The sequence below is a fragment of the Pseudomonas viridiflava genome (genome assembly GCF_001642795.1).
Lineage (GTDB): Bacteria > Pseudomonadota > Gammaproteobacteria > Pseudomonadales > Pseudomonadaceae > Aquipseudomonas > Aquipseudomonas viridiflava.
This window is the reverse complement of the sequence record NZ_LKEH01000017.1, coordinates 211,390-267,805: the sequence shown is the minus strand read 5'-3', so window position 1 is coordinate 267,805 and position 56,416 is coordinate 211,390. Positions and strand designations below refer to the sequence as shown.

The window sequence follows — 56,416 nt, the reverse complement described above, 5'->3', positions numbered from 1 at the left end:
AGGGGCTGATCCGTCATCTGGGGCTGAGCAACGTGACAGCCACGCAGGTGCGGGAGGCTCAAGGCATCGCGGATATTGTCTGTGTGCAGAATCACTACAACCTGTCCCATCGAGTCGACGAGCCACTGATTGCGGAGCTGGGCAGGCAGCGCATCGCCTATGTGCCGTTCTTTCCGCTGGGAGGTTTCACGCCGTTGCAGTCGCAAACGCTGTCACGCGTAGCGACTGCAATGGGCGCTTCATCGCTGTGCGTGGCGCTGGCCTGGCTGATGCAACGTGCAGACAATATTCTGCTGATTCCCGGAACGTCCTCGGTGGCGCATCTCAAGGAAAACCTCAGTGCGAGTAGCCTGGTGATTCCCCCTGAGCTGTTGGCCGAGCTGGACAGGATTGCCTGACTAACGTGATGGCGAGGCGCTTTAACCCAATCGACCTTCCTGGCGCAGCAATGCGCCAATGCGTTTGATCTCTTTCTCACCCTGATCAAGCGCCGCCTTGCTGGTGTGCACCGAGTAGTAGCCCATCACCAGATCGTGTGGATGCTTGATGGCTGAACCGAGCACGAACGACGTATCGCCATGAGCAACCAGATCAATCGCTCGGTCCGACTCCTCGAATACGGCAAGTTCACCCGTCTGAATCAGACCGTTGGCGTCCAGTTGTCCGGTGTTGATGGCCAGCCAGCCTACGGTGTGGCCAGCAGGGGGCGTGTAGCGCCAGTGCTCGCCGTCCTTGAGGGTGACCGCCAGGTAGTTCATGCCTTCGGGTGCCGGAACGGGGCTTTTGGCAGCACCGTACTCACCCAGCAGCACGCGCGCAGGGCCTTGCTGGGGGATTTTTGACGCGTCCAGGTAAACGCTCAGGGCCGGCCCGTTTTCCTGAGCAGCCGGCAGCGCAACCCACAGCTGAAACCCTTTCATTGGCGAGCTGTTGACGGGTTTGGCGTTATGCCATACGCCATTGCCTGCGCTCATCCATTCCACGCCGCCTTCGGGTAGCACGCCTGATTTTCCGGTGGTGTCTTCATAGGCCACTTCGCCTTCGATCATGTAGGTGAAGGTGGCGATGCCGGAGTGTGGGTGCATGCCAAAGCCTTTCTGGCCAGGTTCGGGATTGAAACCGAAATGATCGAGAAAGACGAACGGCTTGAGGTGCTGACCCAGATCGCCAGGGCTCATCAGGCGGGTGATCGGCCCCTGGCGGGTGCCAGTGGTGCGATGAATGACCTGACGTGGAAGCGTGTTCACGGCAACGGAAGCTGCGGAATGACGTGGCATGGTTGAATCCTCATGAAGGAGGCTTTATCGCCTTGAGCCAAGCATATGCGCCTATTGATTGGTTGATTAGTTGGTATAGTCGGGATGAACCCGTCCATATTTAAAAGGAATAGATCGGCAGATGCTTGACCTCAATGACGTCGCACTGTTCGTCCAAGTGGTACGCAACGGAAGCTTCGCGCAGGCCGCGAGGCAGCTTGGCGTGCCGTCCAATACGGTGAGCCGCCGCGTCCAGCAACTCGAAGAACAGCTGGGCGCGCGACTGTTGCAGCGATCTACCCGCAAGCTGGTCGTGACACAGACGGGGCAGGATTTTTTCGAGCGCTGCAAAGAGGCAGTGGATGGTCTGATCGATGCGGGAGACCGAATCGTTTCAAGCGGCGAAATCCCCAGCGGCAAGGTGCGGGTTGCCGCGATGGCTGATTTCTTCGACTTTTTTTCGATGCAGTGGGTTGCCGATTTTCTTGCCCGATACCCGAAAGTGCAGCTGGAATTCGTCCTCGCCGATGCACGCTCCGATCTGATCGCCGAGCGTCTGGACATTGCGTTCAGGGGCGGGCCATTGCTGGACTCGGGTTACGTCGGCCGTCAACTGATCCCGGCAGGTACGGAAGGGATGGTTGCCACTCCCGGTTACGTTCAGGCACATGGCATGCCTGACAGGCTGGAAGATCTCGTTGATCATTACTGTGTCAGTGCTGGCCATCCCAGCGGGCTGACGACCTGGCGGCTGGTCGGGCCGCAAGGCACCGAGCATGCCGTGCAGCTCGCCAGTCGGTTCAATGCCAACACGGCTCAGGCATTGCGCCGGGCGACGCTGGCGGGGCTGGGGATTGCACTGCTGCCAACGGCGCTGATCTCGTCCGATCTAAAAGCCGGTCGACTGGTGCCGATACTGCCCCGGTATCAACGCACCAGCCATGGTCTCCACGTTTTATACCCGAGCCGCCAGCATTTGCCACTGGCGGTTTCTGCGTTCATAGAGCTGGTCATGGAGAAGCTGCGAATGAACGAGTTTCCTGCGCAGTCAATGAACGGATAAACAGACGGGTCTCAAGGAATTCTGACGAAGTTGATGGCGGCCAGCGAGCCGAAGGGCAGGGTGGCCAGCCTTCCGCCGACATCCAGCGCTCCCAGGTCAACCGGGAAGTAACCCGCGCTTTCGAGAATCCCGCGTACGACGCCCTTGGCGTCGGCATCGTCGCCAGAATAGAACTGCACACGTTGTCCGCCCGCCACTTCCGGCTGCGTCAGCACCTGCACGTCGAGGTGATTCAAGGCTTTGACAAGCCGTGCGCCAGGTACCAGATCACGGACGATTTCACTCGAATGCTTGTCGCCAAGGTCAATGGCCTTGATGCCGTAGGCGGCAAGCGGGTTGCTTGGGTCGGTTGCATCCGGAGATTGCGGATCGAGGAATTCGACCGCGTTGGTGGCGTCAATCACGATGCGATTGTTCCAGGCAGGCAGTGTGCCCAATACCTGGGGCAGGGCGCTCCAGCGCAGGGCGATCAGCACGACATCGGCACTGGCCGCTTCTTCAGCCGTGACGGCTTTGATCAGCGGGCCGGTTTCGTCTATGAGCGCCTGTAACGACTGCGGACCGCGGCTGTTCGCGATCATTGCCGAAACGCCTGCATTGGCCAGCGCGCGTGCCACGTTGGAGCCTAGGGCGCCAGAACCGAGAATGCCTATCGTCGTCATGCTAATTCCTGTCTTTTCGAGAAGGGGCTCAGGTTGAATCCGGACGCCCTGATGATCGAACGTTGGCTCGATCAAGTGAGACCTCATCGTATATATGTGTAACCGACACATCAACACTTATTTTTGAGTTATCTGCGCTTTGGGGTTTGTCTTCAATTTTTAGAAGGAGCGGGCGGGCGACTGTTTTTACAGTTCGAACGGTATCTCGAACTTGCCCAGTCTTGCGACTTCACTGGCAATGTCCGCAATGCTGACGGCGGCCAGCTCGGACTCCAGCGCTTCACGTGCGCGTGTCAATGCGGGCCGCAGGGCCTCAAGAATGTTGCCGCCGACGGCGCAGTTTTCACACGGTGGCGTGCGGTGCAGGGAAAATATTTCCGAGTCCTCCACGGCTCTGTACACATCGAGCAATCTGATGCTTTCGGCAGGCTTCGCAAGCAGTGCGCCGCCTCCTGCGCCGAGCTGCGAAGTGGTCAGTCCGGCTGCAGTCAGGCGCGACAGAATCCCTCGCACAACCACCGCGCTGGTGTTGACGCTGTACGCCAGATCCTCCGACCGCACAGGACGCCCGCCGCGAACGGCAAGCACGGAGAGGGTATGGACAGAGACTGCAAAGCGGGTGCTGGTCGGCATTTCTAGGTGCTTTCGGTATGTTTCGGTATGGGCACATTACCGGCAATGCCCGGCAATTGAAAATCTCATACGGTTGCCTGAGCTATTCGAGGCGATGTCCGTAAGTGAGAGTGCGGTGTGAAACAGGCCGCCCAGCTGTGAACTGACGTCATAGCAGCTGTGCCCCGCCAGCTGTTTTCAGTGCACAGGTGCTGCTCTAACCTTTTTGTCAGCCGAGGTCACAGCGTTTGACGCTGATCGTGATCTGCGGAATATCAACAGAGAGGATGCACCGTGAATACCCCGATCAAGCCTGATGAACTCGCCGTTCCCTATCAACTGCCTCAAGTTCCGTTCATGACGCCGGACATGGTCCACCCAGGTGTGATGACCCAGTGGCTGGAGGATGACGAACTCTGGGTGCCGGTGACCCGGACCGTATCGTTCAAGCCGCTGTTGCTCAATACTGCCGGTGGTTATTACATCAACCTGTTGCGCGTGCGGCAGGCAGGCGTGTTGTCGCGCCATCGTCACAGCGGGGGCGTGCATGCAATCGTTCTCAAGGGTCGCTGGTATTATCTGGAGCACGACTGGGTCGCTGAAGAAGGCTCCTTCGCCTATGAACCGCCCGGCGAAACCCACACCCTGTTCGTTCCCGAAGACGTCGAAGAGATGATCACCTGGTTTCACGTTCAGGGCGGTTACACCTATGTCGACCCTCAGGGCGTCGCCGTAGGCTATGAGGACGTGTTCACCAAACTTGAGGCGGCTCGGGCCCACTATGCTTCGCTGGGCTTGCCGGCGGATTACATCGAGCAGTTCATCCGCTAGACGTGGATACAGTGGCTGAACGCGCTTCGGCGCGTTTTGTCTTTTGGAACCACTCAGACAGTCTTTCAATCGGCAGGAGCGTGCATGGATCATTATTCCCAGATGCTGGCGTTCATCTGGTCCACCGAATCTGGCAGTTTTTCGGCCGCCGCCCGCCAGCACCAGATGACACCGTCTGCTGTCAGCAAGCTCATCTCGCGCCTGGAAAACCGGCTTCAGGTCAGGCTTTTCCAGCGAGGTTCTCGAACGCTCACCCTGACTGAAGAAGGTGCCGCTTATCTGCTCAGTGCCAGAGCGGTGGTTGACGCCATGAACGAGGCCGACTCGCTGGCCGAGGCATTGCCGTCCCGGGTCAGTGGCACGTTGCGTATCCATACCATGACCTCGTTCGCGAGGCACCAGATCGTGCCATGGCTTCCGGAGTTTCTGGATTGCTATCCCGCGCTGGACGTCGAGATTCAACTGGGTGCGCAATTCGTCGATCACTTCGAGCACGGCCTGGACATCGTGATTCACAGCGGCGTTCTGCCTAGCTCCTCACGCATTGCCAGACGTATCGGGGAGTGCCAGTGGTTGATCTGCGCCTCGCCGGATTATCTGGCCAGACAAGGTGTTCCGACGGTCCCGACCGATCTGCTGAACCACCGCTGCTTCAATTTCAGCTTTGTCAGCCCCTGGAACACCTGGTCGTTTCTACAGGACGGCGAAGGCGTTTCGGTCCCGGTCACCGCACGTGCATCCTTCACCCAGGGCGACCTGCTGCGTGACATGGCGCTCTCGGGCGCTGGCATCGTCAGGCTGGCTGACTTCCATGTCAGCCAGGACCTGAAGGCCGGTACGCTCGTGACAGTGCTGGATGCTTTCAGTCCTAAGGTCGTCGAGCCGGTATACCTGTTGTATTCGGACCGGAAACACCTGAGTCCCCGAATCAGAACCTTCATCGATTTCTTTCAGGACAAGTGGCGCAGGCATCCCTGGCGCGTCAATTGCGAGTGATCACGATCTCCAGATACTCCGCTGGAACGACCAGCGACTTTCCGCAAGAGCGGTTCATCCGGGTGAGCAGTTCGGTCAGATCAGTCTTCAGATTATCTGCCTCAACCTTTGAAAGCGCCTTGAATGCCTTGTGCACCGGGCCGTACCAGCGGCTGAATATCTCTACGAAATGTTCTGCTGACCGGTAACGAAAGTTGAACAGTCTGAGGTTGCTGCGGATTTCAGCAGCCTCGCGTGCGAACATCTGGTGAATATGGCCCTTTACGCCCCAGTTCGACGGCTTTGCCGCACCCTCGGGAGGCGGGACATGGCGGGCCAACGTTGAAAACATCTGACCGACGAAGCCTTCTGGCGTCCAGCAGGTCAATCCGATGCGACCGTTTGGCCGACAGACCCGTGCCAGTTCTGTCGCAGCCTGTTCCTGATCCGGCGTGAACATCACGCCGAAGGTCGATAGCACGGCGTCGAATGTTGCGTCCTCGAACGGCAGCGCTTCTGCATCGGCTTCCTGGAAAGCCACATCGAAATGCTCGGCGCGTGCCCGCTCCCGGCCTCGCTCCAGGAGTGCGCCGACGTAATCGGTCGATGTCACGATGCAGCCTCGCCGGGCGGCTGCAAGTGTCGCGTTGCCGTTTCCGGCAGCGACGTCGAGCACGTATTCGTCGTGGTTCAAATCGCAGGATTCAGCCAACAGCTCGCCGGTGATGGATAGCGTGGTGCCGATGACGGTGTAGTCGCCGCAGCTCCAGGCTTCTCTCTGCCTGGCCTTGATGACTTGCAGATCGGTTGGGGTGTGCATGATAGGTGTCCTTTCCTGACAGATTGGAGAGGCAGGCACCCTGACTGCGAAGATCGGCAACGGTATGGCATGTGAGGAGATCGACCGGGCGGCTCAAGGACGCCCAGTCAGTGCCCGAGGTGCACTTGCCTGAGTGATCAAGCATAGCGGTGGTGTCGGCTATGCCTGTAAGCGAAGAGGTGAATGGTCGTTTCTTGTGGGGCGGCTTTGTAACCGGATTCTACGACGTTACTTTATTCTGGAGGTCATGTAGATGAGGCGTACAGCGGCAAGGGTGATCGCTTCGGCATCGCCCTTGATGGTTTCCAGATGTGATCTGTCCAGATTCTCGTCATCGGAGCGGGCTTCGACCAGTCGGGTGACGTGATAAAGGTTCTGGGTCACTTCGTGCAGGCTGCCGTGCAGACGACCAAGTACGCGATTCAGCCGTTCCGAGTGGGTGTTTCCGTGGGTTTCTATCTGCGGGGTAGAACGTTCAAGGCTGAACCCGGTAACAACGTAAGTGACACCAATGCCAGCATCCGAGATGCGTGACAGGTAGTCGGCTCTTGGAGAGCGTATACCATTTTCGTAGTTGCCCTGGGCGTTGGTTTCGACGCCCCCAATGGCACCGAGTGCACTCTGGGAGAGCTTCAACCGCAGCCGTTCCCGTTTAAGTCGTGGACCAATTCCTGTCATATATCTGTCCTCAAGACACCGTCCACCGACATTGTCTCGGCAGTACCGCAATAATTAAGGTTTGCCGACCAGCGTGTATGACAACGACCGGAGCTCGTTCCGGTTCCATTACGCATTGGAGCATGTGCGCAACTTCAGGCAAACGCCTGCAAATGCTGGCACATTGTAATAGAGGGGTTGAACTAATTGGTATCGTTTTGTACTGATTTGAACGATTCAAGCGGGCTTCAGGCGAGGAGTCGAACGAAACGATCGAGGCCGTTCAAGGCCTCGATTGTCTGTGCAGTCAGAGGCAGCGTGCAGTGGGTTGCTGGGCCCAGCGCTCAGCGGTGCCGGCAATCTTCTCCGCCAGACGGCCAACGGCTTTCTGGTGCGCAATGATCAGGCTTTCCATGCCTGTTCCCGCTTGCTCACGGATCACACTGCTGCAGGTCAGATTGGTGCGCTTGCTGCCCGCTGTCGCGCCTGCGCTACGCTGGGTGAGGGTCCAGACCACATCGATCAGTGCGTAATTGCCGGGTACCGATTCGAAGCGCCGCACGTCCGTGCGGATGGACAAGAGGGGCTGCTCGGTGTTCTTGGGAAGCCCTGCCATGTCGCGACTGCCGAAGCGGCGCTCAAGCTGAGGCGTCAGCGCGTCATGAAATTCGTCGCCCAGCGGCGAGCCCCAGCGCTCGGTATCGAGTATCGCCAGACTGCCATCACCCTGACGTACCACCAGTGGCGGCTGGTCGACCTGTACCGGCATGATCACCGGCAGCATTTCGAACTGGAACGGCGCGGCCTGACTGGCCGCAGCGGTGTTCGACGCCATCGGAGCGATGAGCGTGTAGTAATGAGTCTGGGTCGAGGTGCAGGCACTGATGCCCAGCGCAGCGGTCAGGACTGCCAGTTTAAGGCGCAGGGTCATTGGTTCGGCTCCGCAATGGCTCGGGATGAAGAGGGTGCATTGAATGAACGCGGGGCAGCATCGCCGGTACGACCGCGGATCAGCGATTCAGGGTGGCGGCTGAGGAAGTCGGTCAGCACGCGAACCGAGCGCGCAGTGCGCTGCACCTCGTCCATGGCCTGGCCCAGTTGCTGACGCGCAGGCGAGTCTTCGGCCAGCGAATCGTTGGCGGTCCCGAGGGTTTTTTCCGCCTGCTGCAAGGTGCCACGCATTTGCGGCAGGATGCTGCTGTTGACCTGTTTGAGGGTCTTCTGAAGCTCGCTCAGGCTGCCATTGAGATTGGCGGCCAACTGATCGATCGGCAGGTTGCTGAGTTTCTCGACGAAGGCCTGCAATTGTTCCTGTAGTTTGTCGAAGCTGCCCGGCACGGTCGGAATCTCCAGCGGTCGGGCTTTGGGGTTGAACGTCACCTTCGGTGCCTTCGGGTCGAACTCCATGGCGATGTACAGCTGGCCGGTCAGCAGGTTGCCGTTGCGAACCTGTGCCCGCAGACCGTTGGCGACGAATGCGCCCAGCACTCGGGCCGACTGTTCTTCTTCGTCACCCTTGCCACCCAGCTCCTTGAGCTTGGATTCTGCGGCACCGAGGCGCTTGGGGTAGATCACTGCGCCGACGATGCCCGGGAACGTCTTTGTGGCCGGGTCGTAATCCAGATCCACCGAGACCACTTTACCGATATTGACGCCGAGGAAGTCGACCGGGGAGTTTACGGTCAGGCCGCGCAGCGACTGATTGAAGCGCATGCGGATATAGCGGGGCTCACCATCTGGCGGGGCCAGCGCGGTGGCCTGATCGTCGAATATCTTGAATTCGGCGTTTTCGTCAGCCGGCTTGGAGTCCGGGCTCCAGTTGGGTTCACGAAATGCCACGCCCCCGGAGATGATCGAGGTCAGCGACTGGGTATTGATCTTGAGGCCCGATGCGCCCACGGTGACGTCCACGCCGCTGGCGTTCCAGAAACGGGTATCGGTGGTGATGTACTGATCGTTGGGCGAGCTGATGAAAATCTGGATATCGACGCCACGGCCATCCTTGGACAGTTCATAGCCGACCACTTGACCCACCTGGATCCGGCGGAAATAGATCGGCGAGCCAATGTCCAGCGACCCAAGGTCGTCGGTATGCAGAATGAAGCGTTTTCCCTTTTCGCCGAATGTCACCGGAGGCGGCGTTTCCAGACCGGTGAACTCATTCTTGGTGTCCTGCGCGCTGCCCGCATCCGCGCCGATGAAAGCACCGGACAGCAGGGTGTCGACGCCCGATACGCCATGTGCACCGATGCGCGGCCGTACGACCCAGAATTGGCTGTCGATGCGGGTGAACGGGTGCGCAGTGTTATTGAGCTCGATGGTGGCCAGCACATGGGTGCGGTCATCGCTGAGGGTGATGTCGGTCACCATGCCGATGACCACGTTCTTGTACTTGACCTGAGTCTTGTTGGCTTCAAGACCTTCCGCCGTGAGAAAGGTCACGGTGATCCTCGGGCCGATGTTCATCCAGTCATGAAAGGCCATGGACAGGCCGATCAGCCCTGCGACGATAGGCACCAGCCAGATCAGCGAAATGCGCACGCGGCGCCGCTTCACCTCGGGGCGGGGCATCGAAGCAGAAGGGGGGAGGGTATTGTCAGACATCTTCAACCTCTGCGTCCCAGATAAGCCGGGGATCGAAACTCATGGCGGCGAACATCGTCATCACCACAACCAAACCAAAAAACAGAATGCCGATCCGCGGCTCGATGGTGCTCAGCTCACGAAACTGCACAAGGGATGCCACCAGGGCGACGACCAGTACATCGAGCATCGACCAGTAGCCGATCAGTTCGATGAACCGGTAAAGACGGGCGCGTTCGCGCATGGCCCAGCGGCTGCGGCGCTGGCAGGTGATCAGCAGCATGCCCAGCACCAGGAATTTGATGCACGGCACGACTACACTGGCCACGAAGATCAATATGGCGATGTCCCACGAGCCGCTTTCGAAGAACTCGATAACGCCGCTCATGATGGTGTTCTGGCTGCTGTTGCCCAGCAGTGAGGTGTACATCACCGGCAATGTATTGGCCGGGATGTAGAAAATCAGCGCGGCGATCAGGTAGGCCCAGGTGCGAACGATACTGTTGGGCTTGCGTCGGTGCACCGGCGAATCGCAGCGCGGGCAGCGGCTGGCGTCTTCCTGGCAGGCGTAACCGCAGGTGTGGCACAGGCACAGTTTATGTTCATGGGCGAAAGGAATGCCGTTCATTCAGCCTTGACTCCCAGTTCGTCCCACAGGCCTCGAATCCCCTTGTTGGCGATCAGCAGGATCAGCACCATCAGCATCGCCATGGCCCAGAGCCCTACGCCGGGGTGCACATCGAGCATGCCCGCCAGCTTGATGATCGCCACCAGAATGCCCAGCATGCAGACTTCCAGCATGCTCCAGGGGCGCAGCTGTTCCAGCGCGCGCATGCAGGTCTTGAAGCCCGGCGCGATGACGCCCCTGTTGGCATGCAGCAGCACCCAGAACAGCAAGGCGATCTGCAACAGCGGAGCAAAGATGATTGCGACGCCTGCAACCAGAGCAATGATGGTGATGCGCCCCTGAGCCAGCGCCTCGACCGACTGCCAGAGCGTGACCTCGTTGGTCAGGCCTTTCATGCTGATGCTGATTACCGGAAAGATGTTGGCGAAGACGAAGAAGATCGCCGCAGCGATGGTCAGGGCCAGCAATTGCTCGATGCTCATGCGCCGTCCCCGGCCGAGCACTGCGCGGCAACGCAGGCAGAACGCGGCATCGCCGGGTTTAAGTGGCTGAGCTTCATACAGCGAATCGCAGTGTTCGCAGATGATCAGATCCGGTGGGTGTCTCGTGGAATGCACAGTGCTCATCGACGCCGTTGATGCAGAGTTCTGGGTGGAAGATCGGAGGTTCGGAAAGATACCTCTTTATTGGCTGTGCAGTGTTTTTTTCTGTGCGTCCCGTCACAACCCTGCAGGGCTGCATGATTGACCGCGGAGGCTGGCGGTGGTTCATGTCATCGGGCCATTATCTATGGATTGCCCCCATGTAGCCAATGGCACCGTTGTCAGCACTGTCCATGCTTCTGAACAGGGCAGTGCTGACGGGCCACCGTCAAGGCTTGCCTGGTCTGGCGCGTTGTTTGAGATAGCCCAACAGCTGCCGCGCAGCCTGAGGGACGTTGTGCTCGTCGAAGGTCATGCAGATGGCTCGGCTATCGTCCTCGATGGTGATTTCGTACTGATTCAGGTCGCGTCCGTCTTCATTGAAGGCTTCGCCCGACTTGTTCAGTCCGCTGTCACTCACCAGCCGTTCAAGCTGTTCTGCCTCGGGTTGGTCGAGGGTGGAGGTGTCCACCTCACACCGTTTTATCGCGCCGGCAAAACCGCCCGATTGGACCAGACACACCTTCATCGCTACACCTCTTCAATGTTCAGACCTTGACCCCGACTTTCTTCCAGGCGGCCTGAACGGCTTTTTTGGCGTCTGCACCGAAACGGGGGTCGCTGGCGACCTTTATGCTGATTCTGGCGCAATCGGCGAACTGGCTGTCCGATGCCAGCTCCAGCATTGTTTCATACCAGATTCTGCCTGCCACTTCCCAGGCATTTCCGCCGAGCGCCTTGGCGACCAGTACGAAAGCGCGATTGGGAATGCCCGAGTTGATATGCACGCCGCCCCGGTCCTTGGCACCGGTGTACAGGTCAGCCATGGTGGCGGGCTGCGGGTCGTCGCCCAGATCCGGGTCGTTGGCGTAAGCGGTTCCGGGTTTTTCCATGTCACGAATCCCGCGGCGGGTCGGGGCAGGGACCAGCAGTTCCTTGCCAACTACCCAGTCCGATTCTTCGGCGCTGGTGCCTTCTTTCCACTGGCGAACCAGCATGCCGAAGACATCGGCGAAATGTTCGTTCAAGGCACCCGACTGGCCACGGTATTCCAGATTGGACGTGAAACTCTGCACGCCATGCGTCAGTTCGTGGCCAATGACTTCCAGACTGCCCGTGAAACGTTTGAAGACCAGGTCGTCGCCATCGCCATACGCCATCTGGCTGCCGTTCCAGTACGCGTTGCTCAGGGGCACGTAATCGCCTTGAAAATCGACTTCGGCCACATGCACGGTCGAGACCAGCGCCATGCCTGCATCGTCCAGTGAGTTGCGTTCGAACAGTTGCTGATAAAAATCGTAGACATCACCCGAACCGTCATAGGCTTCATCGGTGGCCTTGTCGCCGGTGGCCTTCTGGCCTTCGGAACGTACCACTTTACCCGGCAACTGATCGGTGCCTTTGGCATCGTGGATCACCCGGTGTTTGGTGCCGCTCGGTGATTTTATGGCATGCATCGACGGCATGGTCCGGGCTGTCAGGCGCGAGGCCAGGAATGCGGAGCTGCCGGTCAGGTTGGCGATGGCCCGTGCGCTGATGCCGGGCTGTGAGGACTGCGCCATATGCTCAAGCATGTAAGGCGGAATGAAGCAATGCAGGGGATGTCTATCGCACATGTGAAACTCCTGTAGTAATGCACCGATAGCAGCAAGCCACCGGTCAACATGGTCGCGAGAGGTTTGACAGGTGAAAGACGGGTTTTATGCCAAAGAAATATTTCATTACATGATGACCGGTAGGCAAATGATTGGCGCTTTCGCCAAAGTTCAGTCTGGCCGGGCTTTTGCGGGAAGGGCGGGCGACCTGCGTCACCTCGACACAGCCTCTCGATCCGCACGCCGGGAATGCTAGACTCGCGCCACTTCAGACGAGGAGCAGACTCACGTGCGCAAGACGGTAATGATCATGGCGGTGCTGGCACTGGCCGGATGCGATGCAGGCGGTTCCAGGACTCCTGCCCGGGAGAAGTCCCAGGACGCGGTTCAGACGGCGCCGGTTACCGGCCCGCAGTGGTTTATCCAGATGAATTCCAGAGAAGCGGTCAGCGATACCAGTGCCTGGCTGCTCGAGCGCAGCTATGTGCCCGTCATCGTCACGATCGACGGCAAGCAGCAAATGTTGCTCGGTCCTTACCCCAGCGAGGCCGAAGCCGAAGAGCAACGTGTCGCCCTGCAGGCCAAGGTCAGCAAATCACACCGTTTTGCCACGCCTTCGGTGGTGCAGTACACCCGCTGAGGCACCAGACAGCAAAAGGGCGTGATCGCAGTGCAGCGATCACGCCCTTTTTTATGCCGGGTGCAGTGCGTCGATCAACGACGGCCCAGCAGCAGGCCCACGACCAGCCCGAAGCCGGCTGAAATGGCCACGGTCTGCCATGGATGGCCACCGATGTAGGTCTCGGTCGCATCCACCGCCGGCTTGGCGCGATCACGCACGCTCGCCACCGAATCCAGTGCCTGCTTGAGCTTCAGGCTCAATTGCGCGCGAAGGGTCTCTGCGTCCTCGCCTACTAGCGCTGCGCTGTCCTTGAGTAGCTTGTCGGATTCCTCGATCAGTGCCTGCAAGTCGCTGAACGCCTGATCCTTGATCTGATCGGCAGCAGTTTGGGCAGAGGTCTTGCGAGCCATGGCATTTTCCTTTTCAAGTGATGGCAATAGTGATCAATGGAGTATCGGGCCTCGCGAAAAGTTGCACCGGCTTGAATGACCTGACGCAGGGCTCTGCAAAGAAACACCATTACGGGTGTAAGATGCAGCCGTTTTTAGTCGTAGGTGAACGTTATGAGTTTCAATCTGGCCAACCGGCCCCTTCCTGAACGCGCCGCTATCGAAGATGAAAAATCCCGCCTGTTCGACCTGTGGCAGAGCAATCTCGGCAAGGCCAAGGGCGAGGCCGCGCGGTTGATGGGCGAACGTGCCAAGCGCAAGGGTAAATGGTCGGAGTGGGTTCGCTCCGAGCTGGACACCATGAGCCCGCCGGAATACGCCAACATGGTGCGCAGTGAAGTCAATCGCCTGATGGCGGCGGCCAAGTAAGCCGTCACACAATCAGGCAGACAGCGTTATCCCTGGCCTTCGATCACCAGGGATCGCCTTCCGCCTGCCGAAGGTCCAGTGTGCCGCTGTCTTTGAAACGCATGGTGCCGAACAGGCCGCCGGCCAGCTTGCCGCGTAGCGTGTAGGGCAGGTTGTCCAGTCGCTGGGTCTGGCTCAGGCCGAGGGCCTGACGCAGGGCCGCAAAGGCCGAGACACTGACCGGCACCACCAGCACCGCTTCCGAGAAAGAACCGATGGATCCGTGCTGGTTGCTGACGCCAGACGCCAGCAATCGCCCGTTCACATCCAGATCCAGTGCCACACCGCTGTAATCGATGGCGGTCTCGTTCGGGTTCTGCAGGCGCAGCTTCACCGCCATGCGCAACTCCAGTCCCTGACCCGGCAAGGGGTCGATGCCCACCACACTGATGTTCAGCGGATCGCGATTGGGCAGCAGGGTACATGCACTCAGCGCCAGCATCAGAAGGCCCGAAAGCACGAGGCGCATTGGGTGTAGCGACATTGTCCGGTTCCTCGGCGTGGTGTCAGTCACCTTCAGACCGCATGGCTGTCAAGAGATTCGCGGGCAAGTGAAAGGCCCGTCGGATGACCCCGAAGATTCAACGTCCGCGCCGTTACCCGCTAATCTGCCTGTTTCAACCATTGCGTCGTGCTGCGCGCAGGTTGATGATTTCAGCGATCCAATAACAACAAGACTGGAGATAGCCATGTCCATCGAAAGGACAACCCCTCATCAAAACCCTGCTCAAGATCCTGTCGTCATCGTTAGTGCTGTCCGCACGCCCATGGGCGGTTTTCAGGGCGAACTGCAGAGCCTGAGTGCCACACGCCTGGGCTCGCTGGCCATCGGCGCCGCCGTAGAGCGTGCCGGTATCGACCCCCGTGACGTTGAAGAAGTCCTGTTCGGTTGCGTGCTGCCCGCAGGCCTCGGTCAGGCGCCCGCCAGACAGGCCGCGCTGGGCGCGGGTCTGGGCAAGGCCACGCTGTGCACCACGCTCAACAAGATGTGCGGCTCGGGTATGCAGGCCACCATTCTGGCTCATGATCTGCTGATGGCGGGCAGTGCAAGCGTTGTCGTGGCAGGCGGTATGGAAAGCATGTCCAACGCACCGTATCTGCTGGACCGCGCCCGTGGCGGTTATCGCATGGGCCACGGTCGTGTGCTGGATCACATGTTTCTCGATGGTCTGGAAGACGCCTATGAGCCGGGCCGCCTGATGGGCACCTACGCCGAGGATTGCGCGCAGAACAATGGTTTCAGTCGCGAGGCGCAGGATGCGTTTGCCATCGCTTCCCTGACCCGCGCCCAACAGGCCATTTCAGAAGGGCATTTCGACGCCGAGATCGTTCCGGTGCAGGTCACTGTCGGCAAGGAACAGCGCCTGATTGCCCATGATGAACAGCCGCCCAAGGCGCGACTGGACAAGATCCCGACACTCAAGCCCGCGTTCCGCGAAGGCGGCACGGTGACGGCGGCCAACGCCAGTTCGATCTCCGACGGTGCCGCTGCGTTGCTGCTGGTGCGTCAATCCGAAGCCACGCGCCGAGGGCTGAAGCCGCTCGCCGTTATTCATGCTCACGCCGCGTTCGCCGACGAGCCAGGCCTGTTTCCCACCGCTCCTATCGGGGCGATCAAGCGGCTTCTCGGCAAGACAGGCTGGACGGTGGACGATGTGGATATCTACGAAATAAACGAGGCCTTCGCCGTCGTGCCTCTGGTCGCCATGAGTCAGCTGGAAATTCCGCACCATAAGGTCAACGTCAATGGCGGAGCCTGTGCGCTGGGTCATCCCATTGGTGCCTCGGGTGCACGCATCATCGTGACCTTGCTGGCGGCCCTGCGTCGCAGACAGCTAAAGCGTGGAATCGCGGCTATCTGCATCGGCGGTGGCGAGGCAACGGCTGTTGCGCTTGAAATAATAGAATAATTATTTAAATCAACGGTTTGAATGGCTTATGTGATGTTGATTGTTTTGTTTGGTGTTGGTTTTCAAAAAAATACAAAAAGGATATTTATCAATGGTTTACGAGACTATCTTGAGTGAGGTCAGAGACGGGGTCGGGCTCGTCACGCTCAACCGTCCCAAGGCGCTGAACGCGCTCAACGCTCGGTTGATCGATGAACTGAATCATGCGCTGGACGCTTTCGAAACTGACAGCACCATTGGCTGTATTGTGCTCACGGGCTCGGAAAAAGCCTTTGCCGCTGGCGCTGATATCAAGGAAATGGTCGATCTGACCTACCCGCAGATTTACCTCGATGACCTGTTTCGCGAAAGCGATCGTGTTGCTTCACGACGCAAGCCCATGATCGCCGCAGTTGCCGGTTTTGCATTGGGGGGCGGATGTGAGCTGGCGCTGATGTGCGACTTTATCCTTGCGGCTGACAATGCCCGCTTCGGGCAGCCGGAAATCAATCTGGGCGTACTGCCGGGGATGGGCGGCACCCAGCGCCTGACCCGGGCCGTCGGCAAGGCCAAGGCCATGGAAATGTGCCTGACCGGGCGCTTGATCGACGCCCTCGAAGCCGAGCGTGCCGGCATGGTGTCTCGGGTCCTGCCGCTGGAAGGGCTTCTCGACGAGGCGCTGCAGGCGGCCGCCAGCATCGCCGCGAAGTCCTTGCCTGTCGCGATGCAGGTCAAGGAAAGCGTCAACCGCGCCTTCGAAGTCAGCCTCGCCGAAGGCATCCGTTTCGAACGCCGTGTGTTTCACGCCACCTTCGCCAGTCAGGATCAGAAGGAAGGCATGCAGGCGTTCATCGAAAAGCGGCCAGCTGTCTTCAAGGACTGCTGATATTCAGGGCATCGCGCTGCTGCTGCGTCCAGTTCTGCTGGAAATAGGTATGCAGCGCCATGCACTCGCCGGGATGGATCAGCCACAGCTCCTGGGGCGTCTTGTGATATTCCCTGATCAGTTGCTGGCGATCGGCTTCGCTGAGGCCCAGATAACCCAGATCGTCGGTGATGCCTTCGAACAGGAAGTGCCTGGGCGCCAGACGAGCCAGATGATGCAGCCCCGGCTTGCGCATGCGCACGATGTACCAGATTCTCGCGGCCAGCGGTGCGCCGCGCAGACCTGGCAGCTTTGTCAGGCGCAGATCGCTGATGGTCAGGGTCTTTCGGGGTGGAGCATCGGGCGCAAACGTATCCAGCGTGGTATTGCCCCGCACCGAAATCATTTCCGGCGTCAGGTGCAGCTCGGTCTGCGCGCCTTTCACGTTGATGACCTTGTCCGATTCGATATGCAAGTGCTGGCCGGAGCGCAGATGCACGTAGACCGGCGACTTGACGTCGATCCCTTCCAGTCTTATCCGGGGTCTGTTTGCAGGCAGGGCTCTCGGTACGCCACAGATCACCGGGCGGTCCGGATCGCTGTTCAGGTGAGCGACGATCACGCGGGTGCCTGCCTGTAGCCGGGCGACCGGGTTGGCAGCCGCACACATCACCTGTGCCAGCGGCCACTGTTCGGGCTCATTTTCCAGACCGGATGCTTTCTGCCAGTCAAAGCGGATCGGCCTGTGGCCTGGCAGGCTGTCCTGCGCATCGACGATCAGCTCCTGAGGCATGAGTGTTGCCTCTTGAAGCTGGTTGATTCTCGGCCTGGGGTGTCTGAGCGCAGGGCGAAAGGGCATCGCCCAAGGCAACACCTTGAACCGATTCGTGTAGCCAGCGGCTGAAACGCTTTCGTCAGGTAGAGGGTCGTTTTCTGTTTCAGGCAGCGCACTGATGATGGCCGCAATGTCGTTGGGGTCTACGCCTTCCAGTGTCTGCAGCTGTCTGCCTGCATGGCGCACTTCGATCAGCAGCCACTGATCGTTGAGCAGCGGCTCGGGATGATTGAGTACGTGCATGATCTCGCCGCTGCGCAGGCCTGGCTGATCGCTGATGCCCTGAAAGTCCCGACGCTCGCAACGCAGCCGTTCCAGATGGCGCACGCTGCGTTGTTGTCGATGGGCCGTCGCCAGATCGGTCGGACGCTGGCTCGAAGAGGCTTCAAGGGATTCCCTGAGCGCTTGCGCTTCGCGTTCCGTGCGTGCTTTTGAGCCGCTGGAGTGGGTCGCCTGCCAGAACGGATCCTGCTGGCCGCTATGGATCGACCGGCGTTCGGCCAGATGCACAAGTGCAGTCGAGCGGTCGTGAGGGTCGCGACGGAACCGCGTGGGCAGCCGATGCTCGGTGAAGCTGGCCGGATCGTCGGAAAAGACCAGCGTATGGCTATCGGGTGCCTGTTCGAAACGGAAGTGAATGCCTTCCTCCTCGCACAGGCGCTGCAACAGGTGCAGATCGGTCTCATCGTACTGGATGCACAAGGGGCGACGTGGATAGAGCCCTGTCATCTGATCGAAGCGGTAGGCGGCTGTCGGCAGCCCATCGCGTTCAAGCAGATGGGCGATCAACTGTGGGGCGCTCATGTCGTGGTAAGCGCAGCGTCGAGGCTGCCCGGCCAGGTTTTGCAAGGCAGGCATCAGCACCAGTCGATAATGCGTCAGGCGACTGCCGACATACACTTCAATTGCATGATGGATCAGGCCGTGAACGCCTTGACCGGCAAAGCCGAAGCTTAGAAACGCGCTGCGCCCGATCAGGCTGGCCGTGTCCAGCGAGGCTTGCGTGCCGACCAGGTCGATATTGAAACGGTACACGTCGTTCAAGGCATCCAGCCCGGTAAAGCTTATGACATGCAGATCCATCTGGCAGTCGGCAATCGCCAAGGTCATTGGCATTTGCGGGTCTTTGCACATCGTCGGGCGCTCCCACCATGAAATTCAGGGTGCGAAGGTTACGAAATGCGTGAGTGCAAAAGCATCGTTTCAAAGTTTTTCAGAAAAGGACTACACGACGAAGCGCGAGCAGGCCTGAGATATTGAGCGCAGTGGCACGCTCATCGAAGCAATCACAGCCCGGCAGGGGTTTCATCTGGCGTGATCGCGTATAAAATGCGTCGCGCCGGAAACGTCTTTGCCGGCCACCCTTATTTTCAACGTCCTGCCACCCTTGCAGGCTGCCTCGCAGTCGCAGCGGGCGGGACGCACACTGGATCAAGAGAACAGACATGGGCGCACAGTGGAAGGTCAAGCATAAAGAAGCGGCAGCCAACGCCAAGGGACGTACGTTCGGCAAGCTGTCCAAGGAAATCATGATCGCGGCCCGCGCAGGCGCCGACCCTGACATGAACTCGCGGCTGCGTCTGGTGGTGGAGCAGGCCAAGAAAGCCTCGATGCCCCGTGAAACGCTGGAACGCGCGATCAAGAAGGGTGCAGGCCTGCTGGGTGAAAGCGTCAACTTCGAACACCTGACCTATGAGGGTTTCGCACCGCATCGCGTGCCGGTGATCGTCGAATGCCTGACCGATAACATCAACCGTACCGTGTCGGAAATTCGCGTGCTGTTTCGCAAGGGACAGTTGGGTGCGGCAGGCTCGGTGTCCTGGGATTTCAACTACCAGGGCATGATCGAAGCGGTGCCTGCGTCGCCGGACGCCGATCCGGACGAGGCGGCCATCGAAGCTGGCGCTCAGGACTGTGAGGCGGCGGAAGAGGGTGCCACCCTGTTCCTGACTGACCCCACAGACATGGACGCGGTGTGCAAGAAACTGCCTGAATTCGGCTTTACCGTGCAGTCTGCGCAGCTTGGCTATCGTCCGAAAAGCACAGTAGACGGCCTGACCGATGAGCAGATGGCAGAAGTCGAAGCTTTTCTGGAAGCCATCGATAACCACGACGACGTGCAGAACGTCTACGTGGGTCTGGCGGGCTGATCCACTCCGGTCTGGAGCGCCTCAGGCGCTCCATGCTTGCAACTTCATCAACACTTCCTCAAGCAGCGGCCTGCGTTTACAGTCAGGCTGGGCACAGCTTTTGTGAAGCTGCTCAAGTCCTTCACGGATCTGCGCGTCTTCGGCTGACGGCTCGCAACGCTCCAGCAGCTCCCCCAGCAGGATGCCGAATGCCCGCGTTTCCAGACGCTGCAGCGCCTGTCCCGCAGACTCGGACGGATGAAAAGAGGCCGCACCGAAGTCTCCCAGCAGACAATTGCCGTTTTCCTGCACCAGAATATTGTGCCCATACAGGTCGCCATGGCTGATGCCGCACGCGTGCAGGTGAGCGGTGACCGATGCGATGCCTGTGGCCAGACGCAGCAGTTCCGGCAGCGAGAACCGGGTATTGGCGTCGTAGATATCGCGACTGCAGGAGTCCAGGCTGGGTGGGCCAGCGAGGTTGCGGAAGTCGGGCGCTATCAGCTCCATCACCAGCCCACGTTGCTGTTCGGGGTGCTCCGCGATCTGCCCCAGCACCTCGATCAGGTGCGCATGTCGGCCCCCGGCAATGCAGGCGGCCATTTCATTGAGTGGCGAGCCATCGCTGGTTACATCGCCTTTGTACAACTTGACCGCTACCGTCTGCGCCTGCCCGTCGTCCTGCCATTCGGCCTGCTGAATGACGCCTGATGCTCCTTCACCCAGACGCTGCCCCAGGCTCAAGTGCCGCCATGGGATCTGCCGCACCGGCAGCGCCTCATGCTCCGGGCACAACGGGTTGTCTGCAAACGCCAGCCAGGCGAGGGCGGGCAGTTGCAGCAGCCAGTCAGGCAGTTCGGTCAGCCGGTTTGCGGCAATACGGATCAGCTCCAGCCTGTGACAGTCGGCCAGTGTCGGCGGCAGGCTCTGTAACCGGTTACCGGCCAGCATCAGCTTTTGCAGATCGGGTCGGCGACCCAGTTCGTCCGGCAACGACTCGATGAAGTTATCGGTCAGAATCAGCCAGCGCAGACGTGGCGGTAGCGCCGACGCGCTAACCTGCCGAATACGATTGGCCTTGAAGCCGACGATGCGCAGTTGCTCGCACCGCCCGATGCACTCAGGCAGATGGGTAAAGGCGTTGTCGGACCCGAACAGCACGTGCAGCCGAGTCAGGCGATGCAGGTCGTCCGGCAGATCGCTCAGCGAATTGCCACTGAGATTGAGGACTTCCAGCGTATCCGCCAGGTCGAAAATTTCCTGCGGGAATTCGGTCAGTCCGCAGGACAGGTCAAGACGCCGTATGCCGGCCAGCTTGCCGGCGCGCAGGTCTGCGAGGGTATGCATAGGTGTGGGTTCGGTCTTCAGTCGGACAAGCGCGCATCATAACGGCAGTTTTTGCAGGTCGCCGCAGATATCACCCTTCATGGCAGGCAGCGCTCTACCCACTGATGCACGGTGGCGAGGCTCGGCGGGGATTCGGAATAGAGAATCCGGTAGATCATGGGGGCGACGATGGCGTCGATCAATTCGTCGGCCGATGGCGACGGCTCGTTTCGACTCGCGGCGCGATCAATGATGGTCTGCAACTGCTCGCGAACGATTGATGCGCATTTGCCGCCACAGTTCGAGGCACTGGCCGCCACGTCACGCATCATCTCGCGCCCTGGCGCCGAGGACATTTCGTCCAGGTACATCTCGCTCCAGCTCAACAGATCAAGGCGCAGTTCGCCGTGATCGATGGGCTCATCCGGGCGCAGCCGCGCAATGGCAGCGTCGGCCAGCAGATTGGTCAGGTCGCCCCAGCGCCGGTAGATGGTCGACGGTGTGACGCCTGCGCGAGTCGCGATCAGAGGCACGCTGAGCGTCGAGCGGTCCTGTTCCAGCAACAGATCGCGAACGGCACGGTGAATGGATTCCTGCACACGGGCGCTGCGGCCTCCGGTGCGTACTGCTTCTTTGATAGCCATACGGCGGACCTTAACACAAAGTATTTGCTTTAAGCGGCATCAGACAGCACACTCCGCAAAAGCTAATTAATGGCTTTAAAAGGTTGCATCAGTGGAGAGTGTACCCATGTCCCTATCTTTGCAGAACCCGCAGCCCGATAGCCGGGGGCAAAGCCATCTGGTCTTTCTGGCCTTCACGACCCTGTGTTTCTTTGCCGCATCCAGCACGCCTACGCCGCTGTATCACTTGTATCAGGAAGCGTGGGGTTTTTCTTCCGGGATGCTCACGCTGATTTTCGCGGTCTATGCATTCAGCCTGCTCGCAGCGCTGTTGATGGGCGGATCACTCTCCGATTATCTGGGACGTCGCCCGGTCATTCTCGGTGCCTTGCTGATCCAGGCAGCCTCCATGCTGTGCTTCATCGCCGCCACGGATGTGACCTGGCTGGTGATCGCGCGGCTGCTTCAAGGTTTCGCTACCGGGCTGGCTGCCAGTGCGCTGGGCGCAGCGTTGCTGGACAGTGATCAGGTCCGTGGACCGCTGATCAACAGCATTTCCCCGATGTTGGGTATGGCGGTCGGTGCATTGGGTACAGCGCTGCTGGTGCAGTTCGCGCCGCATCCTTTGTTGCTGGCTTACTGCCTGCTGTTGGCGGCCTTTCTGGCGCAGGCGCTTTACCTGAAGCGAGTGCCCGAGACGGTCAGTCCGCAACCGGGCGCATGGCAGTCCCTGAAACCTTCGCTGCACGTGCCTGTGCAGGCCAGACGCATGCTGTGGCTGGTGCTTCCGGTGGACATAGCCGCCTGGGCACTGGGAGGATTTTTTCTGTCATTGAGTCCGTCCTTGCTGGCCGCTGCCACAGGTTCGACTTCGCCGCTGGATGGCGGACTTGCAGTTGCGGCACTGACGCTGAGTGGTGCGCTGGCCATTATGATCCTGCGCCAGCGTGCTCCAGAGCTGGGGCTCTGGGTCGGGGCAAGTTTCATGATCGTCGGAGTCGCGGTGATTCTGCTGGCCGTCAACTCAGGCGTGCTCTGGCTGTTCTTTTGTGGGGCGATGATCGCAGGAATTGGCTTTGGATCGAGTTTTCTCGGCGCGTTGCGCATGCTCATGCCGACGGCGCACGCACATGAGCGAGCGGGTCTGATGTCGGCCTTTCTGGTGCTTAGCTATCTGGCGTTCTGCATGCCAGCGCTGGCAGCCGGTTTTGCTGCGCGTTCGTTTGGTCTGGTAATGACCAGTAACGTCTATGGTGGGATCGTTATCGTGCTGGCATTGATGGCGCTGGCCGGATTGCTGGTGCACCGTGCTGCGGGCGCAGGCACGGCGCGGGATGAACGTGTCGCGTGATTGCTGACCCGAATCTGCCGGGCAAACGCCATCCTCTTCGGGAGGCCTCATCATGTCCTCGACGTCGCGCAGACACCGGACCGCGGGATGCGCCACTGCGTCTTCGACGTAGCGCTGTCGCGCGGCAAATACCGGACTGTGGGGGCGGACTTGTCCGCGAATGCTGCATTTCAGTCGCTGATCCTTCATCGGCTGTACCACCTCTTCGCGGACAAGTCCGCTCCCACAAAATCGCGTTTCTTCAGTGGATTACAGGTTGTTTGATAAGAGGCGTGTCCATTCAGCCTATTACGCGTTGTTCGATAATAGGCGGCTTGTCGGCGATTCGGTTTCCCGGACGACATCTATTACCGTCAGCGCAGATCCTGAACCATTTCCGTCAGCACGCTCAGCACGTCCTTGCCCAACTGCGCCGAGCGTTTGCCTGACCAGCCGGTGATCGGATCAGGGGCGTTGTCGTTGTCCTTGAACGGCATCTCCAGCGTCAGGGCCAGGCATTTGTAACGTTCGCCAATGCTGTTGCAGGCCAGGTTCATGTTGGCCTGGCCTGGAGCGCTGCGCGGGTAGCCGTACACACTCTGGAAATCGACCGTGATCTCACCCAGGCGACGACGGAATTGCTCTTCCAATTGCTGTTGTTTGGCGGTGTAGCCCGGATTGCCTTCGCAGGCTGCAGTGAAAACGTAAGGGATTTCTTCGTCACCATGCACGTCCAGGAACAGGTCGACGCCGTAGTGTTCCATCTGCTGTTTGACGAAAAACACCTCAGGGCTGAGTTCCTCGGTGCTGTCCTGCCAAGCACGGTTCAGGTCCTTGCCTTTGGCATTGGTGCGCAGATGACCGTGGAACGCGCCGTCGGGGTTCACGTTTGGCACCAGATACAGGTCTGCACTGGCCAGTAGCTGCTGCATGGCCGCATCGTCGTCCTGCTGAAGACGCTCGATAACGCCCTCCATGAACCATTCGGCCATGTGCTCACCGGGATGCTGCTGGGCGATGATCCAGATGTTGCGTTTGCCTTGCGCACCGTCGCCTTTGCGCAGCAACTGAATATCGCGGCCCTCGACGCTCTTTCCGGTCTCCAGCAGCTGCATCCCGGCCTGTTCCTGAGCCTGCTCGATCAGCCTTTCATGACGCTCGCGGCTGTAGGGTTCGAAATACGCGAACCAGACCTGCGGCTGGCTCGGCGACAGGCTGAAATCGAGTGCCTTGCCATCGAACCCGGACGGCACCCGGAACCATTCTTCGTGATCATAGGACGCGACAGCGTGATAACCGGTCCACGCGCTGTTGAACGTCGATTCGCTGGCGTTGGTCAGGCTGAAGGTGTGGGGTGCGCCGACCTCCATGCCTTCGACCTTGAAGTGGAACCACTGAAAATGGCCACTTTGCGTGTCAGGTCGGATGGCCAGTTTGATGCGAGCCGGGTTGCTGGCATCCAGAACTTGAATGTTGCCGCTGTCGAAGTCTGCGTCGATGATGAGGGTCAAGGTGCGTGCCTGCATATGTTGTGCGTTCAAGGCAGCCACTTTACACCGATCGGCTCGTCACGGACTTCTCTGAAACGGTCATTCAGCGTCAGGAAAGTACCTCGGCCGTGACCATCAGGCTGCACAGCAACGTGGTCAGCAGGCACCAGGCGAGATACACGCGCCGTTTGCGCCGGTGCCAGCCGCCGATTCCCAGCAATGAAGCCGGGGCCTGAAGTTCGCGCCAGATGCGCTCACAGCTCTGAAACGCCGCCAAGTGGCTGGAGTCCGCGTCGAGCCAGTGCCGAAATTCGATCCGCTCGCTGGCAGTCGCGCTTGGGCTTTGCAGATGCACGTACCAGCGGCTTGCCTGTTCCTGAATGGTCTGACCATCGAGGGCGGAATCGGAGGCGCAGCCATGGGCCTGCCTGAGCACGCGAACCATGGCGCGCTCTACCTTGGCGACATCGACATCTAGGAAGCGGGCAATCTCTGCGTAGGGCAAACCGTCGAGGCGGCTGAGCAGGAAAATCTGCCGGGTACGGCGCGACAGTCTGCCGAGGGTGTGGCAGGTTTCGATCGTACGCGCTGACGGAGCCAGGTCCGGCACCGTGGCGGGCAGGGGCAACAAGGGCGAGAGCTGACTACTCATGATGTATCGCTCGCTGATCTTCCATAGAAATTCTTCCTTGAACCTATAGGTTTCATCCATGACACATTCAGCCTAGTGAATGCGAGAATCGTTCTCAAGTGAAAAGGCGCTGCAATTGCGATTTATCTGAAGGTTTCAGTCATTGTCGGCGTAAAAAACTGACCTCATGCAGCGTTGCACTGATATCATCAGCGCCATTCTGAAACACCGTGCAACACCCCAGACTTCATTAGCCTGAAGCAGCGAAAAAACCAAAAAAAGACCCGGCAAAAAAGCCGGGTCAAAAACCGTGATTAGCCTGATGAGGAGATAATCTGCAAGCCGACCTAAGACTTCCAGGTTATCCAGCCAGTCTCGCGACCAGCTGATGCAATAATAATCATTATCATTTGCCAGTCAAATGTTTTGGCATCCTCATAGAAAGAAACAATCCATTGGCGCTCGTCGATGGATTGCGTCTTTTCCTCACTGTCTCTTCCTCGTCCTCAGTCCAGCGGCAGTTCTGTCGTGCGCTTGACCGTGCTCATGGCGATGTTGGAGTGTGCTTCGTGCACGTGCGGCAGTTGCAGCAGATGGTCGCGCAGAAAGCGCTCGTAGCTCGCAATGTCCTGTGCCACGACCTTAAGCATGAAGTCCATGCCGCCCGCCATGGTGTAGCACTCCAGCACCTCCGGGTGGCCGATGATCGCTTCTTCGAACTCGGCCAGATACCGCCTGCCGTGGCCTGAAAGCTTGACCTCGACAAACACTGTCATGCTCAGCCCCAGCTTTTGCGCGCTGAGCAAAGCAACGGTGCGCTCGATCACGCCTTCCTCCTGAAGTCTGTGTATGCGTCGCCAGCAGGGTGACTGCGACAGCTCGACACGCTCGGCAATCTCTGCCGCCGACAGATCGGCGTCATGTTGCAACAGGCGGAGAATCTTGCGATCGATAGGGCTCAATTTAAGCTGCATGAATTGACCTTGTTTTTTGTTTTTTTCGAAAAGGGCATGCTCAATATCAGCAGATATCTGCCAATTTAGAAAGAAAAAGCCTCTTTTCTACAGGCAGTCTAATGACAAGGCCGCCGGCTGGACCTTACCGGCGAGATGGACCTTACTCATAAGAAAGCCTGAATAAAAACAAGAGAGGTAATCGCATGACCCTGGCTGATATTCGTCTGGACGATAAATACCGGCTCGCCACCGGCAACCTGTACCTCACCGGAACACAGGCGCTGACCCGGCTGCCGATGCTGCAGAAGCAGCGTGACGAAGCGCGCGGGCTCAATACGGCGGGTTTCATTTCCGGCTATCGCGGCTCGCCGCTGGGCAATCTGGACAAAAGCCTGTGGGATGCGAAGGATTATCTCCAGCAGAACGCCATTCATTTCCAGCCGGGCATCAACGAAGAACTCGCAGCCACTGCCGTATGGGGCAGCCAGCAGGTCAATCTGTTTCCTCAGGGCAAGTACGACGGGGTGTTCGCACTCTGGTACGGCAAGGGACCGGGTGTCGATCGTTGCGGTGACGTCTTCAAGCACGGCAACTCGGCTGGCGTTGCGGCCAACGGCGGGGTGCTGATCCTCGCGGGCGATGATCACGGCTGCAAGTCGTCGACCATTGCGCACCAGAGCGAACACGCCTTCATCGCCTCGATGATTCCGGTGCTCAATCCCAGCAACGTTCAGGAAATCCTCGACTACGGCATCATTGGCTGGGAGCTTTCGCGCTACAGCGGTTGCTGGGTGGCGATGAAGACCATCGCAGAAAACGTCGACTCTTCTGCGGTCGTCGAAGTCGATCCGTTGCGCATGCAGACCCGCATTCCCGAAGATTTTGAGCTGCCCGAAGGCGGCCTGCACATTCGCTGGCCGGATCCACCGCTGGCCCAGGAAGCGCGCCTCAACACTTACAAGATCTACGCCGCCAGGGCGTTTGCTCGTGCCAATGAACTGAACAAGGTGGTCATCGATTCTGCCCAGCCGCGTCTGGGTATCGTGACCACAGGCAAATCCTATCTGGATGTGCGCCAAGCGCTCGAAGAGCTGGGCATCGATGAGCAACTCTGCGATCAGGTCGGCATTCGCGTGCTCAAAGTCGGAATGAGCTGGCCGCTGGAGCCGGTATCGGTGCATGACTTCGCCCAGGGTCTGGACGAGATTCTGGTGGTCGAAGAAAAGCGCAGCGTCATCGAAGACCAGTTGACCGGCCAGCTGTACAACTGGCCGGTAGACCGTCGCCCGGTGGTGGTTGGCGAGTTCGACGAGCAGGGCCGCTCACTGTTGCCGAACCTGAGTGAACTGACTCCGGCGATGATCGCCCGGGTCATCGCCAAACGGCTTGCTCCGTTCTACAGCAGCGCGCAGATCGACGCGCGCCTGCAGTTTCTCAGCGAGAAGGAAAAAGCCCTGCAGGCGCCGCTGTTCACTACCCAGCGCACACCGCACTTCTGTTCCGGCTGCCCGCACAACACCTCTACCCGAGTACCGGAAGGCAGCCGTGCACTGGCGGGTATCGGCTGCCATTACATGACGATCTGGATGGACCGTGCGACCGATACCTTCACCCAGATGGGCGGCGAGGGCGTGACCTGGATCGGTCAGGCACCGTTTACCGATACCCCGCACGTGTTTCAGAACCTGGGTGATGGCACCTATTTCCACTCGGGCCATCTCGCGCTTCGGGCGGCTGTCGCGTCCAAGGTCAACATTACCTACAAGATTCTCTACAACGATGCCGTGGCCATGACCGGCGGGCAGCCTATCGATGGCGTATTGCGCGTCGATCAACTGAGCCGTCAGGTGTTCAACGAAGGCGTGCAGCGCATCGCCCTGGTGTCTGACGAACCGGACAAATACCCGAACAGGGAAGGCTTCGCGCCGATCACCACGTTCCATCACCGACGCGATCTGGACAGCGTGCAGCGCGAGCTTCGCGAGTTCAAAGGCGTGTCGGTGATCATCTACGACCAGACCTGCGCCACCGAGAAGCGCCGTCGCCGTAAGCGCGGCACGATGCCTGATCTGGAAAAACGCGCGTTGATCAACCCGGCGGTGTGCGAGGGTTGCGGTGACTGTGGCGTGAAATCCGGCTGTCTGTCTGTGCTGCCGAAGGAGACTGCGCAGGGCCGCAAGCGTGAAATCGACCAGAACGCCTGCAACAAGGATTTCAGCTGCGTCGAAGGCTTCTGCCCGAGTTTCGTCACTGTTCACGGCGGCAAATTGCGCAAGCCGGTCCTGCCCAAACAGGTCGAAGCGTTCGCCACCTTGCCGGAGCCGACGCTGCCTTCACTGGAGCGGCCATTCAATATTTTGCTGCCTGGCGTCGGTGGCACCGGTGTGACCACCGTGGGCGCAATGCTCGGTTACGCCGCCAATCTGGAAGGCAAAGGCTGCAGCGTGCTGGATCAGGCCGGACTGGCGCAGAAATTTGGTCCAGTGGTCAGCCATATCCGCATCGCAGCGCGCCAGCAGGATCTCTTTGCCGTGCGGATTGCCGCTGGCGAGGCGCATCTGCTATTGGGTTGCGACCTGTTGGTGGCAGCCGGGCCGGATGCGATTGCCAAGCTGGACAGCGCGATTTCCCATGCGGTGGTCAACAGCCAGCAGACGCCGACTGCAGAGTTCACCCGCAACCCGGATGCCGTGTTCCCGGTCGAGGCCATGAAGCAGACCATCATCGATGCGGTGGGCGCGGACAAGACCCATTTCGTCGAAGCCACCTCGCTGGCGACCCGGTTGATGGGCGACAGTATCGCCAGCAACCTGTTCATGCTCGGTTATGCCTATCAATTGGGCTTGATCCCGCTGACGTCGAAGGCCATCGAGAAGGCCATCGAGCTTAACGGCGTTTCAGTCAGTCTCAACCAGCAGGCGTTCCTGTGGGGACGTCGCACCGCCCACGATCCGGTTGCGGTGGAAGCATTCGTCAATCCGAAACAGCAGCCCGTCGAGCCGCCACAACTGACGCTGGAACAGCGCATCCAGAGCAATCTGGCCACGTTGTCCGAGTACCAGAACCAAGCCTATGCCGATCGCTACCTCAAACTCGTACAGCGTGTGCAGGATGCCGAAGCAAGGGTCTTCCCCGGTCAGCAGCCCACGCTGACCGAGGCCGTTGCGTTCAACTACTTCAAGCTGCTGGCTTACAAGGACGAATATGAGGTGGCGCGCCTGTACAGCAACGGTGATTTCACGCGGCAACTGGAAGCGCAGTTCGAAGGGGATTACCGCCTTGAATTTCATCTGGCGCCGTCATGGCTTGCCAAGCGTGACCCGCACACCGGGCAGCCGCGCAAACGCAGCTTCGGTCCCTGGATGTTGCGGGCATTCGATGTGCTGGCGAAATTCAAGTTTCTGCGTGGCACCGCGCTCGATCCGTTTGGCCGCAGCCTTGAGCGTCGTCAGGAGCGCGAGCTGATCGAGCGCTACGTCAGCGATGTCGAGCTGATTCTGCAGCACTTGCAGGCTGGCAATCGTCACACTGCGTTGAGTCTGGCACGCCTGCCTGAGCGTATCCGCGGCTATGGCTACGTCAAGGAGAGTGCAATGAAGGCTGCTGCGTTGCAGGCGAATGTGCTGCGTCGCATTCTTGAAAACGGAGAAGTGGCTGCGCCGAAGTTGTATGAGGTGGCGGCGTAAACAGAGCCTGTCTGGTTATTTATAACTGACGGATTGCGCATTCACGGCGGATGCGCAATCCATTCTTTGTATTCAAAGGCGTGTTAATTCTATCTGGGCATATGCTTTTGAGTGGTTTTTGTTGGGTGTCGTTATCAAATACTATTGAGCTGATTAATATATTTGAATTTAATTTTTCACAGATGGTCGCCAACGTTTAAAATAAAAAGAATATTTGCTCTAAGTTTAAAGTTTGAAGTTGTGATGCCGAAAACTTGATGCAGGTTGCACCGGCAGGGAGTCGCCAAATACATCACACTCAAAAACTTATCAAGAGCTTTATATGCTGACTACTCTTCTGGGCAATATCAGTGTCCGGTCCAAACTTGTTCTGGGCTTCACACTGGTTATTTTGCTGACTGTACTTATCGCCTTTACAGGCTGGTCGGGCATTGTCTCGCTGAGCGAGCGTAGCGAACGCACCGCCGACATCGGCAAGCTGAGCACCCTGACACGCGACATGCGCATCGCGCGCCTGTCGTTCACGATCAACTATGATGCCGAGCGCGCCAGCAACTGGCTCAAAGCGTACGAGAATCTCGATAACCATGTGCGCTATGCGGCCACGGTGTTCACCTCCGAAATCAATGTGCCGCTGATCAATGCGTCGCAGGCTGCCATGAAAGATTATCGGATTCATTATGACAACCTGATGCAAGCCACCGAAGCGCGGGAAGCCACACGACAAGTGTTCGGTCGGCACGCGGATGCGGCAGCGGAAGACCTGCAGAAACTGCAAAACGTCGCAAACTCCAGTGAGGGCAGTGCGCAGTTGCGGGAAACATCCGCTCAGGCATTGATGGTCTTTCAAAAAATGCGCTTCGATGTACGCGGGTACACTTTTTCGCTCAAGGCTGACAGCAAACTGGTCGCTGAAGCGTCCATCAAAACAGCCATCGACTTCATGAAAACGTTGAGCGGATTCAGCGGTCAGGCCGATACCGTTAAACATCTTCAGGATGCCTTGACTGCTTATCAGAGCGCGATTGGTCAATTCGTCAGCGCGCAGGCCAGAATCGATGAAGCTCAGGCCGGTGTTTCCAAAAACATCGAGATCCTGCTCGCCTCCGCCGACCAGCTTTCCAAAAATCAGGTCACCCTGAGAATGGAGGATATGAATCAGGCCAAATCCCTGCTGATTCTCTGGCTGGTGTCGGCACTGGCGGTCAGTATCCTTGCGGCCTGGGTCATCACCCGACTGATCGTCGGCCCGTTGATGGAAACGCTGAAGCTGGCCGAACGTGTGGCAGATGGCGACCTCACTGACAGCCGCGTCATCACCCGCAAGGACGAACTGGGTCTGCTCCAAGGCACCATGCAACGCATGACAGGCAACCTGCGTGAACTGATTGGCGGCCTGCGCGATGGCGTCACCCAGATCGCCAGCGCGGCGGAGCAGTTATCTGCCGTTACCGAGCAGACCAGTGCCGGGGTTAACAGCCAGAAAACCGAAACCGATCAGGTCGCGACGGCGATGCATGAGATGTCCACGACCGTGCAGGACGTGGCCAGAAATGCCGAGCAGGCCTCGCATGCCGCAGTCAATGCATCGAAAGAAGCGCGTGAAGGCGATAGCGTCGTTGCCAGGGCGATCACTCAGATCGAAAGTCTGGCCAGCGAAGTTGAACACTCCAAGTCCGCCATGGACGAGCTGAAAAGCGAAAGTAACAAGATTGGCGGCGTTCTGGACGTGATCAAGGCGGTTGCCGAGCAGACCAATCTGCTGGCGCTCAATGCGGCTATTGAAGCGGCTCGCGCCGGTGAAGCCGGTCGAGGCTTCGCGGTGGTTGCCGACGAGGTGCGCAGCCTTGCGCAACGCACCCAGACCTCTACAGAGGAAATCGCCTCGCTCATCGGTGGTCTGCACAGCCGAACGGCACAGGTAGCGACCATTCTGGAGAGCAGCCGGGCGTTGACCGAAAACAGCGTGGAACTCACCCGCGACGCCGGGCGATCCATTAACAGCATTACGTCGTCGATCTCGACCATCGAGACCATGAATCACCAGATCGCCGCAGCTGCCGAACAACAGAGCGTGGTGGCTGAGGAGATCAATCGCAGCGTGCTGAAAGTGCGGGATATTTCCGAGCAGACCGCATCCGCCAGCGAAGAGACGGCTTCATCAAGCATCGAACTGGCGCGCCTTGGTGTGCACCTGCAAGGTCTGGTAAGTCGTTTCAAGGTCTGATTTCAAGGCATCTCCGTAAGGCGATGCCTGACGATTCCGGCGCGTGGGCAATACGGCGCGCCGGATCAACGGCCCCACATCTCCATCGCGAAGTCGACGAAGCTGCGCAGCTTTGGCAGTCGATAACGGTCCTGCACATACAACAGATTCATGGGGCGTCTGGGTAGCTGATAATCCGGCAACAGCGCCAGCAGACGGCCTTCATCCAGATCGCGTTGCACCAGCGCGTCCGACAGCATCACCACACCCATCCCCACGCGGGCAGCGTTGCATAAGCCTGACGAGGTATTGATCAGCATGGAACCCTGCACGTCCACCAGCACTTCACCTTCTGCGCCGGTCATGCGCCAGCGTTTGCCTGTGTCACGCCATCCATCACCTGCCTGATAGGCGAACGCCAGACAGTTGTGTGCACGCAAATCCTCAGGCCGGGTTGGCGTGCCGTGGCGAGCCAGATAGTCGGGTGAGGCGCAGATGGTCAGGGTGTAATCCTGCAAGGGTCTGGCAATCAGCGGCGAAGCGTCGGGAAGGGCGCCGAGCCGAATGGCAATGTCGAACCCATTGTCGATCAGGTCCAGCCGCTGATCGCTCAGAACCAGATCGAGCCTGACTTTTGGAAAGCGTCTGGAGAATTCGGCCATTGCCGGAGCCAGCACCTCCGAGCCGAAGGTCATGGGGGCCGTGACGCGCAGGGTGCCTGCGGGTTCGCCCTGGGTCTGTTCGGCAATTCGTTCGGAGGCAGCCACCAGCCCCAGCACTTCCAGACAGCGTTCGTAGTATTGCGTACCGAACTCGGTCAGGCGCTGACGGCGCGTCGTGCGGGTCAGCAGACTGACGCCCAGACGCTGTTCCAGCGAGCGCAGGTGATTGCCCACCATGGTGGTGGAAATCGAACACGCTTGGGCGGCACCCGTCAGGCTGCCGGTTTCGACTACTTTTACGTACACGGTCATCGCCTGAAACAGGTCCATTATCAATCTCAGCTTTAAAATGATTGAAGTGATTCGCGGTTTATCCAGCGCAGGTGGTTAACGATACTGAAAAACACTTCGCACACCTATGGAGCTTCACCTCATGACCACGGCCTGCCTGATGACCACATACCAACCTCTCGCCCTGAGTTTCAGCCATGGCCTTGGCACTCGCCTGTGGGATCAGGCGGGTCGTGAGTATCTGGATGCGGTGGCGGGCGTGGCGGTGACCAATGTCGGCCACTCGCACCCGCTGCTGGTCGAGGCGATCCGTGATCAGGCCGGGTTGTTGCTGCACACCTCCAATCTCTACAGCATTGACTGGCAGCTCCGTCTGGCACAGAAACTGACTGCGCTGTCCGGGCTGGATCGGGTGTTTTTCAACAATTCCGGTGCCGAAGCTAATGAAACAGCGCTCAAGCTGGCACGCTTGCACGGCTGGCATAAATACATCGAGCAGCCATTGGTGGTGGTCATGGAAAACGCATTCCACGGCCGTACCCTGGGCACGCTGTGCGCCAGCGACGGGCCTGCGGTGCGCTCGGGGTATGGCGTGTTGCCAGGGGATTTCGTCAAGGTGCCATTCGGTGATCTGGCAGCCTTCAACAAGGTCTGTGATCAGTACGGTCATCGGATCAGTGCCGTGCTGGTCGAGCCGATACAGGGAGAGGGCGGTGCTCGGGTCGCGCCTCAAGGTTATCTCAAAGCCCTGCATGAACGCTGCACGCAGCGTAACTGGCTGCTGATGCTCGACGAAATCCAGACCGGCATGGGCCGTACCGGCAAGTGGTTCGCGTTTCAGCACGAAGGCTTTGTGCCGGACGTCATGACCCTGGCCAAAGGGCTTGGCAACGGCATTCCCATCGGTGCATGCCTGGCGCGGGGCAAGGCGGCCCAACTGTTCACGCCGGGCAGTCATGGCAGTACGTTTGGCGGTAATCCGCTGGCCTGTCGGGCCGGGTGTACGGTCATCGACATCATCGAGCAGCAGGGTCTGGTGGAAAACGCCCGGCAGCAGGGGCAGCTTTTGCTGGAGCGGCTGCAGGCCAGGTTGAAGGGCCATACTCAGGTGCTGGAGGTCCGGGGCAGGGGGCTGATGATAGGTATCGAATTGCTTCAGGCCATTCCCGAGCTGACGCGGCTGGCCGCGCAGGATCATGGCCTGTTGATCAACGTCACCCGGGGCAAGGTCATTCGTCTTTTACCACCGCTGGTGCTGGATGCTGCCGAGGTGGAGCTGATTGTGGAGGGGATCGTCGCGACGCTGGATAGCGCCACTTCCTTGCAGCAGCAACGCCTGGCTTGATATGAAGGTTTGAGTGCAATGGCTATGCTGGACTATACCGTGACGCCTGATATGCGGTAGAACAGCGGGGCATTGCGTGTGTCTATGCAATGGCTACCCCATGGATTCAAAAGGAGCCCACCATGTCAATCCGGTCCCTGACCTCCGCCACTCTGCTCGCCGCCGCAGGGCTTGTACTGGCCGGCCCCGCCCTGGCCGCCGACAGTGACGGCCCGCTGGCGCAGGAGCGTGGCAAGACACGCCCGCTGATCATCATCGCCCCCAGCACGGTCGATCCGACGCTGGTCAGCATCAAAAAGGCGCTTGACGAGCCTGCCAACCGCGAAGCGTTCGCGCAACGCAACATGGTGTTGTTCACGGTGGTCAACACCATTGGCGAGCGCAACGGCAAGACCCTGGACGCACAGTCGACCATGGCCCTGATCCGCGAACTTAAACTGGGTGCTGGCGCGAAAACCAAGGTCATCCTGGTGGGCAAGGACGGGGAGAAGAAAATAGAGAAGGAAGGGGCTGTCGATCCCAAGGAGATTTTCGCCACCATCGACCAGATGCCGATGCGCGAACGAGAAGCCAGCGCGCCGCCGCCTGAACCGGAACCCAAGCCTGCACCTGCCGAAAAAGCCGGAAAACCCGGCAAGGCTGCACCGGGCGGTAAAACGCTGGACGACTGATTGAGTCTTCGTAGCCTCTTCAGCGCTGCACGGTCTCGCAGTAAATATCGGACCGTGGGAGGCGGCTTGCCGGCGATGCAGTCGACGCGGTATGTCAGCAAATCACGTCATCGTTCATCGCCGGCAAGCCGCCTCCCACGGTCCGGGTTGGATGCGGGACAGCGCTATGTCGAAGTCGTCGTGGGGCCTTCCACAAAATCGCTTTTTTCAGTCGGTTACGTTGTGTCTGATGGTAGATACCGCTGTATCTCTCACAGCATTCAACCCCTGTACCTACTCGCCGCGTATGTACTGCTCGAGCTGCTGAATCAGGCTGGCCTGTTCATTGATGGCTTCCTTCACGAGGTCACCGATCGACAGCAGGCCCAACAGCTCGCCGTTCTCCACGACCGGCAGGTGGCGCAGGTGGCTGTCGGTCATGATTCCCATGCACGCCTCGACGGTCTGTTGCGAGTCGACGGTGATCACCTTGCTGCTCATGATCGCGCTGACCGGCGTGCCCACGGACGAGCGGCCTTTCAGAATCATCTTGCGGGCGTAGTCACGCTCGCTCATGACGCCCACCACCACGCCATTTTCGACCACCGGCAAGGCACCGATGTTCTTCTCGGCCATCAGCCTGAGCGCATCGAGCACCATATGATCCGGTCCGATGGTATGCACTTGCTGGTTGTGTTCGGCTTTCAATTTCAACAACTGGGCGACGGTCTTCATGGCGCTCTCCGGTGTGAGTGTGACCCTGTGTCTGGGCACAGTGCTGTCTTCTACAGAATCGTGCAGTCAGTGCGTTCCGGCAAGTGGCAAAGCGACCTCAAACCGGCGAGAACCCGACAGTCAGCTTTCCCACTGACAGGTCTGAGCCTGAACGGCGTCCAGAAACGCTGTCAGCGGCATGGGCCTGTTCAGGTAATAGCCCTGGGCCTCGTCGCAGCCCAGTGATTGCAGGCAGTCAAGTTGGCGAGCAGTCTCGACGCCCTCGGCAGTGATGGTCATCGACAGGCTACGGCCTAGTTGAATGATGGCCTGAACGATGGACAGACTCTGGGTATTGGCGCCGATCTCGCTGATGAAGCTGCGATCGATTTTCAACGTGTCGAAGGGAAACATTTTCAAATAACTCAGCGACGAATAACCCGTGCCGAAGTCGTCCATCGACAGCCTGACACCCAGGGTCTTGAGCTCGTTGATCAGCTTCAGGGCGGCCTGAGCGTCGTGAATCATTACCCGTTCGGTCACCTCCAGCTCCAGGCGATGGCTGGACAGACCGGTCGTGGCCAATACCTGGCGCACCCGCTCCACAAGCCCTGGCGTGCGAAACTCGACAGCAGAAATGTTTACCGATACACGCAGGTCGCTGTCCCAGGCCACTGCATCGCTGCACGCCCGATGCAACACCCAGTCGCTCAATGACAGGATCAGGCCGTTCTCTTCGGCCAGTCCGATGAACTGGTCCGGCATGCACAGTCCCAGTGTTGGATGCTCCCAGCGAATCAGCGCTTCGGCGCCGCAGATTCTGCCACTGAGGACGTCGTGGCGAGGCTGATAGCGCAGCGTGAACTCGTCGTTCCTGATCGCCACTCGCAGGCTTTTTTCCATCTCGCGCAGCTCAGTGATACGCGTGCTCATGATCTGTTCGTAAAAGCGCCAGGTATTGCGACCTTCCTTTTTTGCCTGGTACAGGGCCAGGTCGGAAAACCGGATCAGGTCCTGACTTTCATGGGTGTGCAGGGGGCACAGGGCAATGCCGATGCTTAGACCTATGAACACTTCCTGATTGTTGATCGTGAAGGGGCGGCGGATGTGGCGTATCAATCGCTCGCACAGTTGTTCAACCTCTTCCATGGTGGCAAGACTGGTCGCCACCATCAGGAACTCATCGCCGCCTTGCCGGGCCAGCAATCCACAAGGAGGCAGGCATCGCGACAGCCGTTCGGCAACCTCACGCAGCACACTGTCGCCCACACTGTGCCCGAACACATCGTTGATGGGTTTGAAGCTGTCCAGGTCCAGGTTCAGCATGGTCACCGTCGAACCCGGATCGGTGCGCTGTTCGAAGGTACGATTCAGGAAGGCCTGCATCTGGGTGCGATTGGGCAGGCCGGTCAATGCATCATGCTGGGACAGGTGAAACAGTCGCGACTGGGCTTCCACCTCATGGGTGATGTCCGAGGCAATACCCAGATAGCCCTTGACCTGCCCATCTAGCACGATCGGCCTGACGGCAATGTTGCTGGTGCGCACGGCGCCCTGTAATGAGTGATGCGTACAGCGCAGGACCGCGCGCTCGTCCTTGGGGCGCTCAAGACGAATCCAGTCGGCCAGTGATTGGGTTTCGCACGACAGCAACTGCGTCAGGTAGCGTCCTGTCCAGGGGTGCGATGCATGCCCGGTGACGCGGGTGAAACGCTCTGAAAGGTAGGTGATGCGAAGCTCGGCGTCCGTTTCCCAGACCCAGTCCGATGCGCTTTCGGCCACGTTGCGAAAACGCTCCTCACTGCTGAGCAGTGCCGCTCGACTCTGGGTAATGAGGTCAAACTGCCGGTCCATCAGTTCGGCGGTTCTCATGGTCTTTCGGGTAACACGCCTGGCAATGAACGCCAGGGTAATCAGAAAGATGATCAGAATCGGCAGCAGACCTCCAACCAGCTTCATGCCCGGCTGTTCCGGATCCCAGCGCAACAGCAGTCCCGGGGCAATTTCCAGTGACGGAAAGCGTTTCGCATCCTGCGCGTCGGTCGCTTCGCGCAGTCCGTCGAGACCATAGAGCAAGCCCAGGGCCTGCAATTTTTCGGGGGTGAGTCTGTAGGCCAATACCAGAATCGACTGGACGGTATCGGTCTGTTGCACCTGGTCATCGCCGCCGGTGGTCAAGGGCGCTGCGATCAACAACACCGGACCATGGTCCACCTGGCGCATCTGGGTGAACACCTCATCTTCGCTGGCGCGTTCACGGGCCTGAGTGACAAGTTGATCCTGACCGCTGTTCAGCCAGTCGGTCAGTTGCAGCGTGACCAGTTCACCCTTGTCCACGGCATAGGTGGTGTGATTCTGGCCATTAACGACAAAAACGCCGTCGAACCCGAAGTCCGTATACAGCGAAGCACCGAGGTTATTGCGTGTGTATGCCCAGTCCGTGTCGACCTGGATGTGCAGGTGCTTGTAGGCGTCCCCCCAGTAGGCGTTGTCCTTGAAGGTCGCAACCAGCGCCTTTTCCCGGGATTGCCAGATGTTCTCGACCAGACGCTGACTTTGCAACGCAGCGCTGTGATTGAGCTGATAGGTGATATAGAACAGCGAGACGATCATCACCGATGACAGCGCGCCCAGCAGACCGGCCATGGTCATGAGGGTGCGACGTGCCAGAAACGTGTTGCCAGGAATGGCGCGTGGCAGTGGATCAAGCGAGTCGAGGGATTTCATTGCTGCTATTCCATGGTCAATAGCGTCGACACGTCGCAATCCGGGAAGCGTCACACCTGCGGATGTTGCACCCACTCGGATGTCCTATCCACGGTCAGAAGTCATGTCGGGCTATCGGCGGCGGCAAATGTTTCTTGAACCGACCGTCAGGCGCCCCTTTGCGGCGATAGCCACGTAGAATCAGGCGCTGAATCGTCTGATCGAGGTTGCACCGTTGGATCTACAGCAGGGCTTCATCCTGAGTCGGCACTGGCAGGACACGCCCGCAGGGACTGAAGTCGATTTCTGGCTGGCGACCGATGACGGCCCGCGTCATATCCGTTTGCCCTCTCAGCCTTCCGTTGCGTTCATTCCCGCCGAACAGCAGGAACGTGCCCGGGCCTTGCTAAGAGCAGAGCGCGGTGTGGAATTGCGGCCGCTGCAATTGAGCGACTTTCGCCATAGGCCGGTGCTGGGCGTTTATTGCCAGCAGCACCGGCAACTGATGAACATCGAAAAGCTGCTGCGCAAGGGCAATGTCGATGTGTATGAAGCCGACATCCGTCCGCCCGAGCGCTACCTCATGGAGCGCTTCATCACCGCGCCCGTGCAGTTCAGCGGCACTGCGGATGCCGACGGCGTGCTGTGCAATGCGCAGATCAAGCCGCTTGCCGATTACCGCCCCCGATTGAAACTGGTGTCGCTGGACATCGAGACCACCGCGCGCGGCGAGCTGTACTCGATTGCGCTGGAGGGTTGCGGTCAGCGTCAGGTCTACATGCTGGGCCCAGCCAACGGTGGCAGCGAAGCGCTGGATTTTCAGCTCGAGTATTGCGAGACCCGGGCCCAGCTGCTGGAGCGTCTGAACGAGTGGCTGGCATTGCATGACCCTGACGCGATCATTGGCTGGAACGTGGTGCAGTTCGACCTGCGAGTCCTGCATGAACATGCACAACGTCTGAATGTACCGCTCATGCTGGGTCGTGGCGGGGAAACCATGGGCTGGCGTGAACATGGCAGCCGCAACAATCATTTCTTCGCCGACATCAGCGGACGGCTGGTGATCGACGGCATCGAGGCGCTACGCTCGGCGACCTGGAGCTTCCCGTCGTTCAGTCTGGAGAACGTCGCGCAGACGCTGCTGGGCGAAGGCAAGGCCATCAGCACGCCATACCAGCGCATGGATGAAATCAACCGCATGTTCGCCGAGGACAAGCCGGCGCTGGCGCGCTACAACATCAAGGACTGCGAACTGGTCACCCGAATCTTCGCCAAGACCCAGTTGCTGACCTTCCTGCTGGAGCGTGCCACAGTGACCGGGCTGCCAGCCGACCGCAGCGGCGGTTCGGTCGCTGCTTTCTGCCACTTATACATCCCGCTGATGCACCGCCAGGGTTTTGTGGCCCCCAATCTGGGCGAGCGTCTGCCGGAAGCCAGCCCAGGCGGATTCGTTATGGACTCGCAGCCCGGCCTTTACGAGTCGGTGCTGGTGCTGGACTACAAGAGCCTGTATCCGTCGATCATCCGCACTTTTCTCATCGACCCGGTCGGGCTGATCGAAGGCCTGCGTCACCCTGACGACAGTGAATCGGTGCCGGGTTTTCGCGGCGCACGTTTCTCTCGCACCCGGCATAGCCTGCCTGCCATTGTCGAGCGGGTCTGGCAGGGCCGGGAGACGGCCAAGCGCGAGCACAACGCGCCGCTGTCCCAAGCCCTGAAAATCATCATGAACGCGTTCTATGGCGTATTGGGCTCCAGCGGCTGCCGGTTCTTCGATCCGCGGCTGGCGTCGTCCATTACCCTGCGTGGCCATGAAATCATGCTCAAGACTCGCGAGCTGATTCAGGCCCAGGGCTACACCGTGATCTACGGCGACACCGATTCGACGTTCGTCTGGCTCGGCCGTCCGCATGGTCAGGAAGAAGCCGCCTCGATTGGCAAGGCGCTGGTGCAGCAGGTCAACGAATGGTGGCGCGAGCATTTGCATGACACTTACGCGCTGACCAGTGCGCTGGAACTGCAATACGAAACCCACTTCAAGCGCTTTCTGATGCCGACCGTTCGTGGCGCAGAGGAGGGCAGCAAGAAGCGTTATGCCGGGCTGGTTACCCGGGCAGACGGCAGCGAAGAGATGGTTTACAAGGGGCTGGAAACCGTTCGCACCGACTGGTCACCACTGGCCCAGCAGTTTCAGCAGGCGTTGTACCTGCGGATCTTCAAGCGTCAGCCATATCAGGACTATGTGCGCGATTACGTGAGGCGCACGCTGGCAGGCGAACTGGATGAGCTGTTGATTTACCGCAAGCGCCTGCGTCGCAAGCTGGACGACTATCAGCGCAACGTGCCGCCACATGTGCGTGCGGCGCGCCTCGCTGACGAGTACAACGACCAGCAAGGCCGCCCGCGTCAGTATCAGAGCGGTGGCTGGATCAGCTACGTGATGACCGTCGTCGGCCCCGAGCCGCTTGAAGTCCGCACGGCGCCGATCGATTACGACCACTATGTGACCCGGCAGCTTCAACCGTTGGCCGATGCCATCCTGCCGTTCGTGGACGATGATTTCGCCACCCTGATCGGCGGGCAGCTGGGGTTGTTCTAGTGACTTACTGTCGTTTCGCGGCAGGCAGACGCCTGTCCATTCAGCATGATTCAGAGCTATGCAAGGATTCAACGTGAGCAGAGAGCAACTGGAACAACAGCAGATTCCGATCTATTTCATTGCCGTGATTGTCGCGTTCGTCGGCGGGCTTCTCGCGCCCGTCGCGTCGCAGGCATTGGGCGTGCTGGTAACCCCTGCGATTGCCGTGCTCATGTACGCCATGTTCCTGCAGATCCCGTTTCTGGACCTGCGTCAGGGCCTGAGCAACAGACGTTTCATGCTCGCGCTGCTGATTGCCAACTTTGTGGTGATTCCGCTGCTGGTCTGGTTACTGACCCGCGTGCTGAGCGAACACACGGCCATTCTGGTGGGGGCCTTGCTGGTGCTGTTGACGCCCTGCATTGATTACGTCGTGGTGTTCACGCACCTGGGAAAGGGGGATTCGCGACTTGTTCTGGCGGCCACGCCCTTGCTGCTTCTGCTGCAACTGGTGCTGTTGCCGTTGTACCTGGCATTAATGCTGGGCAGCGAATCATCGGTGGCGATTTCCATCATTCCCTTCGTCGAGGCGTTTCTGGTGTTGATCGTACTGCCGCTGGTGCTTGCGGTGCTCACCGCTGCCGGGGTCAGGCGATCGTCAATTGTTACGCGCTGGAATGACGCCTGGGCGTGGATGCCGGTACCGGCGATGGCTGCGGTTCTGTTCGTGGTGATCGGTTCGCAGATCGCTTCGGTGGCGAACAGCATCGACCAGTTGCTGCCTGTGATTCCGGTGTACCTGGGGTTCATGGTGCTGGCACCACTGGCGGGTGCGCTGGTGTCCAGAGTCTTCAGGCTGCCTGCAGTCGGTGCCAGATCGGTGGCCTTCAGTACGTCAACGCGCAACTCGCTGGTGGTACTGCCTCTGGCCCTCGCACTGCCGGAAGGAATCAGGGAGCTCGCGGCGGCGGCCGTAGTTACTCAGACGCTGATCGAGTTGGTGAGCGAATTGATCTACATCCGTGTGATTCCTGCGCTGATCCGTGGGGAACAGCAGGCTGAAGCCGTTCGCTGACCTTTCACGTAGACCGGGTCAGTTCTTCGGCAAGCACTGGCAGCAGCTGTTCACAGGGTGCTTCGATCTTCATGTCCAGCAATTCGTCGGCGCGGGTCTTGCCGTGGTTGATGGCGATGATCGGTTTGCCCTGTTCGGCCATTGCCTTGCACAGGCGGAACGCTGACCAGGCCATCAGTGACGTACCCACCACCAGCAAGCCTTCGGCCTGCTCGGCGCTGAGCATGGCTTTCGCGGCAGTGGGCGGGGCAACGTTCTCGCCGAAGAACACCACATCAGGCTTGAGCCGGTTGCCTTGGCAATGAGAGCAGGGCGGTACCTTGAAGCCAGCTTCGAAAGCCGGGTCCAGCAGCGTGTCGCCATCGGGAGCCTGAACGGCATGCACGCCGAGCAGATACGGGTTCTGCTCCAGCATCACCTCCTGAATCGCCGCACGGTCGTGACGCTGATGACAATCCAGGCACAGCACCCGGTGCAGGCTGCCATGCAATTCGATCACTTCACGGCTCCCTGCCTGGGTGTGCAAGGCGTCGACGTTCTGGGTGATCAATCCTGTGATGGCGTGACCGTTCTGCAAGTGTGCCAACGCCTGGTGCGCCGCATTGGGCTGCGCCGCCCGGATTCTCGGCCATCCCAGCATGGCCCTTGCCCAGTAACGCTGGCGGGCTGCCGGGTTGTTGACGAATTCCTGATACATCATCGGTTGTTTGCCGCGACGGACCCCATCCTTGTCACGGTAATCGGGGATGCCGGATGCGGTGCTGATACCGGCTCCGGTAATCACCAGAAAAGGCCGTTCAGCCATGTGCTGGCCAAGGGTGTCGAGCTGTGCGCGGGCAGGGCTGTCCAGCATGTCAAACCTCGTGTGGTCTGCAGATCATGGATGTGACATTACCATCAAGCGTATTGTTCGCAGGGCCGGTAGATCAGCCTGACAGTATGCGGTTGTTGTCCTGCCACGCCATTGCATGCGACCTTTGCCGACTGACACCCAACAAGGAAGCCATGAATGCGCTCGTTCGATTTCAAACAGGTTGATGTCTTCAGTGAGCAGCCGCTGCTCGGCAACCCATTGGCTGTGGTGCTCGGTGCTGACGGTCTGAGCGATGAGCAGATGGCGGCCTTCGCCCGCTGGACGAATCTGAGCGAAACCACCTTCCTGCTCAAACCCACCGATCCGCGCGCCGACTATCGCGTGCGCATTTTTACCACGCTCCAAGAACTGCCGTTTGCAGGGCACCCGACGCTGGGCAGTTGCCACGCATGGCTTGAGAGCGGCGGCGTTGCGCAGGGTGAGGAAATCGTTCAGGAGTGCGGCGTCGGTCTGATCAGAATTCGTCGTGACGGCCAGCAGTTGGCATTTACTGCGCCGCCCTTGCTGCGCTCCGGCCCGGTAGAGCCCGATCTGGTTGAGCAGGTCCGCGATGGTTTTGGTCTGGAAAAAGGCGCGATTCTGGATGCGCGCTGGGCAGACAACGGTCCTGGCTGGATGGTGCTGAGATTGGCAGATCGTGCCAGCGTGCTTGCGCTGCAGCCGGATAACGCGAAGCTCGATGGGTTGAAGATTGGCGTGTTCGCACCCTGGAGTCCCGCAGTGGACGGCGACGATGCGCAGTTTGAAGTGCGCGCGTTCGTGCCGGGAGACGGCATGGCCGAGGATCCTGTCACTGGGAGCCTGAATGCCGGTATTGCCCTGTGGGTGCTGGAGGACGGTCTGGCGGCGGACAGCTATGTCGCCAGCCAAGGCGCCGCGTTGGGCCGCAAGGGCAGGGTGCACGTCAAGCGTGTAGGTAATGACGTGTGGGTCGGTGGGGCAACGGTGACCTGTATCGATGGGCGCGTTTCGCTTTGAGGTTGCAGTTCAATCGCGAGTTATCGAACAACCCATAAGCCACTGAAAAAAGCCATTTTTCTGTGGGAGGCGCCACCACTTCTTCGACTTAGCGCTGCAAACACCGAACTGTGGGAGGCGGCTTGCCGGCGATGAACGATGACGTGATTTTCCTGACACACCGCGTCGACTGCATCACCGGCAAGCCGCCTCCCACAAAAACGTGTTCATTCAGCAGATTACGTGTTGTTTGATAAGAGGGGGCTTGCCCCGCGACAGCGCTAAAACGAAGACTGGGTGAGGCCTCCTATAAAACATTATTTTCTTCAGCAGGCTGCGCGCTGCTTGAAGAGAACCCGGCTGCAGCACATGTCGACAAATAGCTTGATCTCATACCTGGATTCGCAACCTCTCAATCCCGATGCGCAATCTTCTTGCCGCGTCGGGCGGCGATATCGTTCGCCTGACCGTCACGTTGTTTGCCCGTGCGGGCCTGGGTAATCAGTGCCGGAATAAGCGGGCCTTCCGGCAGGTTTTTCCAGAACCGTGACGGGAAATGGCCTTCCATGACTTTGGGGTTGAGGCGGGCCGGGTTGAAGATGTGGCTGTAATAGGTCAGCCACAGCTCGCCATGCGGATCGTCGACCTGACGCGCCATGGTCTTCCAGGCTTCCGGGCAGCGGCGCTCGTGGATCAACTGCTTGCCGTCGTAATAGACGCCATCCTGCGGCGTGGCGATCATCCAGCGGTGCTGGCCCATACGGCCGATGAAGTGCTCGCTGGCGCTGTGCAGAATGTCATGGGCCGGTTCGTGCCACGCCACGTATTCCGGGCGCATCAGCTCATCGTCCTGCTCGGGCGCGGGCAGTGCCACGAAGCGCAGAAAGGCGTGCAAGTGATGAGCCTCGCGGCGAATCGACTTGAGTCGCCGGTGCAGCTCGCTGCCCAGTTTGTCGCCCGCCATCATCGCCGTACGGTCACCATGGCTGACGCGCCACAGCACTTCATACAACAGGCTCCAGCGTTGCTCTCCCCGGTAGCGCGATGCGCTTTCCAGCAAATGCAGCAGCTCGAGCGGCACGCGTGCCTGGAAGGGGCCTTGCTCTTTCGGGCAGTCCTGATCGCTGCCGAACAGGTCGGCAGCATCCGGGGATTTCCAGCTGACCTGGCTCGGGTCGATCCCGTGGCTCAACAGCCAGCGCGCCTGCTGCCGCCACGTATCGAACAGGTCATCGCAATCGAGACAGATCATCCCCACAGTCCCATCTGTTGAGGTTGCGGGCGGTCACGTAACTGATGATGCAGAAACTCACTGGTCGTCTCGGCCTGAGGCGGGTGGTAGTCGCTGGTGATGATGAATGGCTTGGCCTTGGCCAGCACACAGCGCATGCGGGTCAGGTCTTCATAGCGGATGCGCCGTTGCCGACGCAGTTCGACCAGTCGCTGGGTGGTGCGAATGCCGATACCGGGCACGCGCGCGATCAATGCAGGGTCGGCATTGTTCAGGTCCAGCGGGAACACCTGGCGGTTACCCAGCGCCCAGGCCAGCTTCGGATCGATGTCCAGGGCCAGATCTCCCGGGCCGTTCAACAACTCGCCCGCCGTGAACCCATAGCCACGCAGCAGAAAGTCAGCCTGATACAGCCGATGCTCGCGCATCAGGGGCGGTGCCGCCAGCGGTACGCTGTTCGGGCTGTTGGGGATCGGGCTGAACGCCGAGTAGTAGACCCGGCGCAGCTTGAAGTTGCTGTAAAGCGACTGCGCACTGTGCAGGATGGTGCTGTCGTCAGTGGCATCGGCCCCGACGATCATCTGTGTGCTCTGACCGGCCGGTGCAAATTTCGGTGCGCGTGGTTCGTTGCGTACGGTCTGCTCGCCGGTGTAGATCGTCTGCATCGACCGCTTGATCGAGGCGACATCCTTTTCCGGGGCCAGGGTCTGCAGGCTCGCATCAGTAGGCAGCTCGATGTTCACACTCAGGCGATCGGCATAGCGACCGGCCTGGGCAATTAACGCGGGGTCAGCGTCGGGGATGGTCTTGAGGTGGATGTACCCGCGAAACTCGTGCACCTCGCGCAACAGGCGGGCGACCTCCACCAGTTGCTCCATGGTGTAGTCGGCCGAGCGGATGATGCCGGAGCTGAGGAACAGGCCACTCACACAATTGCGACGGTAGAAATCCAGCGTCAGGGTGACCACTTCTTCAGGCGTGAACCGGGCGCGGGGCACGTCGCTGGAGCGCCTGTTGACGCAATACTGGCAGTCGTACAGGCAGAAGTTGGTCAGCAGAATCTTCAGCAGGGATACGCAACGCCCGTCGGGCGTGTAGCTGTGACAGATGCCCATGCCATTGGTTGAACCGAGCCCGGATTTATCCTGCGAACTGCGCTTGGGTGCTCCGCTGCTTGCGCATGACGCGTCGTACTTGGCGGCGTCCGCCAGAATGCTGAGCTTGTCGATGAGCTGCATGGAATACCCCATTACTGTTTGCATGTACAGTATCGGGTTGCAGGGCAAGACTCAAGCCGGGCGGCATCAAGCAGACCGAAGGTCAGGCGGGGCTGAAAAAACATGACGAATATGAATGTTATTTTATAACGGCAAGATGATGGCTTATGTAATACTGTAACGAATAGTTTCAGGTTGCTTCGTAGTGAAAACACCTCACCCATCGTCTATCGCAAGCTCGGTCCTGGCCCAGTCAGCCTGGAAGCGCATTCTGTTTTCCCTGTCCGTTCTGGCGCTGCTTTGGCTGGCCATCGGCTGGTCGGTGGCCATTCCGTGAGTGCCGCCATCGCGCTGGAAAACCTCACGGTGGCCTATGAGCGTCGGCCTGCCGTTCACCACATCAGTGGCCGTTTCGAAGCCGGGAGCCTGACGGCCATCGTCGGCCCCAATGGCGCAGGCAAGTCCACCTTGATCAAAGCCATCGCCGGAACCATGAAGCCCGCGCAGGGCCGCGTGGATCGCGGCCGTCTGGCAATCCGCACCATCGGCTATCTGCCACAGGCTGCCGAGATCGACCGCAGTTTTCCACTGAGCGTGGCTGACACTGTGGCGATGGGCGCCTGGCACAGCATCGGACCGTTCCGCAGCCTGACCCGCAACCATGCCGACCTTACCCGGCAGGCGTTGTTGACAGTCGGTTTGGAAGGCTTCGAAACGCGCAGCATCGGCTCGCTGTCGTCCGGACAATTCCAGCGGGTGCTGTTCGCCCGACTGCTGCTGCAGGATGCCTCGGTGATTCTGCTCGACGAGCCCTTCACCGCCATCGATGCGCGTACCACACGCGATCTGCTGCAACTGGTGCGAGTCTGGCACGGCCAGGGACGCACCGTGATTGCCGTGTTGCATGACATCGATCAGGTCCGCCAGCATTTTCCGCAGACCCTGCTGATGGCCCGCGAAGCGATTGCCTGGGGTGACACGGCTGAAGTGCTGAGCGTCGCCAACCTTCGCAAGGCCCGCAACATGGCCGAGTACTGGACCGTCGATGAGTCCATGTGCGACGTCGAGGATGAGCCGTCATGATGCTTTACACCCTGGTGATCGAGCCTTTCGTCGAGTTCGGTTTCATGCGTCGTGCGCTGGTGGCATGTCTGGCGTTGGGCATCGGTTCCGGACCGGTTGGCGTGTTGCTGATGCTCAGACGCATGAGCCTGGTGGGCGATGCGATGAGTCACGCGGTGCTGCCGGGCGCCGCAGTCGGCTTCATGGTTGCAGGGCTTTCGTTGCCGGCGATGGGGTTCGGCGGGCTGATCGCCGGGCTGGCGGTCGCGCTGTTGTCGGGACTGGTCAGCCGCCTGACGGCGCTGCGCGAAGACGCCAGCTTTGCCAGTTTCTACCTGACTTCCCTGGCCGCAGGGGTGTTGATCGTCTCGCTGCATGGCTCCAGTGTCGATCTGCTCCACGTGCTGTTCGGCACCATTCTGGCCATCGACAGCGCCTCTATCTATATGGTCGGCGGCATCGCTTCGTTCACCCTGATTCTGCTCGCCGTGATCTACCGCCCGCTGGTGCTTGAATGCTTCGATCCGGGCTTTCTGCGCGCAGTCGGCGGGCGCGGGTCGCTGTATCACGTCCTGTTTCTGCTGCTGGTGGTGCTTAATCTGGTGGCGGGCTTTCAGGCCTTGGGCACGCTGATGGCGGTCGGCATGATGATGCTGCCAGCCACGGCGGCGCGGTTCTGGGCCAGCTCATTGAGCGCGCTGATGTTGATCTCGACTCTGCTCGCCACGCTGGCAGGGCTGATCGGGCTGATCGTTTCCTACCATCTGGGCGTCGCATCGGGACCTGCCATCGTCCTGACCGCCAGTGCGTTCTACGTGTTTTCTCTGCTCTTCGGGCGCACGGGCATCCTGCGCCGACTGTTTCCCAAACCTCACCTGGCTCACTGAAAAGGTATGTCATGAAACGACTGATGTTGTTGAGTTCAATGGCCGCGCTGGCGCTGTCTGCCTTCGCATCCATCGCCCAGGCCAAGCCGTTGGAAGCGGTTGCATCCTTCACGGTGATCGCCGATATGGTCAGCACCGTGGGGGGCGACCGGGTGCACGTCACTTCGCTGATCGGCCCCAATGGCGATCCGCATGTCTACGAGCCGACCCCGACCGATGCACAGGCCCTGAAGAACGCTGACCTGACTTTCGTCAGTGGTCTGCATCTGGAAGGCTGGATGGATCGTCTGATCAAGGCGTCGGGCTACAAAGGCCAGCCGGTGGTGCTGTCCGAGGGCATCAAGACCCGCAGCATGGACGAGGACGGCAAGCGCATCACCGACCCGCACGCGTGGAACAGTGCCGCCAATGGCGTGATTTACGTACGTAACATTGTGGCTGCGCTTAAGAAGGCCGACCCCGAAGGCGCAACGCTGTATCAGGCCAACGGCGACCGTTACATCGTCGAGCTGCAACAGCTTGACCTGTATGCGCGTGACCAGATCAAAGAAATACCCAAAGCCAATCGCAAGATCCTCACCTCGCATGACGCTTTTGGTTATTTTGGTGACGCTTACGGCGTGACGTTCCTGTCGCCGCTTGGCCTGTCTACCGAATCGGAAGCGTCAGCGGCGGACGTCTCGAAACTGATCCGGCAGATCAAGGCCGAGCACGTCAGCGCCTATTTCTTCGAAAACTCGGGTGACCCGCGTCTGGTCAAGCAAATTGCCGAGGCGAGCGGTGCGCAGCCAGGCGGCGAGTTGTATGTCGAAGCCTTGTCACCGCCGGACGGTCCTGCTTCCACGTACGCGAAGATGTTTCGTTACAACGTCGACACGCTGGTAGCCGCGATGAAGAAGCATCAGTAATCCATATCGATGTTCAGCGGGGTGTAGCGGGTCGACGATATCCAGTCGCCGTACACCTCCGCCAGGGTCAGGTAGTCGGCGAACATTCCGCGCCCATTGACCTTCTCTGCAGCCAGCCCTGCAGTCTTCAGTCGGGTGTCCTCAACGGCGCCTGCCGGTGGAATCACCCAGAACGCACTGAACCCTTCGGCGGTAATGCCTTCGGTCCTGATCGTGTCGATGAAGTCGTCCTGCGACAGCCATTCCAGCGCTGCGTTGTAATGGCTGACAACGGCATGTAGGGGGAAGGGGTGTTTCGGTATTGCCCTGTCGGCGAAGACCAGGCCTGACAGGTGGTGGGCAAGGGCGGGCAAGCGATAAGGGTCAATCTGAGCAGACATAGTGTCATCCTCGATTTTCTGAGGGTGGGGGGATGTCGTACTCCTTTCATTACGCGACGTGTTGAGCATAACGCGCAGCCCTAGTTCTACAAGGGCTGCGCGACAGGCTGTGTCAGTTATTCAGGAATTTGAAGACGGTGGTCTGGGTGTAGGCCTTGCCTGGATCAAGCCGGGTGCTCGGGAATTTCGGCTGGTTGGGCGCGTCGGGGTAGTGCTGGGTTTCCAGCGTAAACGCGCCCCAGTGCGGGTACACCTTGCCGCCCTTGCCGTGGATGCTGCCATCCAGGAAATTGCCGGTATAGAGCTGCACGCCGGGCTCGGTAGTGAACAGTTGGAGTGTGCGGCCCGACTGCGGGTCGCTGACTTCAGCCGCCAGTTTCTTCACGTCTCCTTTGGTGTCCAATACCCAGTTGAAGTCAAAGCCACCCTGCTTGGGCTCGGCGTATTTCAGCTGCTGATGATCGTCCTTGATGTGCTGACCAAAGGCGGTGGGTTTGAGAAAGTCCATCGGGGTGCCTTTCACGGCAGGCAATTCGCCGGTCGGGATCAGTTTGTCGTTGACCGGGGTGTAGTGCGACGCGTGCAGGGTGGCGACCTGCTTGAGAATATCGCCGCTGCCTGCACCCGCCAGGTTGAAGTAACTGTGGTTGGTCAGGTTCAGCACCGTGGGCTTGTCGGTGGTCGCGCGGTAGTCGATCTTCAGCTCGTTTTTCTCGTTCAGGCTGTAAGTGACGACGGTGGTCAGCGTACCGGGGAAACCCATTTCTCCGTCAGGCGAGACGTAGGTCAGTTTCACGCCAACCGAATCATTGGTCTTCGTGTCTTCGGCTTTCCAGAGTCGCTTGTCGAAACCCTGATTGCCGCCATGCAACGCGTTGGTCTTGTCGTTGAGCGGCACCTGGTAGGTTTTGCCGTCCAGCGTGAATTTGCCGCCTGCTAGGCGATTGCCGAAACGACCAATGGTGGCACCAAAGTAAACCGTGCCGTTGTTCTGATAGCCCTGTACATCGTCGAAGCCCAGCACGATGTCTTCCACTTTGCCAGCTTTGTCAGGAACCATCAGCGATTGAAGGGTGGCGCCATAGGTGATGACGCTGGCCTCGATGCCGTGGCTGTTGCGCAGGGTGTATTTTTCGACGGCGGTGCCATCGGGCAATTGGCCGAAGCTGCTGTGTTCGCTGGACAGCGTTGCGGCGTGCGCGGTCAACGTGCTGATCATGAGAGACAGTCCAAGGGTGCTGAGAAGAGCATGCTTTTTCATCTGATCTACCCGCTTTTATTTTTATTGGTAAGACTATTTGATCGGATTTTTATCCGATGGGAGGATTTATAGCCCAAAAAATGCTGCTTGAAAAATTAATTGTAATACTATTTAGTAATGCAGGTGTTGCGCTGGCCATGTGGACCGCTGTGGTTCATTTGACAGCCATTGGTATGATGATTAGCCTCGGCCCGAACAGAATGCGACACGAGGCATCGGGACATGAGCAGTAATTTCCACGCATCGACCGTGGATTGGCTGGGTGCCTGGATTGCTGCAGGCAATGTCCTGCCGGGTCAGACCCTGAAAGTGGAAGCGGCGCTGTGTGAAGAATTGGGCGTCAGTCGCACGGTATTGCGTGAAGCGATCAAGACGCTGGTCGCCAAGGGGTTGCTGGAAGTGGGTCCCAAAGTGGGCACGCGTGTGTTGCCGCTGCGTTCCTGGAACCTGTTCGACCCTCAGGTCGTCGGCTGGCTGGCACGCAAGGGGCTTCCGGAAGCCTTCGTGAAGGACTTGCTGGACTTGCGCAGAACCATCGAGCCGATGGCCGTACGCTGGGCGTGCGACCGGGCCACAGCGCAACAGATTGAAGAGATTCGCGAAGCGTACCGGTTGCTGGAAGCATCGGTGACTGACAAGGGTGATTACAACCTGGCTGATCGACACTTTCACGAGGCAGTCCTGGCAGCCAGTCACAATCGCTTCATCGAACAGATGCTGCCTGCGCTGGGTGCTTTACTGGCCGTATCGTTCGAGGTTACCTCGGGGATGCCGGGCCAGTTGGGCAAGACCCTTCCGCTGCACAGGGACCTGGCTGAAGCCATTGCTACACGTGATTCCGGGCGGGGCGTATGGGCCTGCATGAGCCTGATAGAGCAGGCGGCAGAAGTGATCGATACCTACTTTCTGCGGCAGAAGGGAGTCTGTGACGCGATACCTTGAACACTGGATATTCGCTTGAACGATTGAATGCTGCATCACACTGAAAAGTACCTTTTACAACAATAACAAAGGACATTTTCATGAACTGGCTGCCCGTCTCCGAGCACCGATTCAAGCTGGGCGAAGGCTCCTTCTGGGACGTCGAACAGCAGGCCCTGTACTGGGTTGATATCTCGGGCTTTCTTGCCTGCAGACTCCTTGATGGCGAATACCGCCAATGGCGCATGCCCGAGCCGGTTTCCGCCTTTATCCCCACCAAAAGGGACGATGCACTGGTGACACTGGCCAGCGGCGTCTACCGGCTGGACCTGAATTCGACCAAAACATCACTCTCGCTGTTCTGCGTCGCCGATCCGGTTTCCGGCAACCGTGCCAACGAATCGCGCTGCGATGCGCAGGGCCGCCTCTGGCTGGGCAGCATGCAGAACAACATCGACGCTGAAGGCGGGGACGTGCCGTTGGTGCGCCGCTCGGGCGGGCTGTTCCGAATAGATCCCGATGCGAGCGCCACGCGTTTGCTGGACCGGCAGGGCATCGTCAACACCCTGCTGTGGAACGCCTCGGCTGATGTGCTGTACAGCGCCGACACGCTGGATGAAGTCATCTATCAATACCCGATTCTGGCAGACGGCAGCCTTGGATCGCGCAAGGTCTGGGCAGCCGAACAGTCACGTGGATCACCCGACGGATCGGCGATGGATGCTGAAGGATATGTCTGGAACGCCCGTTGGGGTGGCAGCTGCCTGATTCGCTTCGCGCCTGACGGCAGCGTGGATCGAGTTATCGATCTGCCGGTCAGTCATCCCACCAGCTGTGTATTCGGTGGTCCTGATCTGAAAACCCTTTATGTCACCAGCGCTGTGCCAGCCGACGCGCACGGTGAAGTTGACGGTGCGGTTCTGGTCGCCGATGTCGGCATACAAGGCCTGAAATGTACACGTTTTGCGGGTTGATGCCTGCTGTGGATAGCGGTACCGGGCCTGCTTTAGCGTCCGATGCTGTTTAAGTGACATTCGGTTACATTGCGGTCAATCATAATATGGTATGACTATTGAACCGGTTTTCAGATGCCTCCGCATCCGGGAATCGCCACCTTGCTGAACGCTGTAGCTATTCAATAAAAATAAGGAGTTAGCTATGTTGAGTCGTCACGGGATTCGTTCCCTGTGCTGTGCCGCTGTCACCACCGCCATCATGGGCATGAGTGGCGCTACCTTTGCTGCCGACGAAGTCAAGATCGGTTTCCTCGTCAAACAGGCCGAAGAACCCTGGTTCCAGACCGAATGGGCCTTTGCCGAAAAAGCAGGCAAGGAACACGGTTTCACCGTGCTCAAGATCGCCGTGCCGGACGGTGAAAAAACCCTGGCTGCCATCGATAACCTCGCCGCCAACGGCGCCAAGGGCTTCGTGATCTGCCCACCGGACGTTTCCCTCGGCCCTGCCATCGTGGCCAAGGCCAAGGCGCTGGGCCTGAAAGTCATGGCCGTCGATGACCGCTTCGTCGATGCCAATGGCAAGTTCATGGAAGACGTTCCGTATCTTGGTATGGCCGCTTTCGAAGTCGGTCAGAAACAAGGTGCCGCCATGGCCACCGAAGCCAAGAATCGCAAGTGGGATGACAACGAGTGGAAGGGCACTTACGCGATCATCAACACGTACAACGAGCTGGACACGGGCAAGAAGCGCACCGACGGTTCTGTCGACGCGCTGAAAAAAGCGGGTCTTCCTGAGAAGAACATTCTGTTCACTGCACAGAAAACCCTCGATGTGCCTGGCAGCATGGACGCCACCAACTCCGCGTTGCCCAAACTGCCGGGTGATGCCAAGAATCTGATCATCGGCGGCATGAACGACAACACCGTACTGGGCGGCGTACGTGCCACGGCCAGCAACGGCTTCAGCGCGGACAACGTGATCGGTATCGGCATCAACGGTACTGACGCCATTGATGAGCTGAAGAAAAAGAAAAGCGGCTTCTTCGGTTCGATGCTGCCCAGCCCGGACAAGGAAGGCTACAACACCGCCAAGTACATGTATGAGTGGATCAAGGACGGCAAAGAGCCGCCCAAGTACACCGCCATGGACGACGTGACGCTGATCACCCGCGCCAACTTCCAGGAAGAACTGACCAAGATCGGTTTGTGGAAGTGAGCTGAACGGGGGGCCTGAAACAGGCCCCTCAATTGCGCGAGGAGGTGGGTGTGATGCAACAGGCTATCAAAACGAATACCACAACAGGTGCCCTGCGCTTTAACGGCATCGGCAAGGTGTTCCCCGGCGTGAAAGCGCTTTCGGACATCAGCTTCGAAGCGCGCCCCGGCAGCGTTCATGCGTTGATGGGCGAAAACGGCGCGGGCAAGTCCACGCTGCTCAAGATTCTGGGCGGCTCTTACCAGCCGAACAGCGGCACCCTGCAGATCGGCGACCAGACTCACCAATTCAAATCCACGGCCGACAGCATCGCAGCGGGCGTGGCCGTGATTCACCAGGAACTGCATCTGGTGCCGGAAATGACGGTTGCCGAAAACCTGCTGTTGGGCCATATGCCCAGCCGCTTCGGCCTGATCAATCGCGGTGCCATGCGGCGTCGTGCTGCAGAATTGCTCAAAGGGCTGGCTGACGAGATCGATCCGGGCACGCGCCTTGGTGATCTTTCACTCGGTCAGCGGCAGTTGGTGGAAATCGCCAAGGCCATGTCGCGCAACGCTCATGTGATTGCCTTCGACGAACCGACCAGCAGCCTGTCGGCACGCGAGATCGACCGTCTGATGGCAATCATCGTCCGCTTGCGTGACGAGGGGCGAGTCATTCTTTACGTTTCGCACCGTATGGAAGAGATCTTTCGTGTGTGCGATGCGGTGACGGTTTTCAAGGACGGACGCTTCGTGCGCACCTTCGAACAAATGGCCGATCTGGACCACGATCGTCTGGTGACCTGCATGGTCGGGCGCGATATTCAGGACATCTACAATTATCGCCCACGTCAGCATCAGGGGCCGAGCCTGCGGGTCACCGGTCTCATGGGGCCGGGTCTTCAGGAGCCGGTCAGTTTTGCGGTCGAGAAGGGCGAAGTACTGGGTTTCTTTGGTCTGGTCGGTGCCGGTCGTACCGAACTGTTTCGCCTGCTGTCCGGTTTGACCCGCAGCACTGCCGGTTCGCTGCAACTGGACGGCAAGCCTCTGACCCTCAGGTCGCCGCGTGATGCCATCGCTGCAGGCATTCTGCTCTGCCCGGAAGACCGCAAGAAAGAAGGCATCGTGCCGCTGTCCAGCGTCGCCGAAAACATCAACATCGGTGCCCGTCCACGACACGTCAGCCTGGGCTGCCTGATCCAGGGCCGTTGGGAGCGTGACAACGCGAAAGGCCAGATTCAGGCCATGAACGTCAAGACGCCTTCGCCCGAACAGCAAATCATGTACCTGTCCGGCGGCAACCAGCAGAAAGCCATTCTGGGCCGCTGGCTGTCGATGCCGATGAAGGTGCTGCTGCTGGACGAGCCGACCCGCGGCATCGACATTGGTGCCAAGTCCGAGATTTACCAGATCATTCACAACCTCGCGGCCGATGGCATTGCCGTGATCGTGGTGTCCAGTGACCTGATGGAAGTGATGGGTATTTCCGACCGAATTCTGGTGATGAGCGAAGGCGCCATTACCGGTGAACTGAACCGCGACGAGGCTGAAGAGCCGCGTCTCCTGCAACTGGCTCTGCCACGCACGCGCGGCTGAACAACTGGTCCCTGACCATGAACAATAAAAAAGAGGTGCGTATGTCTACCGAATCCAGCCTGCGGGCTCCCCGTCAGGGCTTGAACCTGCGCCGTTTTGCCGATGAGTGGGTCATGCTGCTGGCCGCCGTGGGCATCTTCCTGCTCTGCGCAGTGTTCATCGACAACTTCATGTCGCCCTTGAACATGCGCGGTCTGGGCCTGGCGATTTCCACTGTGGGCATCGCTGCCTGCACCATGCTCTATTGCCTGGCGTCCGGTCACTTCGACCTGTCGATCGGCTCGGTGCTGGCCTGCTCCGGCGTCATCGCCGGGATCGTGATCCGCGACACCGACAGCGTGTTTCTGGGCGTGTCGGCTGCTCTGGCGATGGGCCTGGTGGTAGGGCTGATCAACGGCATCGTGATCGCCAAACTCAGGATCAACGCCTTGATTGCCACGCTAGCGACCATGCAGATCGTGCGCGGTCTGGCGTACATCTTCTCCAACGGCAAGGCGGTCGGTGTATCCAACGAAGATTTCTTCGTGTTCGGTAACGGCCAGCTGTACGGCGTGCCGGTGCCGATCCTGATCACCATCGTCTGCTTCATCTTCTTCGGCTGGCTGCTCAACTACACCACCTACGGGCGCAACACCATGGCCATCGGTGGCAACCAGGAAGCCGCGCTGCTGGCGGGTGTTCACGTTGACCGCACCAAGATCATCATCTTCGCCGTACACGGCCTGATCGGCGCGCTGGCGGGCGTCGTGCTGGCCTCGCGTATGACCTCGGGCCAGCCGATGGTCGGGCAGGGCTTCGAACTGACGGTCATCTCGGCCTGCGTACTGGGCGGTGTCTCGCTCAGCGGCGGCATCGGCATGATCCGTCACGTGATTGCGGGTGTGCTGATTCTGGCGATCATCGAGAACGCGATGAACCTGAAGAACATCGACACCTTCTACCAGTACGTGATTCGCGGCACCATCCTGCTGCTGGCGGTGATCATTGACCGCATGAAGCGTCGCTGACTGTCACACGTCGACAGATGATCGTTCCCACGCTCTGCGCTCATCGTTATACACAAGTCTGTCAAACACTGATCGTGCCCATCGCTCCGCGTGGGCATGCCTCCCGTGACGCTCCGCGTCACACATGGCACAGATTGCGGATTCAGTGAGCCGAGCGCATGGCTCAAGTCACT

53 protein-coding genes and 1 pseudogene (1 of these 54 cut by a window edge) are annotated in these 56,416 nt (G+C 59.4%); 27 read left to right on the top strand and 27 right to left on the bottom strand.

Features of this window, described 5'->3' with window-relative positions; all coding sequences use genetic code 11:
* Positions 1 to 398, top strand: partial view of an aldo/keto reductase family oxidoreductase gene (locus AO065_RS02395; protein ID WP_004882036.1) — the 3' portion only. The gene continues 466 nt to the left of window position 1, outside the view; only the last 398 of its 864 coding nucleotides appear in the window; its start codon lies off the left edge, out of view; it ends in the stop codon at positions 396 to 398.
* 21 nt (positions 399 to 419) lie between these two features.
* Here the strand turns inward: AO065_RS02395 and AO065_RS02390 are convergent, their stop codons facing one another.
* The gene (locus AO065_RS02390) at positions 420 to 1,277 is read right to left on the bottom strand and encodes a pirin family protein (RefSeq protein WP_004882038.1); all 858 of its coding nucleotides are present in this window, start codon (positions 1,275 to 1,277) and stop codon (positions 420 to 422) included.
* Between the two features lie 121 nt (positions 1,278 to 1,398).
* Between AO065_RS02390 and AO065_RS02385 the strand changes: the two genes are divergently transcribed.
* Positions 1,399 to 2,319, top strand: coding sequence for a LysR family transcriptional regulator (locus AO065_RS02385; RefSeq protein ID WP_004882041.1), 921 nt, complete (start codon positions 1,399 to 1,401; stop codon positions 2,317 to 2,319).
* A gap of 11 nt (positions 2,320 to 2,330) precedes the next feature.
* Here the strand turns inward: AO065_RS02385 and AO065_RS02380 are convergent, their stop codons facing one another.
* Both AO065_RS02380 and AO065_RS02375 read right to left on the bottom strand, forming a co-directional pair.
* A complete protein-coding gene (locus tag AO065_RS02380; RefSeq protein ID WP_004882043.1) occupies positions 2,331 to 2,981 on the bottom strand; it encodes an NADPH-dependent F420 reductase in 651 nt (216 codons plus the stop codon).
* 186 nt (positions 2,982 to 3,167) lie between these two features.
* Positions 3,168 to 3,614 carry an Rrf2 family transcriptional regulator gene (locus AO065_RS02375; protein ID WP_004882045.1) on the bottom strand — a complete coding sequence of 149 codons (447 nt, stop codon included), beginning with the start codon at positions 3,612 to 3,614 and terminating at the stop codon, positions 3,168 to 3,170.
* A 273-nt stretch (positions 3,615 to 3,887) separates the two neighbouring features.
* Between AO065_RS02375 and AO065_RS02370 the strand changes: the two genes are divergently transcribed.
* Both AO065_RS02370 and AO065_RS02365 read left to right on the top strand, forming a co-directional pair.
* Entirely contained in the window at positions 3,888 to 4,424 is a 537-nt protein-coding gene (locus AO065_RS02370) for a 2,4'-dihydroxyacetophenone dioxygenase family protein (protein WP_004882047.1), read from the top strand.
* 84 nt (positions 4,425 to 4,508) lie between these two features.
* On the top strand, positions 4,509 to 5,420 hold the full coding sequence (locus tag AO065_RS02365; protein WP_004882048.1) for a LysR family transcriptional regulator: 912 nt from the start codon (positions 4,509 to 4,511) through the stop codon (positions 5,418 to 5,420).
* Here AO065_RS02365 and AO065_RS02360 read toward each other — a convergent pair.
* From AO065_RS02360 to AO065_RS02325, 8 genes are all read right to left on the bottom strand, one after another.
* Complete coding sequence (locus AO065_RS02360; RefSeq protein WP_004882050.1) at positions 5,407 to 6,219, bottom strand: class I SAM-dependent methyltransferase; 813 nt, start codon at positions 6,217 to 6,219, stop codon at positions 5,407 to 5,409. The genes AO065_RS02365 and AO065_RS02360 overlap by 14 nt on opposite strands.
* 228 nt (positions 6,220 to 6,447) lie before the next feature.
* Positions 6,448 to 6,897, bottom strand: a complete 450-nt coding sequence (locus AO065_RS02355; RefSeq protein WP_032650889.1) for a helix-turn-helix domain-containing protein — start codon at positions 6,895 to 6,897, stop codon at positions 6,448 to 6,450.
* 286 nt (positions 6,898 to 7,183) lie between these two features.
* Positions 7,184 to 7,807, bottom strand: coding sequence for a PqiC family protein (locus AO065_RS02350; RefSeq protein WP_004882054.1), 624 nt, complete (start codon positions 7,805 to 7,807; stop codon positions 7,184 to 7,186).
* A complete protein-coding gene (locus tag AO065_RS02345) occupies positions 7,804 to 9,480 on the bottom strand; it encodes a PqiB family protein (protein WP_032650891.1) in 1,677 nt (558 codons plus the stop codon). Before AO065_RS02345 ends, AO065_RS02350 begins: the two co-directional genes overlap by 4 nt.
* Positions 9,473 to 10,087, bottom strand: coding sequence for a paraquat-inducible protein A (locus AO065_RS02340; protein WP_004882059.1), 615 nt, complete (start codon positions 10,085 to 10,087; stop codon positions 9,473 to 9,475). The genes AO065_RS02345 and AO065_RS02340 overlap by 8 nt, the downstream gene beginning before the upstream one ends.
* A complete protein-coding gene (locus tag AO065_RS02335) occupies positions 10,084 to 10,713 on the bottom strand; it encodes a paraquat-inducible protein A (protein WP_032650893.1) in 630 nt (209 codons plus the stop codon). The genes AO065_RS02340 and AO065_RS02335 overlap by 4 nt, the downstream gene beginning before the upstream one ends.
* A gap of 244 nt (positions 10,714 to 10,957) precedes the next feature.
* Positions 10,958 to 11,257: a protealysin inhibitor emfourin gene (locus AO065_RS02330; protein ID WP_004882064.1), complete on the bottom strand. Its 300-nt coding sequence runs from the start codon at positions 11,255 to 11,257 to the stop codon at positions 10,958 to 10,960.
* A 19-nt stretch (positions 11,258 to 11,276) separates the two neighbouring features.
* A complete protein-coding gene (locus AO065_RS02325) occupies positions 11,277 to 12,344 on the bottom strand; it encodes a M4 family metallopeptidase (RefSeq protein ID WP_004882067.1) in 1,068 nt (355 codons plus the stop codon).
* Between the two features lie 268 nt (positions 12,345 to 12,612).
* Between AO065_RS02325 and AO065_RS02320 the strand changes: the two genes are divergently transcribed.
* The gene (locus tag AO065_RS02320) at positions 12,613 to 12,963 is read left to right on the top strand and encodes a hypothetical protein (RefSeq protein ID WP_004882069.1); all 351 of its coding nucleotides are present in this window, start codon (positions 12,613 to 12,615) and stop codon (positions 12,961 to 12,963) included.
* 74 nt (positions 12,964 to 13,037) lie between these two features.
* Here AO065_RS02320 and AO065_RS02315 read toward each other — a convergent pair whose 3' ends face one another.
* Positions 13,038 to 13,355, bottom strand: coding sequence for an ElaB/YgaM/YqjD family protein (locus AO065_RS02315; RefSeq protein ID WP_004882072.1), 318 nt, complete (start codon positions 13,353 to 13,355; stop codon positions 13,038 to 13,040).
* A 153-nt stretch (positions 13,356 to 13,508) separates the two neighbouring features.
* On the opposite strand from AO065_RS02315, the gene AO065_RS02310 reads away from it, so the two are divergent.
* The gene (locus AO065_RS02310) at positions 13,509 to 13,763 is read left to right on the top strand and encodes a hypothetical protein (protein WP_004882073.1); all 255 of its coding nucleotides are present in this window, start codon (positions 13,509 to 13,511) and stop codon (positions 13,761 to 13,763) included.
* Positions 13,764 to 13,806: 43 nt separating this feature from the next.
* Here AO065_RS02310 and AO065_RS02305 read toward each other — a convergent pair whose 3' ends face one another.
* Positions 13,807 to 14,286, bottom strand: a complete 480-nt coding sequence (locus AO065_RS02305; RefSeq protein WP_004882074.1) for an LEA/WHy family protein — start codon at positions 14,284 to 14,286, stop codon at positions 13,807 to 13,809.
* Positions 14,287 to 14,491: 205 nt separating this feature from the next.
* Between AO065_RS02305 and AO065_RS02300 the strand changes: the two genes are divergently transcribed.
* The gene (locus AO065_RS02300) at positions 14,492 to 15,712 is read left to right on the top strand and encodes an acetyl-CoA C-acyltransferase (protein WP_054540849.1); all 1,221 of its coding nucleotides are present in this window, start codon (positions 14,492 to 14,494) and stop codon (positions 15,710 to 15,712) included.
* Between the two features lie 91 nt (positions 15,713 to 15,803).
* The gene (locus tag AO065_RS02295) at positions 15,804 to 16,577 is read left to right on the top strand and encodes an enoyl-CoA hydratase (protein WP_004882095.1); all 774 of its coding nucleotides are present in this window, start codon (positions 15,804 to 15,806) and stop codon (positions 16,575 to 16,577) included.
* Here AO065_RS02295 and AO065_RS02290 read toward each other — a convergent pair.
* Positions 16,564 to 18,507, bottom strand: coding sequence for a type VI secretion system Vgr family protein (locus AO065_RS02290; RefSeq protein WP_050562163.1), 1,944 nt, complete (start codon positions 18,505 to 18,507; stop codon positions 16,564 to 16,566). The genes AO065_RS02295 and AO065_RS02290 overlap by 14 nt on opposite strands.
* 329 nt (positions 18,508 to 18,836) lie before the next feature.
* Between AO065_RS02290 and AO065_RS02285 the strand changes: the two genes are divergently transcribed.
* Positions 18,837 to 19,541, top strand: coding sequence for a YebC/PmpR family DNA-binding transcriptional regulator (locus AO065_RS02285; protein WP_004882098.1), 705 nt, complete (start codon positions 18,837 to 18,839; stop codon positions 19,539 to 19,541).
* A 21-nt stretch (positions 19,542 to 19,562) separates the two neighbouring features.
* On the opposite strand, the gene AO065_RS02280 is transcribed toward AO065_RS02285, so the two are convergent.
* A complete protein-coding gene (locus AO065_RS02280) occupies positions 19,563 to 20,867 on the bottom strand; it encodes a leucine-rich repeat-containing protein kinase family protein (protein WP_004882100.1) in 1,305 nt (434 codons plus the stop codon).
* Between the two features lie 77 nt (positions 20,868 to 20,944).
* The gene (locus AO065_RS02275; protein WP_004882102.1) at positions 20,945 to 21,490 is read right to left on the bottom strand and encodes a TetR/AcrR family transcriptional regulator; all 546 of its coding nucleotides are present in this window, start codon (positions 21,488 to 21,490) and stop codon (positions 20,945 to 20,947) included.
* Positions 21,491 to 21,596: 106 nt separating this feature from the next.
* Here AO065_RS02275 and AO065_RS02270 point away from each other — a divergent pair, with 106 nt between their 5' ends.
* On the top strand, positions 21,597 to 22,820 hold the full coding sequence (locus tag AO065_RS02270; RefSeq protein ID WP_004882104.1) for an MFS transporter: 1,224 nt from the start codon (positions 21,597 to 21,599) through the stop codon (positions 22,818 to 22,820).
* A gap of 353 nt (positions 22,821 to 23,173) precedes the next feature.
* Here AO065_RS02270 and AO065_RS02260 read toward each other — a convergent pair whose 3' ends face one another.
* The 3 genes from AO065_RS02260 to AO065_RS02250 all read right to left on the bottom strand — a co-directional run bounded on the left by AO065_RS02260 (position 23,174) and on the right by AO065_RS02250 (position 25,894).
* Positions 23,174 to 24,310: a M14 family metallopeptidase gene (locus AO065_RS02260; protein WP_032650931.1), complete on the bottom strand. Its 1,137-nt coding sequence runs from the start codon at positions 24,308 to 24,310 to the stop codon at positions 23,174 to 23,176.
* 88 nt (positions 24,311 to 24,398) lie between these two features.
* Positions 24,399 to 24,941 (bottom strand): DUF4880 domain-containing protein, encoded by a 543-nt coding sequence (locus AO065_RS02255; protein ID WP_032650933.1) that lies wholly within the window; start codon positions 24,939 to 24,941, stop codon positions 24,399 to 24,401.
* 485 nt (positions 24,942 to 25,426) lie between these two features.
* Positions 25,427 to 25,894 (bottom strand): Lrp/AsnC family transcriptional regulator, encoded by a 468-nt coding sequence (locus AO065_RS02250; protein ID WP_004882112.1) that lies wholly within the window; start codon positions 25,892 to 25,894, stop codon positions 25,427 to 25,429.
* 185 nt (positions 25,895 to 26,079) lie between these two features.
* Between AO065_RS02250 and AO065_RS02245 the strand changes: the two genes are divergently transcribed.
* The 3 genes and pseudogenes from AO065_RS02245 (at position 26,080) to AO065_RS27685 (ending at position 31,789) form a co-directional block, all read left to right on the top strand.
* A complete protein-coding gene (locus AO065_RS02245; RefSeq protein WP_004882114.1) occupies positions 26,080 to 29,562 on the top strand; it encodes an indolepyruvate ferredoxin oxidoreductase family protein in 3,483 nt (1,160 codons plus the stop codon).
* Between the two features lie 322 nt (positions 29,563 to 29,884).
* Positions 29,885 to 30,886: pseudogene (locus AO065_RS27690) on the top strand (methyl-accepting chemotaxis protein); the annotation flags it as partial.
* A 30-nt stretch (positions 30,887 to 30,916) separates the two neighbouring features.
* A complete protein-coding gene (locus AO065_RS27685; RefSeq protein WP_412778577.1) occupies positions 30,917 to 31,789 on the top strand; it encodes a methyl-accepting chemotaxis protein in 873 nt (290 codons plus the stop codon).
* Between the two features lie 65 nt (positions 31,790 to 31,854).
* Here AO065_RS27685 and AO065_RS02235 read toward each other — a convergent pair whose 3' ends face one another.
* Entirely contained in the window at positions 31,855 to 32,760 is a 906-nt protein-coding gene (locus tag AO065_RS02235; RefSeq protein WP_004882117.1) for a LysR family transcriptional regulator, read from the bottom strand.
* Between the two features lie 103 nt (positions 32,761 to 32,863).
* Here AO065_RS02235 and AO065_RS02230 point away from each other — a divergent pair, with 103 nt between their 5' ends.
* A complete protein-coding gene (locus AO065_RS02230) occupies positions 32,864 to 34,066 on the top strand; it encodes an aspartate aminotransferase family protein (RefSeq protein ID WP_004882118.1) in 1,203 nt (400 codons plus the stop codon).
* A 122-nt stretch (positions 34,067 to 34,188) separates the two neighbouring features.
* The gene (locus AO065_RS02225) at positions 34,189 to 34,737 is read left to right on the top strand and encodes a DUF4174 domain-containing protein (RefSeq protein ID WP_004882120.1); all 549 of its coding nucleotides are present in this window, start codon (positions 34,189 to 34,191) and stop codon (positions 34,735 to 34,737) included.
* 273 nt (positions 34,738 to 35,010) lie between these two features.
* Here AO065_RS02225 and AO065_RS02220 read toward each other — a convergent pair whose 3' ends face one another.
* Both AO065_RS02220 and AO065_RS02215 read right to left on the bottom strand, forming a co-directional pair.
* Positions 35,011 to 35,451, bottom strand: coding sequence for a CBS domain-containing protein (locus AO065_RS02220; RefSeq protein ID WP_004882122.1), 441 nt, complete (start codon positions 35,449 to 35,451; stop codon positions 35,011 to 35,013).
* A 120-nt stretch (positions 35,452 to 35,571) separates the two neighbouring features.
* The gene (locus tag AO065_RS02215) at positions 35,572 to 38,157 is read right to left on the bottom strand and encodes a bifunctional diguanylate cyclase/phosphodiesterase (protein ID WP_004882123.1); all 2,586 of its coding nucleotides are present in this window, start codon (positions 38,155 to 38,157) and stop codon (positions 35,572 to 35,574) included.
* A gap of 214 nt (positions 38,158 to 38,371) precedes the next feature.
* Here AO065_RS02215 and AO065_RS02210 point away from each other — a divergent pair, with 214 nt between their 5' ends.
* Both AO065_RS02210 and AO065_RS02205 read left to right on the top strand, forming a co-directional pair.
* A complete protein-coding gene (locus tag AO065_RS02210) occupies positions 38,372 to 40,735 on the top strand; it encodes a DNA polymerase II (RefSeq protein ID WP_004882125.1) in 2,364 nt (787 codons plus the stop codon).
* Positions 40,736 to 40,808: 73 nt separating this feature from the next.
* Positions 40,809 to 41,789 (top strand): arsenic resistance protein, encoded by a 981-nt coding sequence (locus tag AO065_RS02205; RefSeq protein WP_032650936.1) that lies wholly within the window; start codon positions 40,809 to 40,811, stop codon positions 41,787 to 41,789.
* Between the two features lie 4 nt (positions 41,790 to 41,793).
* On the opposite strand, the gene AO065_RS02200 is transcribed toward AO065_RS02205, so the two are convergent.
* Positions 41,794 to 42,642: an NAD-dependent protein deacetylase gene (locus AO065_RS02200; RefSeq protein WP_004882129.1), complete on the bottom strand. Its 849-nt coding sequence runs from the start codon at positions 42,640 to 42,642 to the stop codon at positions 41,794 to 41,796.
* A gap of 156 nt (positions 42,643 to 42,798) precedes the next feature.
* On the opposite strand from AO065_RS02200, the gene AO065_RS02195 reads away from it, so the two are divergent.
* The gene (locus AO065_RS02195) at positions 42,799 to 43,641 is read left to right on the top strand and encodes a PhzF family phenazine biosynthesis protein (RefSeq protein WP_004882131.1); all 843 of its coding nucleotides are present in this window, start codon (positions 42,799 to 42,801) and stop codon (positions 43,639 to 43,641) included.
* Between the two features lie 391 nt (positions 43,642 to 44,032).
* Here AO065_RS02195 and AO065_RS02190 read toward each other — a convergent pair whose 3' ends face one another.
* Positions 44,033 to 44,872, bottom strand: coding sequence for a TIGR03915 family putative DNA repair protein (locus AO065_RS02190; protein ID WP_004882141.1), 840 nt, complete (start codon positions 44,870 to 44,872; stop codon positions 44,033 to 44,035).
* Positions 44,869 to 46,089, bottom strand: a complete 1,221-nt coding sequence (locus AO065_RS02185) for a putative DNA modification/repair radical SAM protein (RefSeq protein ID WP_004882143.1) — start codon at positions 46,087 to 46,089, stop codon at positions 44,869 to 44,871. The genes AO065_RS02190 and AO065_RS02185 overlap by 4 nt, the downstream gene beginning before the upstream one ends.
* A gap of 184 nt (positions 46,090 to 46,273) precedes the next feature.
* On the opposite strand from AO065_RS02185, the gene AO065_RS27570 reads away from it, so the two are divergent.
* The 4 genes from AO065_RS27570 to AO065_RS02170 are packed head-to-tail and all read left to right on the top strand — an operon-like array spanning position 46,274 to position 48,925.
* Positions 46,274 to 46,405, top strand: a complete 132-nt coding sequence (locus AO065_RS27570) for a hypothetical protein (RefSeq protein ID WP_257013868.1) — start codon at positions 46,274 to 46,276, stop codon at positions 46,403 to 46,405.
* Positions 46,402 to 47,151: a metal ABC transporter ATP-binding protein gene (locus tag AO065_RS02180; RefSeq protein ID WP_032632687.1), complete on the top strand. Its 750-nt coding sequence runs from the start codon at positions 46,402 to 46,404 to the stop codon at positions 47,149 to 47,151. Before AO065_RS27570 ends, AO065_RS02180 begins: the two co-directional genes overlap by 4 nt.
* Complete coding sequence (locus tag AO065_RS02175; protein WP_004882147.1) at positions 47,148 to 48,017, top strand: metal ABC transporter permease; 870 nt, start codon at positions 47,148 to 47,150, stop codon at positions 48,015 to 48,017. Before AO065_RS02180 ends, AO065_RS02175 begins: the two co-directional genes overlap by 4 nt.
* An 11-nt stretch (positions 48,018 to 48,028) precedes the next feature.
* Positions 48,029 to 48,925, top strand: a complete 897-nt coding sequence (locus AO065_RS02170; RefSeq protein ID WP_004882150.1) for a metal ABC transporter substrate-binding protein — start codon at positions 48,029 to 48,031, stop codon at positions 48,923 to 48,925.
* Here AO065_RS02170 and AO065_RS02165 read toward each other — a convergent pair.
* Together AO065_RS02165 and AO065_RS02160 are read right to left on the bottom strand one after the other, a co-directional pair.
* Entirely contained in the window at positions 48,919 to 49,305 is a 387-nt protein-coding gene (locus AO065_RS02165) for a hypothetical protein (RefSeq protein WP_004882152.1), read from the bottom strand. The genes AO065_RS02170 and AO065_RS02165 overlap by 7 nt on opposite strands.
* A 112-nt stretch (positions 49,306 to 49,417) precedes the next feature.
* Positions 49,418 to 50,566 (bottom strand): aldose epimerase family protein, encoded by a 1,149-nt coding sequence (locus AO065_RS02160; RefSeq protein WP_032650940.1) that lies wholly within the window; start codon positions 50,564 to 50,566, stop codon positions 49,418 to 49,420.
* 222 nt (positions 50,567 to 50,788) lie between these two features.
* Between AO065_RS02160 and AO065_RS02155 the strand changes: the two genes are divergently transcribed.
* From AO065_RS02155 to araH, 5 genes are all read left to right on the top strand, one after another.
* Positions 50,789 to 51,508: a FadR/GntR family transcriptional regulator gene (locus AO065_RS02155; RefSeq protein ID WP_004882154.1), complete on the top strand. Its 720-nt coding sequence runs from the start codon at positions 50,789 to 50,791 to the stop codon at positions 51,506 to 51,508.
* 80 nt (positions 51,509 to 51,588) lie between these two features.
* A complete protein-coding gene (locus AO065_RS02150; RefSeq protein WP_054540848.1) occupies positions 51,589 to 52,461 on the top strand; it encodes an SMP-30/gluconolactonase/LRE family protein in 873 nt (290 codons plus the stop codon).
* A 184-nt stretch (positions 52,462 to 52,645) separates the two neighbouring features.
* The gene (locus tag AO065_RS02145; RefSeq protein ID WP_004882168.1) at positions 52,646 to 53,659 is read left to right on the top strand and encodes a substrate-binding domain-containing protein; all 1,014 of its coding nucleotides are present in this window, start codon (positions 52,646 to 52,648) and stop codon (positions 53,657 to 53,659) included.
* Between the two features lie 53 nt (positions 53,660 to 53,712).
* Positions 53,713 to 55,236: an L-arabinose ABC transporter ATP-binding protein AraG gene (gene araG / locus AO065_RS02140; protein WP_004882169.1), complete on the top strand. Its 1,524-nt coding sequence runs from the start codon at positions 53,713 to 53,715 to the stop codon at positions 55,234 to 55,236.
* Positions 55,237 to 55,277: 41 nt separating this feature from the next.
* A complete protein-coding gene (araH, locus tag AO065_RS02135) occupies positions 55,278 to 56,243 on the top strand; it encodes an L-arabinose ABC transporter permease AraH (protein WP_004882171.1) in 966 nt (321 codons plus the stop codon).
* Positions 56,244 to 56,416: the final 173 nt, after the last annotated feature.

Bases quoted from the DNA above. Each gene is read 5' to 3' on its own strand.
- AO065_RS02390 (WP_004882038.1), bottom strand. From the start codon at position 1,277: ATGCCACGTCATTCCGCAGCTTCCGTTGCCGTGAACACGCTTCCACGT.
- AO065_RS02385 (WP_004882041.1), top strand. From the start codon at position 1,399: ATGCTTGACCTCAATGACGTCGCACTGTTCGTCCAAGTGGTACGCAAC.
- AO065_RS02380 (WP_004882043.1), bottom strand. From the start codon at position 2,981: ATGACGACGATAGGCATTCTCGGTTCTGGCGCCCTAGGCTCCAACGTG.
- AO065_RS02375 (WP_004882045.1), bottom strand. From the start codon at position 3,614: ATGCCGACCAGCACCCGCTTTGCAGTCTCTGTCCATACCCTCTCCGTG.
- AO065_RS02365 (WP_004882048.1), top strand. From the start codon at position 4,509: ATGGATCATTATTCCCAGATGCTGGCGTTCATCTGGTCCACCGAATCT.
- AO065_RS02360 (WP_004882050.1), bottom strand. From the start codon at position 6,219: ATGCACACCCCAACCGATCTGCAAGTCATCAAGGCCAGGCAGAGAGAA.
- AO065_RS02355 (WP_032650889.1), bottom strand. From the start codon at position 6,897: ATGACAGGAATTGGTCCACGACTTAAACGGGAACGGCTGCGGTTGAAG.
- AO065_RS02350 (WP_004882054.1), bottom strand. From the start codon at position 7,807: ATGACCCTGCGCCTTAAACTGGCAGTCCTGACCGCTGCGCTGGGCATC.
- AO065_RS02345 (WP_032650891.1), bottom strand. From the start codon at position 9,480: ATGTCTGACAATACCCTCCCCCCTTCTGCTTCGATGCCCCGCCCCGAG.
- AO065_RS02340 (WP_004882059.1), bottom strand. From the start codon at position 10,087: ATGAACGGCATTCCTTTCGCCCATGAACATAAACTGTGCCTGTGCCAC.
- AO065_RS02335 (WP_032650893.1), bottom strand. From the start codon at position 10,713: ATGAGCACTGTGCATTCCACGAGACACCCACCGGATCTGATCATCTGC.
- AO065_RS02330 (WP_004882064.1), bottom strand. From the start codon at position 11,257: ATGAAGGTGTGTCTGGTCCAATCGGGCGGTTTTGCCGGCGCGATAAAA.
- AO065_RS02325 (WP_004882067.1), bottom strand. From the start codon at position 12,344: ATGTGCGATAGACATCCCCTGCATTGCTTCATTCCGCCTTACATGCTT.
- AO065_RS02315 (WP_004882072.1), bottom strand. From the start codon at position 13,355: ATGGCTCGCAAGACCTCTGCCCAAACTGCTGCCGATCAGATCAAGGAT.
- AO065_RS02310 (WP_004882073.1), top strand. From the start codon at position 13,509: ATGAGTTTCAATCTGGCCAACCGGCCCCTTCCTGAACGCGCCGCTATC.
- AO065_RS02305 (WP_004882074.1), bottom strand. From the start codon at position 14,286: ATGTCGCTACACCCAATGCGCCTCGTGCTTTCGGGCCTTCTGATGCTG.
- AO065_RS02300 (WP_054540849.1), top strand. From the start codon at position 14,492: ATGTCCATCGAAAGGACAACCCCTCATCAAAACCCTGCTCAAGATCCT.
- AO065_RS02295 (WP_004882095.1), top strand. From the start codon at position 15,804: ATGGTTTACGAGACTATCTTGAGTGAGGTCAGAGACGGGGTCGGGCTC.
- AO065_RS02290 (WP_050562163.1), bottom strand. From the start codon at position 18,507: ATGCCAATGACCTTGGCGATTGCCGACTGCCAGATGGATCTGCATGTC.
- AO065_RS02285 (WP_004882098.1), top strand. From the start codon at position 18,837: ATGGGCGCACAGTGGAAGGTCAAGCATAAAGAAGCGGCAGCCAACGCC.
- AO065_RS02280 (WP_004882100.1), bottom strand. From the start codon at position 20,867: ATGCATACCCTCGCAGACCTGCGCGCCGGCAAGCTGGCCGGCATACGG.
- AO065_RS02275 (WP_004882102.1), bottom strand. From the start codon at position 21,490: ATGGCTATCAAAGAAGCAGTACGCACCGGAGGCCGCAGCGCCCGTGTG.
- AO065_RS02270 (WP_004882104.1), top strand. From the start codon at position 21,597: ATGTCCCTATCTTTGCAGAACCCGCAGCCCGATAGCCGGGGGCAAAGC.
- AO065_RS02255 (WP_032650933.1), bottom strand. From the start codon at position 24,941: ATGAGTAGTCAGCTCTCGCCCTTGTTGCCCCTGCCCGCCACGGTGCCG.
- AO065_RS02250 (WP_004882112.1), bottom strand. From the start codon at position 25,894: ATGCAGCTTAAATTGAGCCCTATCGATCGCAAGATTCTCCGCCTGTTG.
- AO065_RS02245 (WP_004882114.1), top strand. From the start codon at position 26,080: ATGACCCTGGCTGATATTCGTCTGGACGATAAATACCGGCTCGCCACC.
- AO065_RS27685 (WP_412778577.1), top strand. From the start codon at position 30,917: ATGCAACGCATGACAGGCAACCTGCGTGAACTGATTGGCGGCCTGCGC.
- AO065_RS02235 (WP_004882117.1), bottom strand. From the start codon at position 32,760: ATGGACCTGTTTCAGGCGATGACCGTGTACGTAAAAGTAGTCGAAACC.
- AO065_RS02230 (WP_004882118.1), top strand. From the start codon at position 32,864: ATGACCACGGCCTGCCTGATGACCACATACCAACCTCTCGCCCTGAGT.
- AO065_RS02225 (WP_004882120.1), top strand. From the start codon at position 34,189: ATGTCAATCCGGTCCCTGACCTCCGCCACTCTGCTCGCCGCCGCAGGG.
- AO065_RS02220 (WP_004882122.1), bottom strand. From the start codon at position 35,451: ATGAAGACCGTCGCCCAGTTGTTGAAATTGAAAGCCGAACACAACCAG.
- AO065_RS02215 (WP_004882123.1), bottom strand. From the start codon at position 38,157: ATGAAATCCCTCGACTCGCTTGATCCACTGCCACGCGCCATTCCTGGC.
- AO065_RS02200 (WP_004882129.1), bottom strand. From the start codon at position 42,642: ATGCTGGACAGCCCTGCCCGCGCACAGCTCGACACCCTTGGCCAGCAC.
- AO065_RS02195 (WP_004882131.1), top strand. From the start codon at position 42,799: ATGCGCTCGTTCGATTTCAAACAGGTTGATGTCTTCAGTGAGCAGCCG.
- AO065_RS02190 (WP_004882141.1), bottom strand. From the start codon at position 44,872: ATGATCTGTCTCGATTGCGATGACCTGTTCGATACGTGGCGGCAGCAG.
- AO065_RS02185 (WP_004882143.1), bottom strand. From the start codon at position 46,089: ATGCAGCTCATCGACAAGCTCAGCATTCTGGCGGACGCCGCCAAGTAC.
- AO065_RS02175 (WP_004882147.1), top strand. From the start codon at position 47,148: ATGATGCTTTACACCCTGGTGATCGAGCCTTTCGTCGAGTTCGGTTTC.
- AO065_RS02170 (WP_004882150.1), top strand. From the start codon at position 48,029: ATGAAACGACTGATGTTGTTGAGTTCAATGGCCGCGCTGGCGCTGTCT.
- AO065_RS02165 (WP_004882152.1), bottom strand. From the start codon at position 49,305: ATGTCTGCTCAGATTGACCCTTATCGCTTGCCCGCCCTTGCCCACCAC.
- AO065_RS02160 (WP_032650940.1), bottom strand. From the start codon at position 50,566: ATGAAAAAGCATGCTCTTCTCAGCACCCTTGGACTGTCTCTCATGATC.
- AO065_RS02155 (WP_004882154.1), top strand. From the start codon at position 50,789: ATGAGCAGTAATTTCCACGCATCGACCGTGGATTGGCTGGGTGCCTGG.
- AO065_RS02150 (WP_054540848.1), top strand. From the start codon at position 51,589: ATGAACTGGCTGCCCGTCTCCGAGCACCGATTCAAGCTGGGCGAAGGC.
- AO065_RS02145 (WP_004882168.1), top strand. From the start codon at position 52,646: ATGTTGAGTCGTCACGGGATTCGTTCCCTGTGCTGTGCCGCTGTCACC.
- araG (WP_004882169.1), top strand. From the start codon at position 53,713: ATGCAACAGGCTATCAAAACGAATACCACAACAGGTGCCCTGCGCTTT.
- araH (WP_004882171.1), top strand. From the start codon at position 55,278: ATGTCTACCGAATCCAGCCTGCGGGCTCCCCGTCAGGGCTTGAACCTG.